Consider the following 57,671-nt stretch of genomic DNA (forward strand, 5'->3'; position numbering starts at 1 on the left):
TGATCGATGCGCAGGGTCAAGGCCTGGTTGCTCAGCAGCTTGCCGGTGTCGTTGTTCAGGCTGTCGGCTGCCAGGGTGAAGGCCTGGGCACTGGAGATTTCACCGCCCTGGTTGTTCACACCCTTGAGGTTGTTCAGGACCAGCAACGGTGCGTTGATCAGCCCGCCCTGGTTGTTCAATTGACCGTGGTTGAGGTCCAGGCTGACCGAGGTATCGCCCTGGAGCTGGCCGCCCTGCTGGTCCAGGCCGGTGACGCTGGCGGTCAGGGCCTTGGCGGCGCCGATGCGCCCGCCATTCTGGTTGGTCAGTTGCGCGGCCGTCAGGTCCAGGCGATCGCCGCTGCTGAGGAAGCCACCGTGACTGTTGTCGAAGTCGCCGGTGTTGATCGACACCGCCTCCTGGCCGCTGATCGTGCCGCCCTGGCGGTTGTCGAGACGACTGCTGTGCAACTCGATGCCGCTGTCGGTCACCAGTCGGCCACCCTGGTTGACCAGGGCGCCATCGCTGGTGATCTTCAGTTGCCCGGCAGTGGAAAAACTGCCCCCCGAGTTATCCAGGCTGCCAGCATGGGCCGTCAGAGTGCCTTCGCTGCTGATCAGACCCGCGAGCTGGTTGGTCAGGGCACCGTCGAGGGTGATCACCAGGCCGGACTGCGCACTCAGTTTGCCGCCGCTGTTGTCCAGGCTGCTGCCGGTCAGCGTGGTGCTGCCCTGGCTGACCAACTGGCCCAGGCTCTGGTTGATCACCTGCGCGACCTTGAGTCCCAGCGCGGTGTCGGAGAGGACCTTGCCGCCTTCGCTGTTGTTCAGCGTCTGACCGGCCAGGTTGACCGCCTGCACGCTGGAGATCTCACCGGCCCGGTTATCGATGCGGTCGACGTTGAGGGTCAACTGCTGTTTCGCCGAGACCAGGCCGGCATTGCGGTTGTCCAGGCTGCTACCGGTCAGGCTCAGGCTGCCTTCGGTCAGCAGGGCACCGTCCTGCTGGTTGAACGTCGTGACGGTAGCGGTCAGGTCGTCCTTGCTGGAGATACGTCCCCTGGCGTTGTCCACGGTGTCGGCACGCAGGGTCAGCGGGCCGTTGGTGATCAGCGAGCCGTCCGAGTTGTCGAGGTGAGTGGCGGTCAGCTCCAGCTTTTGCTGGGCGGTGATGCGACCCTTGGCAGTGTTGTCCAGGGCCTGGCCCTTGAAGCTGAAGGTGTGGTTCGAACCGAGGCGGCCGCCCTGATTGTTCACCGCGCCGGTGGCTGTGATGTCGAGGATGTTCTCGGCCATGACCAGGCCGGTGAGGTTATCCATCGAGCCCAGCACCAGCGTGCTGCTGTCCTGGCTGGAGACTTCACCGCCATTGTTGTTCAGGTGCCCCAGGGTGGCGGTCAGTTGGCTGGCGCTGTTGATCAGGCCGCCCTGCCCGTTCAGTGCCTTGTCGGCGGTCAGGTTGAGTTGCGCAGCGCTGAGTACCCGGCCCTTGTTCTGGTTGTCGAGGGTGCCGGCGGTGACCGTGGTCTGCCGCTGGCCGCTCAGGGTGCCGCCCTGGTTGTTCAGGGTTTGTGTGGTGGTAATCGACAGGTCACGGCTGGCAAGGATGGTCTTGCCGGCGTTGCTGAGGTTCTGCGCCGTGACGCTGACGTCGCCTTCGCTGTTGCGGGTGTTATCAAGATTGACCCCGGCTTCGATGATGCCGTTGTTGGTCAACTGGCCGCCGCTGTTCAGGGTGATGCGGTCCTTGGCGACCAGGTTGTTCTGGCTGCTCAGGTCGCCTTGGGTTTGCATGTCCAGGGTGGTGCCGGCGTAGACCGGGCCCTTGGCCTCCAGGCTCTGGGCCTTGAGGTTGACCGCTCCGCTCGCCGCCGTGTCGACCATGCTCAGATGGCCGTTGGCATCGAGTTGGATATCGCCACCACTGGCGACCATCTTGCCGTCGAGCTTGACCCCGACACCGGCTTCGGTGCCCACCAGCTTGATCGCCCCGGCGTACATGCCGCCCAGGGCCGAGGAGTCGATGGCCAGTTGCGGCGCATTGGCGGGATTGGCGGTGCGGGCGGTGGCCTTCAGCGTTTTGGCATCGACATCGTTGGCGCCGGCAATGATCGCCAGGTTCTTCGCCTGGATCTCGGCATTGAGCCGCGCCGAGCGGGTGATGATTTCGAACTGGTCGATATTGTTGGCGTTAAGCCCGGCGCCTTCGATGGACACGCTGCCCTGGTCGACCTGATAACCCGACACCTGGCCGTTGCTGATCACCGGTTTACCGGTGGTGAGCGTTGCCTGCGGCGTGTTGATAAAGCCGCAGCCGCTGCAACTGATGCCGTAAGGGTTGGCGACGATCACATGGGCCGACTGCCCCGCCACTTCGGTGTAGCCACGCAGTTGGCTGGGGCTACCGCCGTTGACTTCGTTGAGGATGGTGGTGGCGGCTCGGCCGTTGAGGTTGCTGTTACCGAGAATGATCCCACCCAGTTGTGTGGACTGGGTCCGGGCCGTGGCGTTGTTGAGGATGACGCCGTTGGCCCCGACGTTGTAGTCGTGGAACTGGTTGTGCGACAAGCCACTGCCGTTGGGCGCGGCGATATTGACGATGGGCACGCCATTGCCCGCCTGACCGAGCGTGGTTCCCGGCGCGCTGACCACGATACCGTCCGCCTGGGCCCACAGCGGCTGCCAGAACATCACGTTCGCCAACAGGAACGCCATGCCGCGCTTGGGCAGTCCCAGGAAGTGCCCGCGGGTTTTCAGGGCAGCAGAAGGTTGGCGCGCAAGGAAGGCGAAGTGGCGAACGTCCATGTCAGAAAATCTCGAATCAGATACAGCGGAAAATTAAAGGAAGAAATCCAGGCGGAAGTAGATCGGCGCTTCACGCTCGGTGATCGGCCCCGGTCTTTCCAGGGAATGGGCAAAGGTCACGGTGGCCGCCACGTGTTGCCCGCGGGCAAACAGTTCCAGCGAGTCGCTGGTCATGCGCCCGTGCTGCTCGGCGTTGTAGCGGTCGCGACGGATCACGCCCTGGTCGTAGCCGAGGCTGGTGCCATACTCGGCGAACACCGGACGCATCCAGTCCAGGGTCACCGGCCGTGTCCAGCGCAGGTCGTTGCGCCAGTAACCGCCGCTGTCGCCGGACAGGGTCTGGTCCTTGTAGCCGCGAATCGACGACTGTCCGCCCAGGCTCATGCGCTGCGAGCTGAACAGCACGTCTTCGCTGCGCTGGCCGGTCATCAGGCTGCTGAAGCTGAAGGACTCGCCCCACAGCTTGAATGGCTGCAGGTAGCTCAGCGTCGCGGTGTATTTGCGGTAGCGGGCATCGGCCTGGCCCGGTTTCGGGTCGTGGTTGCCCTGGGCATCGAACGCACCGATGCCGTCCTGCATGCCCAGATCGACGTTGACGAACGCCCCGCCGATCCGCCGGCCGTGGTTGATGCCGAACTGGGCTTCGCTGATGCGGTTGCTGCTGACATCCAGCTTGCTGTCTTCGATAAAGTTGTTGGTGCGCAGGTAGGACACGCCGGTATTGAGTGAAGTCTTGCTCAGGGCATCGCGGTAGATGACCCGCTCCAGTTTCAACTGATGGTTCTGGCTGTCGCCGGTCTGCTTGAAATCGAAGCCACTGGCCTTGGCCAGCGAGCGGTATTCACTCTCGCTGTAGGTGTAGCTGAGGTTCCACCAGCCGAACGGCAGGTTGTAATACAGCATCGCATTGCGCGAGGTTTTCTGGTGATCGCTGAGGGCATCATGGCCGCCGCGCAGGGACAGCTGGTCGGCCAATCCCAGGGGGCTGTCCCAGTCGAGGCTGGTGCCCCACTGCTGTTCGCCGGTGCTGCGCTGGCCGTCGTTGTGCCGGGCCAGCCCGACCCGCCAGGGTTTCTGCGGAGTGTTCTTGACCAGCACTTCGCTGCCGCCGACCTCCTTGCCCGGGACCAGCTCCATCTGCGCCTGGTTCGACGGCAGGCGATTCAACTGGTCGACCATCTGCTCGATTTCCCGCAGGTTCAGCAGATCCCCCGGCTTGCCGGGAAAAGTCATTGCTAACTGGCGGTCGGAAATACCGCTGCCCTCGTCCCCCTTCAAGCCTTCGAGCCGACCTTCGACCACCAGCACCTTGAGGTTGCCGCTGGACAGGTCCTGCTGCGGCAGATAGGCACGGCTGGTGACCAGGCCTTTCTCGATATAGTGGTCGGTGATGACCTTGAGCAACTCGTTGAGCTGCGGCACACCCAGGCACTGGCCGATGTAAGGCTTTAACAGACGCTCGCGCTCGGCCTCGGACAGCGAGTCGGCGCCCTTGAGTTCGATGGTCTTGATCGGGAAGCAGCGGGTGTCGACCGGAGTCGTCGGCGCCACGGGGGCCGCGGCTTTGCCGGGCAGGTCCTTGAGCTCTTCGAGACGGCGGCGCTGTTCTTCGAGGAGGCGATCCTGGCGATCGCGGATCAGGTCGGTGACCCCGGGGTTATCAGCAGCATGAGCGGTATTCAGGGCAGAAACACACAGCAACGCAGCGCACAGCCTCGTCCCGAAGGCGAGTGGAGACATGATCGATCCCTCGAAATACAGCTGATATCAAAATAATGGCGCGATGGTAGAGAGACGACTCTATGGCGTCAACAAATGTAGCTATTTATTTCAGTCTCGATACGGACGTGAAAAAGCATCCGTTCCAGTCGAAACGGATGCTTTCTGGCAGGTTGATCAGGCCCTGGTATTGACCGTCACGGCAGCGCCGGTGCTGCCGAACTGCTGCAGGTTCTGCAGGACGTTGATGGCTTTCTTGTAGGCAGGGACCATGTAGTTGGAATACTGGTCGTTCTTCAGGTTGCGATCCTGGATGGTGTTGATCTGCGTGGCGAAATACTCCAGGGCATTGAAGTTGTCGTCCGGCTTCGTCTGCGCCCCGAACTTGTCGAAATCCTCACCGGCATTGAGCATCAGGCTCGCCGTGAAGGTATCGATCAGGCCGTTATCCTTCAGGAACGTACTGATCTTGCCCAACTGCGTGGGGCTCACCTGCTCCGGATTGAAGTCCTTGAACCTCGGCCGCAGCTTGGCACTGGCCATCTTGCCGGTGTCGAGCGCCAACGGATCCTTGCCGATCGTCTGCAACAACTGCTTGGCCTTGTCGCTCTGGATCGTCGACTTCTGTGCCGGACTGGCAGCATCCGGAACGAAGATCCTCAGCCCCGCCGCCGTGGCCCAGGCCCCCACCGCGCCCATGCTCATGACTGACCTCCCCGGCCCAGGCGCGTGAAAATCCGACCATGCTGCTGACGTGCGGTGGAGACGACCATGGAAAGTATCCCTGAACGATTGGATTTAGGCGCCCGGCGTCCCGATCGGATCAGCGTGGCGGCGGCTTATATTTCAATTGACCTATAATTTACCTACACAGTATTACATTTAGTTACATTTAAACAGCCATGTCATCAACGTCGCCATGAAGGCGCGCGCGACCGAGCCGCCCAGGAAAGTTGGGCACAAGATGGGTGTCGATCAGGCGGGAAAGGTCGGGCGAGTCGCAGCAAGAGGGCGGTGCGAAGACCGCGAAACACCCGCTCCAATCCGAAACGGGTGCTGGCAAGAGCCCTTGTCAGGCCTTGGTGTTGACCGTCACGGCAGCGCCGGTGCTGCCGAACTGCTGCAGGTTCTGCAGGACGTTGATGGCCTTCTTGTAGGCGGGAACCATGTAGTTGGAGTACACGTCCTTCTTCAGGCTGCGATCCTGGATGATGTTGATCTGGGTGGCGAAATACTCCAGGGCGTTGAACTTGTCGTCCGGTTTTTTCTGCACCCCGAACTTGTCGAACTCCTCGCCGGCATTGAGCATCAGGCTCGCCGTGAAGGTATCGATCAGGCCGTTATCCTTCAGGAATGTACTGATCTTGCCCAGTTGCGTCGGCGTCACTTGCTCCGGGTTGAAGTCCTTGAACTTCGGTCGCAGCTTGGCGCTGGCCATCTTGATGGTGTCAATCGCCAGCGGATCCTTGCCGATCGTGCGCAAGAGCTGCTTGGCCTTGTCGCTCTGGATCTTGGACTTTGCTGCCGGAGTGGCATCCTTGACGAAAATCTTCAGGCCCGCCGCGGAGGCCCACGACCCTACCGTTCCCATGCTCATGACCGTACTCCCTGGCTCAGGCGATTGAAAATCTGATCATGCTGGTGACTTGCTGATGAGGCAGTCATAGGAAACGTCCCTGAACGATAGGTATAAGAACTCCGGATTCTAGTCAGATCGATCTGACGGACAACCGATATTCCAATTCAGTTACAATTTATCTACATTTCACTACATTAAAATGGCCACCCCCTCGATCCGGCCGCTATCCCTCGCACCAGAGCCTTCCGAACTTCTTGTACGAACGTACCTAAAGACCCTCCATACAAAGCCGATAACCTGTCGAAGCCCTGAAAAGCTCACGAACAATAAAAGCCGCTTTGCAAGGACAGGTCCCATGCCCATGTTCCGTACGATCCAAGCCCGCTACACGCTGTTTCTGGTCCTGTTCATCCTGCTGCTGTTCGTGCTGACCGTCGTTGGTATCAGCCAACTGGTCGCGCCGAAACTGCGGCATACCGAGGAACAGGTGGCACTCAACCGAATTGCCGAAGTGGCGGAACAGATCCAGGGCGAACTGAACAAGGTCCAGGCCCAGCAACGCAGCATCACCCAGACCATCCCGCTGCTCGACAGCGATGCCATCGACAAGGTCCTGCCGGGACTGGTGGATCAGTACGGCGAGCTGAAGGTCTTCGGCGGGGGCATCTGGCCCCTGCCCGGCCAGCGCACCCCGGGGCAGAACAAGCACAGCACCTTCTGGCACCGCGATGCCAACGGCCAGTTGAAGGTCAACACCTTCTGGAACAGCGCCGAAGCCCCCAACTATTACGACCAGCCCTGGTACAAGGGCGGCATGGCCACCCCGCGCGGCCAGTGCGCCTGGGCCGCGGCCTACAAGGACGACGCCAGCCAGGAGCCGCGCACCAACTGCGCCATGGCGATCCAGCGCAATGGCGTGCCTTACGGCGTGTCGACCATCGACGTGACCCTGGGCTTCTTCAACGACCTGGTGGCCCGCAAGGAAAAAGACCTCGGCGCCGAGATGCTGATCGTCGAGGCCGACGGCAAGATCATCAGCAACAGCACCCATATCAACAGCCCGGTGGTCCTGAAGAACATCAATGACCTGGCGGGCAACTCGCCCTTCGCCGCCCAGGTCAAGGCCGGCCTGCAGGAGCGCGACAACGGCCGGCGCCGGGTCGAGTTCGATAACGAGGGCGTCGCCAGCACGTTCTTCATGCGCCCCATCGAAGGTTCGCCATGGTTCCTCGCCACTTCGCTGCCGACCCAATCGATCACCGCCCAACGCGATGACGTGCTCAAGACCCTGAGCCTGTTGCAGATCCCGATGATCCTGCTGCTGGTGTTGCTGCAGATCTACGCCATCCGCAAGCTGGTGCAACGCATGCAGGCGCTCAAGGCCAATATCGATGCCCTGTCCAGCGGCGATGCCGACCTGACCCGGCGCATCACCATCCGCGCCGAAGACGAACTGGGCGCCATCGGCCATTCGGTGAACCGTTTTATCGTCTACCTGCAGAACATGATCGGCGAAGTCACCCAGGCCACCGGCGACATGGCCGGCAGCCTGGAAAAACTGCAACAGACCTCGGCCCACACCAACCAGATCCTGACCCGCCATGCCTCGGAAACCGACCAGACGGTGACCGCCATCACCGAAATGAGCAGCACCGCCGAGACCGTGGCGCAGAACGCGGCCGAAACCGCCGCCTTCACCCAGCGCGCCAGTGAACACGCCGACCGTTCGCGGGTGGTGGTGGGCGAGGCGTCCGGCAGCGTGATCGCCTTGATCGACGAAGTGGCCAGCGCCACCCACAAGGTCGAAAGCATGCAGCAGGACGCCCAGCGCATTACCGAGATCCTCGGGGTGATCGGGGCCATCGCCGGACAGACCAACCTGCTCGCGCTGAACGCGGCCATCGAAGCGGCACGCGCCGGGGAACAGGGCCGCGGTTTCGCGGTGGTCGCCGACGAAGTCCGCGCCCTCGCCGCCCGGACCCAGGCCAGCACCTCGGAAATCAATGAAATGCTGACCCGCCTGACCCAGGGCGTCAGTTCCTCGGTGGCGGCCATGGAAAACACCCAGGCCAGTTGCCAGTCCGCCGCCGATGCAACGGCCCGGGTCAACTCGGGGCTGGATGAAATGGCCGGCTCCGTCAGCCATATCAACAGCCTGAGTACCCAGATCGCCACGGCCGCCGAGCAGCAGAGCGCGGTGACCGAGGAAATCAACCGCAGCATGGTGCAGATCCGCCACATGGTCGAAGAACTGGTGAACAGTGGTCATGCCACCGACAGCAACACCCGCAGCCTGCTGGAAGCCAACAACCGCGTCAGCGTACTGATGGGCCGTTTCAAGGTCCGTTGAAGCGCGCACGGCCCTGCCCCCCCGTGCCCCGCACGGGGAAGCATCGATTGATTGCCACCCAAACGGGTGGAATCACCCGGCATCGCCTATGCTGACTCCTGCTTCGCCCTCCAAACAAGGAATGCAGCAGGAGTCGACATGGAACAGCCCTCTTTCCAGACTTACGCCAAGACCCTGAGCAACGAGATCTATATAGAAGCCGATATCGCGATGCTCTACGCCTACGTGACGCAGCCGGACCGCTGGCACGAGTGGCACCCAACCTCCGTCAGCGCCGAGACCGGCATCCGCGGCTCGCTGCCCAAGGATCACCGTTTCACTGAAGTCATCGACCTGCTGGGACTGCGGGTCGACATGAACTACCGCGTGGTCCTGGCCGACCCGCCCCATGCCTTCAAGACCGCCTTCACCTCCGCCGTCGTCGACGGCTGCATCCAGTACCAGTTGCAGCGCCAGGGGCGAGGCACGCATTTCACCCGCACCCTGCAGTACATCACCGAACTCAACCTGAATGGATTGCAGGGCCGCATGATCGACCTCTCGACCCAGGCCATGCACAACCTCAAGCGCGTGATGGAAACCTCGCCACACACCCTCGCCTGACAAATTCGTCATCTGTCCCTCAGGTTGCCGACAGCCACGACGGTGCACCCTGGCTGCCCGTCGTCGCCCGCCACAAGACTGTTTCAGACTGTTTCGCAAGCCGGACAACACGGTGTTATCGGCGAGAATACCCGGCCTCTCACTTCGCATCCCAGGACGTCCCCATGAAAAACTCCTTGCGCCTGGCCGCCCTGTCGGCCCTGTTCATCAGCAGCCTGGCCCAGGCTGGCGAACCGCTGTCCATCGATGTACACCGCGACGCCAGTTGCGGTTGCTGCAAAGCCTGGATCGCCCACCTGCAAGCCAATGGCTTCAAGGTCAACGACCATGTCGAAGCGGACATGAGCGCCGTGAAACAACGCCTGGGCGTGGCGCCACGGCTCGCCTCCTGTCACACGGCGGTGATCGATGGCAAGTTCGTCGAGGGCCACGTCCCGGCCGAGCAGATCATTGCCCTGAGCAAGCGCGCCGACCTGCGGGGCATCGCGGTACCGGGCATGCCCCTGGGCTCCCCCGGCATGGAAATGGGTGATCGCCAGGACGCCTTCCAGGTGATCGGCCTGACCAAGTACGGTACCGACCAGGTGATCGCCGACTACCCGGCCCGATAATCCGCGGGCCCTGGCACGGGGCCTGGCGCACGAAGGAGGCGCGCCCGTTAATCCAGGGTTAATCGCGCCTGAGCAGCATCGGGGGCAGATTCTTCCGGAGGTCCCGCATGTCCACTTCACGCTCCCTTGTCCTCGGCAGCCTGTTCCTCGCTGCCTCCCTGCCCGTGCTGTCCCATGCCGCCGAAGGCCCGTCCTATGGTCCGGAGCTGCAAGGCTTCGACTACCCCTACCCGGTCGAACACTTTGCCTTCCAGTCCCAGGGCAAGTCCCTGCAGATGGGTTACATGGACGTCAAGCCCAGCGGGCCGGCCAATGGCCAGAGCGTGGTGCTGATGCACGGCAAGAACTTCTGCGGTGCCACCTGGGATGAATCGATCAAGGCCTTGAGCGCCGCCGGCTACCGGGTCATCGCCCCGGACCAGATCGGTTTCTGCACATCCAGCAAGCCCGATAACTATCAGTACAGCTTCCAGCAACTGGCGAGCAATACCCACGCCCTGCTGGAAAATCTCGGCATCCACAAGGCCGTGCTGCTCGGTCATTCCACCGGCGGCATGCTAGCCACCCGCTACGCCCTGCTCTATCCGCAACAGGTCGAGCGCCTGGCGCTGGTCAATCCCATCGGCCTGGAAGACTGGAAAGCCCTGGGCGTGCCCTACCGCACCGTCGACCAATGGAACGAGCGCGAGTTGAAGCTGACCGCCGAAAGCATTCGCAACTATGAACGCAACACCTACTACGCCGGCCACTGGAAACCCGAGTTCGACCGTTGGGTCGATATGCTCGCCGGCCTGAACAAGGGGCCCGGGCATGTCGCGGTGGCCTGGAACTCGGCGCTGATCTACGACATGATCTTCACCCAGCCGGTGTACTACGAGTTCAAGGACCTGCGCATGCCCACCCTGCTGCTGATCGGCACTGCCGACACCACGGCGATCGGCAGCGATATCGCGCCGCCGGAGGTCAAGACCCGCATCGGTCACTATGATGTGCTCGGCAAGCAGGTGGCCAAGCTGATCCCGCACTCGACCCTGGTGGAATTCCCCGGCCTGGGCCATGCCCCTCAGATGGAAGAGCCGGCCCGCTTCCACAAGGCCCTGCTCGGCTGGCTGGCCGCCAAACAATAAAAGAGGAAACAGGCAATGACGTTGCAGATTGCGGTAATCGATGACTGGCAAGGCGTGGCCGGCGACGTGGTGGACTGGTCCGCGCTCGAAGGCATCGGCCAGGTGCATTTCCTCCACGACTACCCGGCCGACAACGGGGTCATGGCCGAACGCCTGGCGGGCTTCGATGTGATCTGCGTGATGCGCGAGCGCAGCACCTTCAACGAAGCGCTGCTGCGCCAGTTGCCGCGCCTGAAACTGCTGGTGACCGGCGGCATGCGCAATGCCGCCCTGGATATCAAGGCCGCCACCGCCCTGGGTATCCAGGTCTGTGGCACCGACAGCTACAAGCACGCCGCCCCGGAGCTGACCTGGGCGCTGGCCATGGCCCTGAGCCGCAATCTGCTGAAGGAAGCCAACTCCCTGCGCGCCGGGGATTGGCAGCAGGGCCTGGGCAGCGATCTGTATGGCAAGACCCTGGGCATTCTCGGCCTGGGCAGCATCGGCCAGAAAGTCGCCCGCTACGGCCAGGCATTCGGCATGCGGGTGATCGCCTGGAGCGAAAACCTCACGCCGGAACGCGCCGCCGAATCAGGTGTGGAATACGTCGGCAAACAGGCCCTGTTCGAACAGGCCGACCTGCTGTCCGTGCACCTGGTGCTCAGCGAGCGCTCCCGCGGCCTGGTGGACGCCCGGGCACTGGGCTGGATGAAACCTTCCGCGTACCTGGTCAACACCGCTCGCGGGCCGATCGTCGACGAACAGGCACTGATCACCGCGCTTGAGCACGGTCGACTGGCCGGTGCCGCCCTGGACGTGTTCGAACAGGAGCCGTTGCCGGCCGGGCATCCCTTTCGCACCCTCGACAATGTCCTGGCCACGCCCCATGTGGGCTATGTCAGCCAGAACAACTACCGGATGTTCTACAGCCAGATGATCGAGGATATCCAGGCGTGGGCGGCCGATAAGCCGATCCGCGTGCTCGGCTAGACCATCAGGTGGACCGTGCCCGCTTCCATTCGGGCACGGCCGCACCGGGCCCGCGCACTTTTTTTGCTCCTGCCACGCCCCCTCCTCGAACACCCACCCCACCCGTCTGCGCCAATCGGGTGCAGCCGATCACGAACGATCGTTCCAAAAAAAACGCCAGCCATTGCCCCATATACCCGTCCGGTGTTTTTTTCCCATTTGTCGTCTAAACAAGGCCCTTCGCATGGGCGACATCTCTCCTACACTGTTTTTTGGGCCTACTGACCACTCAGTCATTTCATCGAAAAAAAGTCGAAACTTCTGAAACAGCGGTCGGTCAGGTTAAAGGTAAGGCGTCTGTTGCGGGTGTCATGGGCACAGACGCTTCCCACCCTTTCTTGTTCCGGTGCGTTGCGCGGTATTCGCTCAATCGCCCTGAACGGGTGTGTCCGACCAAAGGATGTGGTTTCGGCACACTGTGTGAAAGGCAGGGATCAGATCAAATAAAACGGGAGAGACACATGATCAGCGCTGCGTTGGAAATTCAGGGAGAAGGTTTGATTCAGGCCAGCGAATCGGTCCCCGTGTCGACACCCTTGACCGGAGGGAAGCCGTTGTCACCGGCAGTGGCCGCCAACCCGAACAAGAAGAAAGTGCTGTTTGTCACCTCCGAGTTCGCCGATCTGGTCAAGACCGGCGGCCTGGGCGACGTCTCCGCCGCACTGCCACGGGCCATGCACCACCTGCATGATGTCCGCGTGCTGATTCCCGGCTACCCGCAAGTGCTGCACAGCGACAACCCGATCCATATCATCGGCGAGCTCGGTGGTCATGCCGCCTTGCCGCCCTGCAAGATCGGCCGCATGGACATGCCCGACGGCCTGGTGATCTACGTGCTGATCTGCCCCGAACTGTTCGAGCGCGAAGGCACGCCCTACGGCGCCAACAACGGTCGCGACTGGCCGGACAACCATATCCGCTTTGCGCGCCTGGGCCTGGCCGCCGCCGATATCGCCGCCAACCTCGCGCAGATCCACTGGACCCCAGACCTGGTCCACGCCCACGACTGGCCCGCCGGCCTCGCCCCGGCCTACATGCACTGGCGCGGCCAGCGTACGCCGACGCTGTTCACCATCCACAACCTCGCCTACCAGGGCGTGGTCAGCCTGGCCTGCTGCCCGGAACTGGGGATCCCGCCCCACGCCCTGCAACAGGAAGGCATGGAGTTCTACGGCAAGCTGTCGTTCCTCAAGGCCGGCATGGCCTATTCCAGCCATATCACCACGGTCAGCGCCACCTACGCCGAGGAAATCACCACCCCGGAGTTCGGCTGCGGCCTCGACGGTTTCCTTGCCAGCAAAACCTACCAGGGCCTGCTCAGCGGTATTCCCAACGGTATCGATGAAAGCTGGGACGCGGCCACCGACAGCCATCTGGTCTGCCCGTTCAACATCGGCGACTGGGACGGCAAGGCGGCCAATGCCGCCCATGTGCGCCAGTTGTTCGGCCTCGAGCCCTCCAGCGGTCCGCTGTTCGCCGTGGTGTCGCGACTGGTCTACCAGAAGGGCCTGGACCTGACCGAAGCGGTCAGCGAATTTATCGTCCGCGCCGGTGGCCAGATCGCGATTATCGGCCGTGGCGAACCGGAAGAGGAGCAGGCCATGCGCCAGCTGGCCCTGCGTTTCCCGGGCCAGATCGGCGTACGCATCGGCTTCAACGAAACCGATGCACGGCGGATGTTCGCCGGCAGCGATTTCCTGCTGATGCCTTCACGCTATGAACCCTGTGGCCTGAGCCAGATGTACGCCCAGCGTTTCGGCTCCCTGCCGGTGGCGCGCAATACCGGCGGCCTGGCCGACACCATCGAGAACGGCGTGACCGGTTTCCTCTTCGACGAATCCACCGTGGAAAGCTACGAAGAAGCCTTGAGCCGGGCCTTCAAGGTGTTCGCCTACCCGCCGCTGCTCAATGCCATGCGCTGCCGGGCGATGGCCGCGCCGTTCAACTGGTGCAAGGCGGTGGAACCCTACGCACAACTGTATGAAACCTTGGTGGCGAATTCCCGGAGCAGATCGGGCAAGCACTGAGGAGGTCTTCATAGATGCCGTTACGGACTCTGGAAACCTGGCCTCATGGTGCTGTCATGCTGGACGCGGAGCATACCCGCTTCGCGCTGTGGGCGCCGGACAGCTATTACGTCAGCGTCGATCTGGAAGATGGCCGCTCACTGGCCATGCTGCCGCAGAACGATGGCTGGTTCACCCTGGAAACCCGCTGCGGGGCCGGTACCCGCTACCGCTACAACATCGACGGCGAACTGCAGGTCTGCGATCCGGCTTCCCGGGCCCAGGCCGGCGGCGTGCACGCGCCGAGCGTAGTGGTCGATCCCCTGGCCTATCACTGGCAACACAAGGACTGGCAAGGGCGGCCCTGGCATACCGCGGTGATCTACGAGCTGCATGTCGGCGCCCTCGGCGGCTACCGCGCGGTTGAGCAGCATCTGCCGCGCCTGGCCGCGCTGGGGATCACTGCCATCGAGCTGATGCCCCTGGCTGAATTCCCCGGCGAGCGCAACTGGGGCTATGACGGCGTACTGCCCTATGCGCCGCAGTCATCCTATGGCTCGCCCGAAGACCTCAAGCACCTGATCGACAGCGCCCATGGCCATGGCCTGATGGTGATCCTCGACGTGGTCTACAACCACTTCGGCCCGGACGGCAACTTTCTCGGCCGCTATGCCAAGGACTTCTTCCGTGACGACTGCCAGACGCCCTGGGGCGCGGCCATCGATTTCCGCCGCCGGGAAGTGCGCGACTTCTTCATCGACAACGCCCTGATGTGGCTGCTGGAGTACCGTTTCGACGGCCTGCGCCTGGATGCGGTGCATGCGATCAACGACAGCACCTTCCTGCGCGAACTGTCCCAGACGGTACGCCAGCAGGTCGACCCGGGGCGGCATGTCTGGCTGACCGTGGAAAACGAATTCAACCAGGCCAGCCTGCTGGAAGAGGCCTACGACGGCCAATGGAACGACGACGGCCACAACGCCCTGCATGTGCTGCTGAGCGGCGAAACCGAGTCCTACTACGCCGACTACGCCCGGGAAACCACCACCAAGCTGGCACGCTGCCTGAGCCAGGGTTTTGTCTACCAGGGGCATCCCAACCGCCACGGCCGCAGCCGCGGCGAGCCGAGCGCGCACCTGCCGCCCACCGCCTTTATCCTGTTCCTGCAGAACCACGACCAGATCGGCAACCGGGCACTCGGCGAGCGTCTCAACCAGCTCTGCCCCGCTCCGGCTTTGCGCGCGGCCACCGTGCTGTTGCTGTTGTCGCCGATGATCCCGCTGCTGTTCATGGGCGATGAAACCGGTGCCGAGCAACCCTTCCTGTTCTTCACCGATCACCATGGCGAGTTGGCCGATGCCGTGCGCGAAGGCCGGCGCGCGGAGTTTGCCGAATTCGCCGCTTTCGCCGATCCGGAGCGGCGGGCGCATATCCCCGACCCGAACGCCCCGAGCACCTTCGAGGCCTCGCGCCCGGACTTCGACGCCGCCGCCCACTTCACCCGCGAGGCCACGGCGCGGCTCTACCGGCAGTTGCTGGAGATTCGTCACCGCGAACTGGTCCCCCGACTGCCCGGCGCCCAGGCCCTGGGTGCCGAGGTGCTGGCCGAGGGTGCCCTCAGCGCGCGCTGGCAACTGGGCGATGGCAGCCTGCTGCGCATCGACCTCAACCTCAGTGCCTCCCCCGTCGCGCATAGCGCCGACAGCACCGCCCGCTGGTTGTTCGAAAGCACCGCGGGCGCCACCCGACAGCTGGACGAAGGCAGCCTGGCGCCCTATTGCGCCCTGGTCAGCCTGAGCAACGATGAAGACTTGTCGTCCCTTGATGGAGAGTCACGATGAACGATGCGCAGCTGGAAATTCTTGCGAGCCGAGCGGGCCTGGCCGTTGACTGGGTCGATGCCAATGGCCGGCCGCAGAAGGTCCGGCCCGAGGTCCTGCGCAAGGTCCTGGCCGGTCTCGGCCATCCGGCCGATGACGATGCCGCCATTGAACGCAGCCTGCTGGAACTGCAACGGGTGCAACAGGACAAGCACCTGCCGCCGCTGCTGACAGCGGACTTCGGCCAGGGGCTGGACCTGGCCCGCTACTTCAGCGCCGATACACCTTGTGAGATTCAGCTGGAAGACGGTGCGGTACTCAATCTGCGACTGGACCAGGACGCGGTGCTGCCGGGCCTGGTGCCGGTCGGCTACCAGGCCGTGAGCATCGAAGGCCAGCATTTCACCCTGGCCGTCGCCCCCGCCGCCTGCCACAGCATGGCCGACGCCACCGATACCCGGACACCCCGGGCCTGGGGCCTGAGCGCCCAGCTCTACAGCCTGCAACGTCCCGGCGATGGTGGCTTCGGCGATACCCTGGCCTTGGAAGACCTGGCCCGGGCAGCCGGCGAACGGGGTGCCGATGCCCTGGCCATCAGTCCACTGCATGCGATGTTCAGTTGCGACCCGCAACGCTACAGCCCGTACTCGCCCTCCAGCCGCCTGTTTCTCAACAGCCTGTATGCCGCGCCGGGGGCGATCCTCGGCGAGCGAGCCCTGCGCATGGCCATCGACACCGCCGGCCTGGCCGATGAACTGCAGGCCCTGGAACAGTTGCCGCTGATCGACTGGCCTCGGGCGGCGCGCGCCAGGCAGCGTCTGCTACGCGCCTTGTACGATGGTTTCCGGCTGGGCGACCATCCCCTCGGCGAGGATTTCAACAGCTTCCGCCTGGCCGGCGGCGAAGCCCTGGAAAACCACTGCTGTTTCGAAGCGCTGCAAGCCTGGCGAGTCGCTCGCGACGAAAGCAGCGACTGGCGCCATTGGCCCGAGGAATGGCGCCATCCACGCGGCGCGGCACTCGCCCGCTTCGCCGAGGAACAGGCGCAGGAAATCGGTTTCTATGCCTTCAGTCAGTGGCTGATCGCCCGTTGCCTGGAACGCGCACAGAACGCGGCCCGGGGCAGCGGCATGGGCATCGGCCTGATCGCCGACCTCGCCGTCGGTGCCGATGGCGGCGGCAGCCAGGCCTGGAGCCGGCAGGACGAGCTGCTGGCCGAACTCACCGTCGGCGCGCCGCCCGATATCCTCAACCGCTCCGGGCAGAGCTGGGGCATCTCCGCCTTCGCCCCTGAAGGCCTGAAGCGCCATGGTTTCCGCGCCTTTATCGAAATGCTGCGGGCCAACTTCGCCCACGCCGGGGGCCTGCGCATCGACCATGTGATGGGTCTGCAGCGACTCTGGGTGATTCCCCTCGGTTCGCCACCGAGCGACGGCGCCTACCTCTACTACCCGGTGGACGACCTGCTGCGCCTGCTGACCCTGGAGTCCTCGCGACACCAGGCCATCGTCCTCGGTGAAGACCTCGGCACGGTGCCCGACGGCCTGCGGGAAAAACTCAGTGCCCGCTCGATCCTCGGCATGCGCGTGCTGCTGTTCGAACAGGAGTACGACCATCGCTTCAAGCCCATACTCGACTGGCCGGACAATGCGCTGGCCACCACCAGCACCCATGACCTGCCCACCCTCAACGGCTGGTGGCATGCCCGGGACATCGACTGGAATATCCGCCTCGGGCTGATCGATACCCCGACCGCCGACCACTGGCGCCAGACCCGCCAGCATGAACGCGAAGGCCTGCACCGGGCACTGAGCGCGGACCCACAGAATTTTCGCGACGAGTCCCACGAGACCGACCAGGTGGTGGATGCCAGTATCCGGTTCCTCGGGCATACCCGTGCGCCGCTGGTGCTGTTGCCGCTGGAAGATGCCCTCGGGATGGAGGAACAACCGAACCTGCCCGGCACCATCGACAGCCACCCCAACTGGCGCCGCCGCCTGCCGGGCAACAGCCGTGGGCTGCTGGACGATATCGATGCGGCACGGCGCCTCGAACTGCTGGCCTGCGCCCGTCTCCAGGCCGCCGAGCGGGATCGATGAGCGGCCCGGCACAAGCGCCACTGCGCGCCACCCTGCGGCTGCAATTGCACAAGGGCTTCCCGCTCGACGCGGCCACCGCGTGGGTCCCTTATTTCGCCCGACTGGGTATCAGCCATCTCTATGCCTCGCCGCTGCTCAGCGCCCGGGCCGGTTCGATGCACGGCTACGATGTGGTCGACCCGACCCGGGTCAATCCGGAACTGGGTGGCGAGCCCGCGCTGCGGCGCCTGGTCGCCGCCCTGCGCGAACACGGCATGGGCCTGATCCTGGACATCGTCTCCAACCACATGGCGGTGGGCGGTGCCGATAACCCCTGGTGGCTGGACCTGCTGGAATGGGGGCGACGCAGCCCCTATGGCGAGTTCTTCGACATCCAGTGGCATTCGCCGGACCCGCTGCTCGAAGGCCAGTTGCTGATGCCGTTTCTCGGCAGCGACTATGGCGTCGCCTTGCAGGACGGCACGCTGCCCCTGCGTTTCGATGCCGCGAGCGGCGGTTTTCACGTCGAGCATTACCAGCACCATTTTCCGATCTGCCCCCGGGACTACGGGCAGATTCTCGCCGACCTGCCGGGCCTGGACGATCTGGCCGTGCGCTTCAAGGCCCTCAATACCCTACCCGACGCCTACGGCCAGGCCCGGCAACTGCGCGCCGCGCTGGCCAGCCGCACGGAAAGTCACCCGGCGCTGCTGGCCAGCCTCGAGCGCTACGACTCCCGTGAACCGGAGGGATTCCAGCGCCTGCACCGGTTGCTCGAACGCCAGCATTACCGCCTTGCCAGCTGGCGTACCGCCGGCGACGACATCAACTGGCGGCGCTTCTTCGATGTCAACGAACTGGGCGGCCTGCGCGTCGAACGCCCGGCGGTGTTCGAGGCCACGCACCAGAAGATCTTCCAGCTGATCGGCGACGGCCTGGTGGACGGCCTGCGGATCGACCATATCGACGGCCTCGCCGATCCCCGCGGCTACTGCCGCCGGCTGCGACGCCGGGTCGATGCCCTGGCGCCGGACAGGCACCTGTCGATCCATGTCGAGAAGATCCTCGGCCAGGGCGAAAACCTGCACCGCGACTGGCAGGTCGACGGCACCACCGGCTACGAGTTCATGAACCAGCTGTCGCTGTTGCAGCACGATCCCCGTGGCGCCGAGCCGCTGGCCGAACTCTGGAGCCGTCTCAGCGAGCGCCCCGCCGAGTTCGCCCAGGAAGCGCGACTGGCGCGCCAGCAGATGCTCAACGGTTCGCTGGCCGGCGATTTCGAAAGCGTCGCCCAGGCCCTGCTGCAGGTAGCCCGCGACGACCTGATGAGCCGCGACCTGACCCTCGGCGCGATTCGCCGCGCCTTGCAGGCACTGATCGTGCATTACCCGGTATACCGGACCTACATCAATGCCTGCGGTCGCCCAACCGAGGACGAGCGTTTTTTCCAGCAGGCCCTCGCTGGCGCCCGCACCACCCTCGGCGAAGCCGACTGGCCGGTGCTCGACTACCTGCAACAGTGGCTGGGCGGCCAGCGCTGGCGTGAGCGCGCGCCCGGCCGCGAGCGCAAGCTGCTCAGGCATGCCTGCGTGCGCTTCCAGCAACTGACCTCGCCGACCGCCGCCAAGGCCGTGGAGGACACCGCGTTCTATCGTTCGGCGGTGCTGCTTTCACGCAACGACGTGGGCTTCTCCACCGAGCAGTTCAGCGCGCCCGTGGAGGACTTCCACGAGGCCAACCGCCAGCGCCTGCGGGATTTTCCCGACAACCTGCTGACCACCGCCACCCATGACCACAAGCGCGGTGAAGACAGCCGTGCACGGCTGGCCGTCCTGAGCGAATGCAGTGCGACCTATGCCGGCTGGATCGAACAGTGGCGCACGCAAGCGGCAAGCTTGCGCGATGACCCGGCGGCGCCCTCGGCGGGCGACGAACTGATGCTCTACCAGGCCCTGCTCGGCAGTTGGCCGCTGGACCTTGCGGCCGATGACCTGCCCGCGCTGCGCGAGTACGCCGGGCGCCTGCGGGAATGGCAACGCAAGGCCCTGCGCGAGGCCAAGCTGCAAAGCAGCTGGAGCGCACCGAACGAGGCCTATGAAAACGCCTGCCACGGTTTTCTCGACACCCTGCTGCTCAAGCCCGAGGGCCTGGCATTACGCAGCGCCATTGCTGCCGCCGTGCAATTGATCGCCGGCGCCGGCGCGCTCAACAGCCTGGCCCAATGTTTGCTGCGAATGACCGTGCCGGGGCTGCCTGACCTGTACCAGGGCAATGAGTTCTGGGACTTCAGCCTGGTGGATCCGGACAACCGGCGGCCGGTGGATTTTGCCGCTCGACAAGCGGCGCTGGACGCTTCGACGACAGCGCAGGCACTGCTCGCGGACTGGCGCAGTGGCCGCATCAAGCAGGCGCTGATCGCCCGTACCCTGGCGCTGCGGGCCCGCCACGCCAGCCTGTTCAGTCGTGGCGACTATCAACCCCTGGAGGTGTCCGGCGAACACGCCGGGAAGGTGTTGGCGTTCAGTCGCGCGACAGCGACGCAAACGGCCATTGTGATCGTGCCGAGACTGGCGCTGTCCCTGTTGGCCACTGACGATCCGCCGTGGGTAGCGGCACCGGTTTGGGGCGATACACGGGTCAGACTGCCGTTCACCGCCCCGACCGGCAAATTAAAGGGACTTTTTTCAACCAGCGTAGTCACAACCCAAGGAGAACTGAGGGTCGGTGACGCGCTTGGAGACTTCCCGGTCAATCTCTTTATCCAACCTTGAGTTCACTTCAGGAGCATGGCGATGAGTACCGACGAAAAACGCATTCGTGAATTTGCCTATCAGATCTGGCAATCGGAGGGACAGCCCGACGGCCAGGAAGCCCGTCACTGGGAAATGGCCCGCAAGCTGGCCGAAGCCGAGGCCCTGGCACCGAGCAAGCCGGCCACCGCCAAGGCCAAGCCGAAGGCCGCCACCCCGACGGCCAAGAGCGTCGCCAAGCCGGCGGTGAAAGCCGCTGCCAAACCGGCAACCCCGGCAGCAGAGCCAGCGGCCAAAAAGCCGCGCGCGCCACGCAAGCCGGCCAGCTGAGCAGCGGCTGACGCTGCGCGCCACGCAGCGGACGCAAAGCACGCCACAAGACATCCCCCCCACGGAGCATGAGGGCGATCGACCGTGGGAGCGGGCTCGCCCGCGAACAGCCCCCCAAGGTCGCCGAAAGCACAGGAGTACCACATGACCAAGCCCAAGCAAACCACGCCGACACCCGAAGGCGAAGCCTCACGCATCCGTGAAGGCCTGCCCTTCCCGCTCGGCGCCACCTGGGATGGCCTGGGGGTCAACTTCGCGCTGTTTTCCGCCCACGCCACCAAGGTCGAACTCTGCCTGTTCGACGCCACGGGCGAGGTCGAGCTGGAACGCATCGAACTCCCCGAATACACCGACGAGATCTATCACGGCTACCTGCCCGACGCCCATCCGGGGTTGATCTACGGCTATCGGGTGCATGGTCCCTACGACCCGGGCAACGGTCATCGTTTCAACCCCAACAAACTGCTGATCGACCCTTACGCCAAGCAACTGGTCGGCCAGCTCAAATGGTCCGAGGCGCTGTTCGGCTATACCATCGGCCACCCGGACGCCGACCTCAGCTTCGACGAGCGCGACAGTGCACCCTTCGTCCCCAAGAGCAAGGTCATCGACCCCGCCCACACCTGGGGCCAGGACCAACGGGTCAGCGTGCCCTGGGACCGCACGATCATCTACGAAACCCATGTGCGCGGCATCAGCATGCGTCATCCCGCCGTACCCGAGGCGGTACGCGGCACCTTTGCCGGATTGATGGTCGATGACGTGCTGGAACATATCCGCAAGCTGGGCGTTTCTTCGGTCGAACTGCTGCCAATCCATGCCTTCGTCAATGACCAGCACCTGCTGCACAAGGGCATGACCAACTACTGGGGCTACAACAGCATCGCCTTCTTCGCCCCCGATCCGCGCTACCTCGCCAGCGGCAAGATCGCCGAGTTCAAGGAGATGGTCGCGCACCTGCACGAAGCCGGCCTGGAAGTGCTCCTGGACGTGGTCTACAACCATACCGCCGAAGGCAACGAGCAAGGTCCGACGCTGTCCATGCGCGGTATCGACAACGCCTCCTACTATCGGCTGATGCCGGACGACAAGCGTTTCTATATCAACGACTCGGGCACCGGCAACACCCTGGACCTGAGCCATCCGTGCGTCCTGCAGATGGTCACCGACTCGCTGCGCTACTGGGCCACGGAAATGCACGTGGACGGCTTCCGCTTCGACCTGGCGACCATTCTCGGGCGCTATCACGATGGTTTCGACGAGCGTCACAGCTTCCTCGTCGCCTGCCGCCAGGACCCGGTGCTGCGCCAGGTCAAGCTGATCGCCGAACCCTGGGACTGCGGGCCCGGCGGCTACCAGGTCGGCGGTTTCCCGCCGGGCTGGGTCGAATGGAACGATCGCTTCCGCGACACCGTGCGGGCCTTCTGGAAAGGCGACGATGGCCAGCTCGCCGACTTCGCCGGACGCATGACCGCCTCCGGCGAACTGTTCAACCAGCGTGGCCGGCGCCCCTACACCTCGGTCAACTTCATCACCGCCCACGATGGCTTCACCCTGCACGACCTGGTGTCGTACAACGACAAGCACAACGAGGCCAACGACGAAAACAACCAGGATGGCAGCAACAACAACCTGTCCTGGAACCATGGTGTCGAAGGTCCCACCGACGACCCGGCGATCAACGCCCTGCGCCTGCGCCAGATGCGCAACTTCTTCGCGACCCTGCTGCTGGCCCAGGGCACGCCGATGATCGTCGCCGGCGACGAATTCGCCCGTACCCAGCACGGCAACAACAACGCCTATTGCCAGGACAGCGAGATCGGCTGGGTCAACTGGGACCTGGACGATGACGGCAGATCCCTGCTGCGCTTCGTCAAGCGCCTGGTCAAGCTGCGTCTGGCCTACCCGATCCTGCGCCGGGGGCGCTTCCTGGTGGGCGACTACAACGAGGAGATCGGCGTCAAGGACGTCACCTGGCTGGCCCCGGACGGCAATGAAATGACCACCGAGCAATGGCACGACGGTCACGGCCGCTGCCTGGGCATGCTGCTCGACGGGCGGGCGCAGGTTTCCGGCATCCGTCGCGCCGGTGCCGACGCCACCCTGCTGATCGCGGTCAATGCCCACCATGACGGGGTCAATTTCCGCCTGCCCGAGGTCCCGCAGGGCATGTACTGGACCTGCATGGTCGATACCAACGACGTGGTGATCAAGGGCCAGGAGCGCTTCGCGTTCAACAGCGAATACACCCTCACCGGACGCTCGCTGGTGATGTTCGAATTGCAACACGATGAAGAGGACTGAGGAGCCGGCGAGTCCGTAACAATAAAAGTCGCATTTCGGACAACTTGAGCGATACTTGCCGTCGGCGCTCCAGGATGGGGGCGCCCGCACCTGCTGTCTGAATCAACGTGCACACTCTCACCACACAAGGACGTGGCCACATGAAACATCAATCCGCAGCCCGCAACGAGGCTGCGCCGCTGATCTGGAACGCTTCGCGGCAACTGGCCCGGGTGCCGACGCTGAGTCTCAATCGCCTGGTCGAACCGGGTAGCCGGGTGGTGGTCATCGCCCCTCATCCCGGTGACGAAGTCCACAGTTGCGGCGGCCTGCTGCAGATGCTCTCGACCCTCGAACATCCCCTGCAACTGATCTCCATCACCGATGGCAGCGCCACCTATCCGGGATCGCGGATCTGGTCGGAGCAACGCCTGAGCGTGGTCTGTCCACAGGAAACCGCCGAGGCCCTGCGCCGCCTGGGCATCGAACTGCACAGCCTGAAGTGGATTCGCGGCGGCTTCCAGCATGGCGCCCTGGAACAACAGGAAGATGCCATCTACCAGTGCCTGCGGCGCTACCTGCGCCCCGATGACGTGGTGTTCACCACCTGGCGGGAAGATGGCGATGCCGATCATGACGCGGTCGGCCGTGCCAGCGCCCGGGCCTGTACCGCCACCGGCGCGCGGCTGGTCGAGCTGCCGGTCTGGGCCTGGTTCCGGCCCCTGCGTGACGAAGGCCTGATCCCCTGGCACCGGGCACGCAAGGTGCGCGTCGACACCTGGGGCGTGGCGCGCAAGCTGCACGCGATCCATGCCTATCACAGCCAGTTGCAGGGCGACCCCGAACGCGGTATCCAGCCGATCCTGATGCCGGCGTTGATCGAACGGGCGCGGCAGCCCTTCGAGATGGTGTTCATCTGAGTCAGAGGGGCCGAAAAGTACGCTTTTCAGGCCTGCTCAGAATCAATGCGAATAGGCTAAATAACCTTATGATCAACGGGTTGAATCCACTGATTCAGCCCGTCTGTTTATTCGCTATTTTCTTGACGCAACCCCACACCTCTCCTTAGCTACAAAGTGACTATCCCCGGTTTTAAAACCCAAGGGACAAGCCCTCGGATGCCCGCCTGAAGCGGGTCGCCGAGGGTTTGCCCCGATGATTTCGGCCGCCCCTCGTTCGGGGGTAGGAGAGACGCCAGTGCAGGTATCTATGCGACAGCAAGGAACACCCGATGAAAACGTTCATGATCCACCCCACCCTGAGGACAATGGTCAATCTGGCTTCGACTTCCCTCCTGCTGTGTTCCGCCGTGGAACTGCAGGCGGCCCCGGCCGAGGACGATCCGCCGCTCTGGCTTGCCAGCAACACCCCCTCCCTGTTGCCTGCCGGCCAGCCATGGGCGCTGGATAACAGCGAGCGCCTGCCCGGAGCGCGCTTTGCCGCCATCGTGGCGAACAATGGCAACCCCGAAACCTACACGGGATTCCATGACCGGGCGCTGGGCCTGAGCGAGGCCGGCAACCTCGACCCGTTGTTTTCCGGTGCCTTCGGCGACCTGCTGATCATCCCTGGCGCCTATGCCAATCGCAGCGGCGGGCACACTGTCAGGGCCGGGGTATTCACCGGACAAAGCGGACCGCTGGACCAGGTTGACGGATTTGTCATGGCGCCCCGCGATCCGCGCGCCGACGGCCTGAATGCCGCGGGCAACAATGTCGGGGCGTTCTGGAGCCTGACCGGACAGCAGGGCTGGCACGTCAATCTCACCGCCATGAACAACCAGGGCACGACCTATATCCGCTCGCCCCAGGGCACCCTGCAAGCCACGTCCTCCAGGGGCCAGACGTTTTCCCTGGAAGGTGGCTTCCCCATCGGCCTGGGGAACAACTGGGTCATAGAACCCCAGGCACAGCTGGTCAACCAGCAAGTCAGCGGCAATGTCGCCGGCCTGACGGAGGCCTCGGCGGACCAGTCGCTCTGGAGCGGCAGGATCGGCGCCCGCCTCAAAGGCGCCTACGAGGTCCGAGGCCTGCCGGTGGAACCCTACCTGCGCACCAACTTCTGGCACACCTTCGGCACCGGCAACACCTTGAGCCTGGAACAGGTCGACAAGATCAGCAGCAGTCGCAATGCCTCCACCGTGGAACTGGGACTGGGCCTGGTGGCCAGGGTCTCGCCGACCGTCAGCCTGTATGTCAGCGCGGACTACAGCGGCACCTCCGATGACAATGGCCTCAATGGGATCATCGGCAATATCGGCGTAAGGATGCGTTGGTAGGCACCGCCCCCTGTGGGAGCGGGCTTGTCGGGACGCCGCGCCGCCGCGAAGCGCCTGGCGTCCTCGCGGACCTCATCGCCGGCAAGCCGGCAAGCCGGCTCCCACAAGGATCGCGACCTCAGGAGTGCCCCTGCGGCTGCAGCATCAACACCGCCAGCGGCGGCAGGTTCAGCACCAGCGACGTGGCCTGTCCATGGCTGGCGTGGTCCTCGGTGAAAGCCCCGCCCCCATTGCCATAATTGGAACCGGCATAGATCGCCGCGTCGCTGTTGATCACCTCCTTCCACTGCCCGGCAAAAGGCACGCCGATCCGATACGCCTCGCGCGGTACCGGGGTGAAGTTGGCGACCACCAGCAGCGGTCGCCCTTCGCGGCTCCAGCGCAGCCAGGCGTAGACGCTGTTGGTCGCGTCATCGCCGATCAACCACTGGAAGCCCTGGGGGGCATCGTCCTGGTCGTACAGCGCCGGCTCGTCGCGATACAGTTGGTTGAGATCGCTCACCAGCTTCTGCACACCGAGGTGCTCGGAGTATTGCAGCAGGTACCAGTCCAGTTGCTGGTCGTGATTCCACTCGCGCCACTGGCCGAACTCACAGCCCATGAACAGCAGCTTCTTGCCCGGATGCCCCCACATGAAACTCAGGTAGGCCCGCAGGTTGGCGAACTTCTGCCAGCGGTCGCCGGGCATCTTGTCGATCAGCGAATGCTTGCCGTGCACCACTTCATCATGGGAAATCGGCAGGATGAAACGCTCGGACCAGGCGTACACCAGGCCGAAACTCAGCTCGTTATGGTGGTGCGCGCGGTACACCGGGTCCTGCTGGATGTAGTGCAGCGAGTCATGCATCCAGCCCATGTTCCACTTGTAGGCGAAACCCAGGCCGCCCTGCTGGGTGCCCTGGCTGACTCCCGGCCAGGCCGTCGACTCCTCGGCGATGACCAGCGCGCCCGGGGCTTCCAGGGCCACCACATCGTTGAGATGACGGAGGAAATCGATGGCCTCGAGGTTCTCGCGGCCGCCATGGCGGTTGGGTACCCACTCCCCGGCCTTGCGCGAATAGTCGCGGTAGAGCATCGAGGCCACCGCATCCACCCGCAGCCCGTCGACATGGAAATGCTTGAGCCAGTGCAGCGCCGACGCCAGCATGAAGCCGTGCACCTCGGTGCGTCCGAGGTTGTAGATCAGCGTGTCCCAATCCTGGTGAAAGCCTTCCAGCGGGTTGCCGTACTCGTACAGCGCCGTGCCGTCGAATTGCGCCAGGCCATGGGTATCGGTGGGAAAATGCGCCGGTACCCAGTCGAGAATCACGCCGATACCGGCCTGGTGGCAGGCATTGACGAAGGCGGCGAATTCGTCCGGCGTGCCATACCGGGCACTGGGCGCGAACTGCGACAGCGGCTGATAGCCCCAGGAGCCACCGAAGGGATGCTCCATGATCGGCATCAGTTCGATATGGGTGAAGCCCAGTTGCCGGACATAGGGAATCAGCCGCTCGGCCAGCTCGCCCCAGCTGTACTGGCGGGACACCTCGCCCACCTCATCGATCTCGCACTGCCAGGAACCGGCGTGCAGTTCATAGATCGACAGCGGGGCGTCCGGCCGTTGCCGCTCGCCGCGCGCCTGCATCCACTCCTGGTCCTGCCAGTCGATGCGCAGCGGCGAGGCCACCCGCGAGGCCGTGTCCGGCGGCAACTGGGTCGCCAGTGCCACCGGGTCGGCCTTGAGCGGCAGGATCGCGTCGGCGGCGAGAATCTCGTACTTGTAGGCCTCCCCCGGATGCAGGCGCGGGATAAAGATTTCCCAGACCCCGCTCGAATGGCGCAGGCGCATCGGATGGCGACGGCCATCCCAGATATTGAAGTCACCGACCACCGACACCCGCCGGGCGTTCGGTGCCCAGACCGCGAAGCGCACACCGTCGATGCCGTCGACCGTCATCACCTGGGCACCGAAACAGCCGCTCAGGTCGCGATGATTGCCCTCGGCGAACAGGTACAGGTCCATCTCCCCCAGCAAGGGGCCGAAGCTGTAGGGGTCTTCGCAGATCTGCTCGCCGCCGGCCCACTGGATCCGCAGCAGGTAGGGCTGGCGATCGGCGAAACGGCCGACATACAGGCCCGGCACCGCGCTGCTGTCCAGGCGGCCCAGCACCTCCTCGCTGCCACGGGCCAGGACCTCGACGCTCAGCGCCCCCGGCAGGAACGCACGGATGAATTGCCCGCCCGCACCGTCGTCGTGGGGGCCGAGAATGGCAAACGGGTCCTGGTGTTCGGCCCGCACCAGCGCTTCGATATCGTGGCTGGCGGGTAACAGGCTGGCCTTTGTCTTACCTTGTTCCTTACTTGAACTCATTGCTGCTCTCCACCGGACAAGGATTTCACCTCACTCAACAACCCGCTCAAGCCGTGCAGGGGCACGGGTAGCCAGGTCGGACGGTTCTCCGCCTCATAGACAATTTCGTAGGCAGCCTTCTCCAGACTGAACAGGGCCAGGGCCGCTTCCGCGCCCGCCGGGTCCTGCCATGCATGAGCAAGACTAGTCGTTGCCTGCCGATATGCCCGGATAAACGCCTCGCGCGAATCTTTCAGGTAACGCTCGGCAACCCGCTGCAGCGCGGCTTGCGCCTCCGGCGAGGAGTCGCCGGCGTGGGAGCGGTCGAGCGCCATCGCCGCGGCATAGTCGAACGAGCGCAGCACCCCGCTGACATCCTTGTACGGGCTGTGCTTGCCTCGACGCTCCTGCAACGAACGCGCCGGTTCGCCCTCGAAGTCGATCAGGTAGGCATCGCCCTGCACCACCAGCACCTGACCCAGATGCAGGTCGCCGTGCACGCGAATGCGCAAGCCGCCCTGCACCTGCGCGGCAAGCGCCTGGACATGGGCGACGATGGCCTTTTTCCGGGCCGTCAGGTGCCTGACCAGGGCCTGGTCCGCGGGGGCCAGTTGCGCCTGATGCTGTTCGAGCAATTGCAGGGCCCGGGTCATCTGGCTGCCGATCTGCTTGCCCCAGGCCTGGCTGTCCTTGGCCGTACTCACCTGGGCGCTGAAATCCGCATTGGCGGTCGGCGCGGCCAGCACCTGGTGCATCTCGCCCAGGCGCTGGCCCAGCAAGCCGGCGAAGTTCGCCAGTTCGTCGAGGGCATTGAACGGCTGCGGGTGCTCGACCGTGCCGTCGGCCAGTTCATCGCGGATCGCCCGCTCCAGGTTGTTCTGGGTCCAGACCCAGGCATCGCCCTGGTTGTTCAGCAGGCCCTGGGCAATCATCAGCAGGCTTTCCCCGCCCTCCGGATCACGGCGCACCACCGACCCCAGCAACGGCGAAATATTCCTGAAGCCGGCGGCACTCAGGTAAGCACTCATTTCCAGTTCGGGGTGAATGCCGGCGCTGACCTTGCGGATCAGCTTGAGCATCACCCGCTCCCCCACCACCACCGAGCTGTTGGACTGCTCGGCGGACAGGTAACGCACCTCGGCATCCGCCGGCAACGGCTGCGCCAGCAGTTCGGCGCTGGCCTGGAAATGCAGCTCGCCGGCGCTGCCGCTGAGCACGCTGCCCGCCTGCAAGCCCTGGATCACCGCCCGCACAAAACTCTCGAGACTGAAGGCATCGGTGATCAGACCCACCTGGCGCCCGCGTCGGACCCGGGCCAGTGCCAGTTGCTGGGGCAGCGCGGCGTTGATGTGCTCTTCGGCCAGCAGACCGAAGGGTATCTGGTAGCGGCTGACTTGGCCGCCGACCGTCACCTCGACTTCGCCGAGCAGCACCGGCTGCTGGGCATCGCCGAAACGCAGGCCATAGAGCAGATGCACCTGTTCGATGGCGGCATCCTTGTTGGCGAACCAGCGCCGCTTGGGCAGCCACTCGGGCAACGACACCTGCTCCAGGGTGGTGCGCGAAGGGGCTTCGAGCAATTCTTCGAGGCGCTTTTTCAGGACCAGGGTGGTGAAGTCCGGCAGGCTCTGGGGGGCTTCCACATGCCAGCTGGGCATCTGCGTCTCGGCAGCCAGGAGGAACCAGTAGAAGCCGTAAGGCGCCAGGGTCAGCAGGAAATTCAGTTGCCCGATAGGCGGAAAAGCGTTGCCCCCGAGCATCTCCACCGGCACCTTGCCAGCAAAGTGCGACAGGTCCAGTTCCGCTGCCTGGGCGGTACGCGAGACGTTGGCGACACACAGGATGATTTCGCTCTTGCCATCCGCCCCGGTGTATTCGCGGGTGTAGGCGAGGATCCGGCGATTGGCCGGCGAGAGCATTTTCAGGCTGCCGCGACCAAAGGCCTTCTGCTGCTTGCGCACCGCCAGCAGGCGTCGGGTCCAGTTCAGCAATGAATGGGGATCGCCGGCCTGGGTCTCGACGTTCACCGACGGATAACCGTAGAGCGGGTCCATGATCGGTGGCAGTACCAGGCTGGCCGGATCGGCGCGGGAAAAACCGCCGTTGCGGTCGATCGACCACTGCATCGGCGTACGCACGCCATCGCGGTCGCCCAGGTAGATATTGTCGCCCATGCCGATTTCATCGCCGTAGTACAGGGTCGGCGTGCCCGGCATCGACAGCAGCAGGCTGTTGAGCAGCTCGATCCGCCGGCGATCACGTTCCATCAGCGGCGCCAGGCGCCGGCGGATACCGAGATTGATCCGCGCCCGGCGGTCGGCGGCATAGTAATTCCACAGATAGTCGCGCTCACGGTCGGTGACCATTTCCAGGGTCAGTTCATCGTGGTTGCGCAGGAAGATTGCCCACTGGCAGTTGGCGGGAATCTCCGGGGTCTGGCGCAGGATATCGGTGACCGGAAAGCGATCTTCCTGGGCCAGGGCCATGTACATGCGCGGCATCAGCGGAAAGTGGAAGGCCATGTGGCATTCGTCGCCGTTGTCGCCCTTCTGGTCACCGAAATACAACTGGGTGTCTTCCGGCCACTGGTTGGCTTCGGCCAGCAGCATGCGGTCGGGGTAATGGGCGTCGATTTCGGCACGGATCTGCTTGAGCACCTGGTGGGTCTCGGGCAGATTCTCGTTGTTGGTGCCGTCGCGCTCGATCAGGTAGGGAATGGCGTCCAGGCGCAGGCCGTCGATGCCCATGTCGAGCCAGTAGCGCATCACCGACAGCACCGCCTTCATGACCTGCGGATTGTCGAAGTTCAGGTCCGGCTGGTGGGAGTAGAAACGGTGCCAGAAGTATTGGCCGGCGACGGGGTCCCAGGTCCAGTTGGACTTCTCGGTGTCGAGAAAGATGATCCGGGTCTCGTTGTACTTGTCATCGGTGTCGGACCACACATAGAAGTCCCGCGCACTGGAGCCCGGCTTGGCCTTGCGGGCCCGCTGGAACCAGGGGTGCTGGTCGGAGGTGTGGTTGATCACCAGCTCAGTGATCACCCGCAGGCCGCGCTTGTGCGCCTCGGCGATGAACCGCCGGGCATCGGCGAGGGTCCCGTAGTCGCTGTGGACCCCGCGATATTCGGCGATGTCGTAGCCATCGTCGCGGCGTGGCGAGGGGTAGAACGGCAGCAGCCAGATCGTGTTGACGCCGAGGTCGGCGATATAGTCGAGCTTGGCAATCAGGCCGGGAAAGTCGCCGATACCATCGTTATTCGAGTCGAAAAAGGACTTTACATGCACTTGATAGATGACCGCATCCTTGTACCAGAGGGGGTCATTGATAAAGGTTGCTGGGCGGGATTTCTTCGCCATGCTTCATTCCTCTTTTGACGATCGTTCCCACGCTCCTCGCGGGCATGCATCCGATGACGCTCCGCGTTACCAAAGCGCACGCGGAGCATCCAGAGCCGCATTCCCACGCCAAGCGAGGGAACGATCATTGATCATCAGATCGTGCTGATCCGCCAGATCCCGAACGGCTGGTGCCAGGGCTCGATGCGCATCCACTGGGTCTTGCCGTACCAGGTCCAGGTATGGCCATTCATCAGGTCTTCACCCCGGGTCGGGGCATCGTCAGGCAGGCCGAACTCCCACAGCGGCAGTTCGAAATGCGCCTCCTGGGCGTTGTGCGGGTCAAGGCTGACCGCCACCAGGATGAAACTCTTGCGGTCGGCGGTGCGTTTGCCGAAGTACAGGATGTTGTCGTTCCACGCGTTGTAGACCTGCAGCCCCAGGTGCGTCTGCAACGCCGGGTGCTGGCGGCGGATACGGTTGAGCTGGGCGATCTCGGCAATGATATTGCCCGGCGTGTTGAAGTCCCGCGGGCGGATCTCGTACTTCTCCGAGTCCAGGTACTCTTCCTTGCCCGGCACCGGCGCCGACTCGCAGATCTCGAATCCCGAATACATACCCCACAGGCCAGAGCCCATGGTGGCCAGGACCGCGCGGATGAGAAAGCCGGCGCGGCCCGACTCATGCAGGAACGCCGGGTTGATATCCGGGGTATTGACGAAGAAATTCGGCCGGTAGCACTCACGCCAGGGCGACTGGTTCAGCTCGGTGAAATAGCTCGCCAGCTCGGCCTTGGTATTGCGCCAGGTGAAGTAGGTGTAGCTCTGGGAGTAACCGACCTTGCCCAGGCGCGCCATCATCGCCGGCGTGGTGAAGGCCTCGGCGAGGAAGATCACCTCGGGATGACGACCGCGCACATCGGCAATCAGCCACTGCCAGAAGGGCAGCGGCTTGGTGTGCGGGTTATCGACGCGGAAGATCTTCACGCCCTCCCCGACCCAGCCGAGGACGATATCGCGCAGCTCGATCCACAGGCTGGGAATGGCATCGGCCGCATAGAAGTCGACGTTGACGATATCCTGGTATTTCTTCGGCGGGTTCTCGGCGTATTTGATTGTGCCGTCCGGCCGCCAGTTGAACCAGCCGGGATGCTGCTGCAGCCAGGGGTGGTCCTGGGAACACTGGATGGCGAAATCCAGGGCGATCTCCAGGCCATGGTCGGCGGCGGCGGCCACCAGTCGCCGGAAGTCCTCGCGACTGCCCAGTTGCGGGTGAATCGCCTCGTGCCCACCCTCCTCGCTGCCGATGGCATAGGGGCTGCCCGGATCGTCGGGACCGGCCGTCAGGGCGTTGTTCGGGCCCTTGCGATGGCGGCGCCCGATGGGGTGGATCGGCGGGAAGTACAGCACGTCGAAGCCCATGTCGCGGATCGCCGGCAAACGCGCGTGCACATCATTGAAGGTGCCATGGCGCGACGCACGGTCGGTGACGGAACGGGGGAACAACTCGTACCAGCTGGCGAACTGCGCCAGGCCGCGCTCGACTTCCAGGGGAAAATCATAGCTGCGGCTGAGATAGGCATGATGATCCGCCAGACGCATCAGAACCGCCGTGGCCGGCTTGAGAAAACACTCGACCTGGCCGTCGTTGGACAGGTGGGACAGTTCCTCATGCAAGGCCGTCAGGCGCTGCACCAGGTCGCCCTGGCTGCGTTCGATGGCCTGATGCACATGTTCGCGCCCTTCCTGCAATTCCAGGTCGATCGGCACCCCGGCGACGAATTTTTTCTCCAGTTCGTAGCAGAAGCTGCCGAACTGATCGATCCAGGCCTCGATCCGATACACATAATGGCCCTGGCCGCCGACCCGCAGCCGCCCCTGCCAGGCGTTATTGCCCTGGTCGGTCATCACCGAGCGCTGCCAGTCGGCGGCATCGGCGGCCTTCCAGGCCAGCATCACCGCCAGCTTGTCATGCCCATCGGTAAACACCTTGGCGCTCACCGTGAGTTCCTGCCCGGCCACTGCCTTGACCGCGAAGTGCCCACCATCGACGGACGGCGTCACGTTCTCGATGGCGATGCGTGGCAACAATAGCGCCTGGGACAAAGGCAGGACTTCGGTGATTTCCTCGTCCAACGATTTATCAGCTGTCATCGAGCATCACTCCTTACGTCCTGTGGACGCTCTACCCTGCATGATCATGGTTCGTCGCGACTGGCTTCATCCTGAAAGGCCGCTCAAGTTCGGAGCCGGAGGCCCGCTGAAAAGTTCAGACGGATTTGCCGGGAACGTCCACTCGTCCAAAAAGTGCAGTCAACCGCGAATGCACAGGGTCAACCGCTACACACGGTGCCGGGACCCTGCAGGCCCGGACCACGCATAAAAGAGGCCACTTCATGAATATTCCGATTCCGGCAGAAACGCCCGATCCCAATATCGACCAGCCGACCTTGCCGCCGACCGAGCCGCAACCGGTGCCGGAGCAAGAACCGCCCGGCACCACCCCGCCGCCGAAGATCGAGCCGCCGACCACCATGCCGCCGGTGATCGCGCAGCAAGAATAGACAACGCCTAGGGCGCGGGCGGCTGTTTTTCCAGTAGCCGCACGACCCGGGGCATCAGGCTGAACACCCCCAGGGCCAGCAGTGTGCTCAGCACTGCGGTCGACTCCCGCCCCAGGCCCGCCGCCACGCCGATGGCGGCGGTCATCCATAGGCCGGCGGCGGTGGTCAGGCCCTTGACGTGCTGGCCTTCCTCGTCGGCATGGCCCTTGAGGATCGTTCCGGCACCGAGGAAGCCGATGCCGGCGATCACCCCTTGCACCACCCGGCTCATCGCATCGGCCTGGGCCCCGGACATCTGCGGCACCAGCACGAACAGCGCCGCGCCCAGGGCGACCAGCATATGGGTGCGCACACCCGCGGCCTTGCCCTTCTGTTCCCGCTCGAAACCCAGCACCCCGCCGAGCAGGGCGGCAATCAACAGGCGCAAGGTGATCCGGGTCACCTGCTGGGCATCGCCGATATCGGCGAATTCAGCTTGCAGCGTCATCCATACGGTGTGCCACCAGGCCTGCATGATCCTGCCCTCTTTGCGGTCGATAAGGGATGGACACCCCCGCGAGTGCGCCAGTTCGGTCCATGACCGCTAATCGGCTGCGACGAACGATGGCCGGCCCCGGCGACCTAATGCCTGTCAGCCAGAGAAAAAGGAGAACACCATGCCCGTGAAGATCGATCCAAGCAGCCAGACCTGCACCCTGGAAGGGGACCATGAAGGAAACCCTATCGAGGTCCACGGCTCGGCCAGGGACGTGACCATCACCACCGATGACGCCCTGAGGATGTCCCGCGCGGAACTCGACGGCCAGTCGATCGTGATCACCGAACAGGAAGCCGATGCGTTGACCGTCGCGGGTGCATTCGATGGCCGCCACCACGTGAAGACCACTTCCAGTGATTCGGTGATTTGATTGACCCGTGTCAGCGTGCCTGCCGCGCCCTTGTGCCAAACGGCGGCGGGCACGCCGTTCGTGGCGTCGCAGGCGGTGAGGCAACTTGTCGCAGGTGGTCGCTCGCGGCCATCTGATCCGCTTTTTATTCAAATACCTGAGTCTGTTATGCAAACAGTTCGCTCGGCATAGTGCCCTGGCCTGATGGAGGCTGACGAGCGACAGACCATGAGCGAACGAATCCCGGTCCAGATAGTTGAAACCTTCGAACCTTTGCCGTCCGATTTTCAGCGCAGGAACATAAAGGCCAAGTCCAGCGACAACCTGATCCATACCCGCAGCTTCACCGGCCTGTTCCGCAACCTGCGGCTGAGCGGCGCGGGCTTTCTCTTCCTGCTGTTCTTCGGCACCGTCTGGCTGAACTGGGGTGGGCGCCAGGCCGTGCTGTGGGACCTGGCGAACAGCAAGTTCCATATCTTCGGCGCGACCTTCTGGCCCCAGGACTTTATCCTGCTCTCGGCATTGCTGATCATCTGTGCCTTCGGCCTGTTCGCGATCACCGTGTTCGCCGGACGGGTCTGGTGCGGCTACACCTGCCCGCAAAGTTCCTGGACCTGGCTGTTCATGTGGTGCGAGAAAGTCACCGAGGGCGAGCGCAACCAGCGGATCAAGCTGCAGGCGGCGCCCTGGGGGCCGAACAAACTGGCCCGGCGGGCCGCCAAGCACACCCTGTGGCTGGCCATCAGCCTGCTGACCGCACTGACCTTCGTCGGCTACTTCACGCCGATCCGGCCGCTGGTCCATGAACTGGCGACCTTGCAGATCGGCGGCGTCAGCCTGTTCTGGGTGCTGTTCTTCACCGGCGCCACCTATATCAACGCCGGCTGGCTGCGCGAAGCGGTGTGCATGCACATGTGCCCCTATGCGCGGTTCCAGAGCGTGATGTTCGACAAGGACACCCTGACCATCTCCTATGACGCCGCTCGTGGCGAGAACCGTGGCCCGCGCAAGCGTGAGGTGGCCCCGGCCAGCGTCGGCCTCGGCGACTGCATCGACTGCCAGATGTGCGTGCAGGTCTGCCCCACCGGCATCGACATCCGTGACGGCCTGCAGATGGAATGCATCGGCTGCGCGGCGTGCATCGACGCCTGCGACTCGATCATGGACAAGATGGGCTATGCCCGCGGGCTGGTCAGCTACACCTCCGAGCATCAGTTGCAGGGTGGCAAGACCCACCTGCTGCGGCCACGGCTGATCGGCTACAGCGCGGTGCTGCTGATCATGATCGGCGCACTGGTGGTGGCGCTGGTCGAACGGCCGATGGTGTCGCTGGACGTCAGCAAGGACCGCGGCCTGTTCCGGGAAAACAGCCAGGGGCAGATCGAGAACATCTACAGCCTCAAAGTCATCAACAAGACCCAGCAACGCCAGCAGTACCGTCTGGAACTGCTCGACGGCGAGGGTTTCCAGTTGCAGGGCAAGACCGAGCTGAGCCTGGCGCCCGGCGAGATCGCCGACTTCCCCGTCTCGGTGGCGATGACCACCGACAAACCGGCGAGCAGCTCCCGCGAACTCGGTTTTCGCGTGATCGATGACGATGAGCCCGGTATCTACAGCGTGGCGAAGACCCGCTTTGTCGCCCCGCTGAATCGCTGATGACATAGAATCCCCGGGCGCGAGAAGCCCCGGGAACGCCCCTCGAACAAGACTTGCGTGCCTGCATCGAATGAGCCAAGCCACCATGAAACGCTACGAGAAATTCGCCGACGATATCGCCGAACTGATCCGCTCCGGAGTCCTCGGGCCCGGGCAGCGGGTGCCGTCGGTGCGTTATGCCAGCCAGACCTACGGCGTCAGCCCGTCCACGGTGTTCCAGGCCTACTACCTGCTGGAGCGCCGCGGGCTGATTCGCGCCCGGCCGCGCTCGGGCTACTTCGTCAACACCCATGCACCCAGCCCGTTCTCGGAGCCGGTGATCAGCCACCAGGTCCACGAGTCCACCGAGGTCGATGTCAGCGAGCTGGTGTTCTCGGTGCTCGATTCGATCAAGGACCCGACCACCGTGCCCTTCGGCTCGGCCTTCCCCAGCCCGATGCTGTTTCCCCTGCAACGCCTGGCCCGCTCCATGGCCAGCGCCAGCCGCGAGATGGACCCGCGCATGGTGGTCACCGACCTGTCGCCGGGCAACCCGCAACTGCGCCGGCAGATCGCCCTGCGCTACATGGTCGGCGGGCTGATGCTGCCCATGGAGGAACTGCTGATCACCAACGGCGCCCTGGAGGCGCTGAACCTGTGCCTGCAAGCCGTCACCGAGCCCGGCGATCTGGTCGCCATCGAAGCCCCGGCGTTCTACGCCTGCCTGCAGGTACTGGAACGCCTGAAGCTCAAGGCGGTGGAAATCCCCGTGCACCCACGGGACGGCATCGACCTCGGCGTGCTGGCGCAGACCCTCGAGCGCCACCCGATCAAGGCCGTGTGGTGCATGACCAGTTTCCAGAACCCCATGGGCGCGACCATGCCCGAGGCGAAGAAACAGGCACTGGTGGAACTGCTGCGCGAGCACCAGGTGCCGCTGATCGAGGACGATGTCTACGCCGAACTCTATTACGGGCAACAGGCCCCGAAGCCGGCCAAGGCGTTCGACAGCGAAGGCCTGGTGATGCATTGCGGCTCGTTCGCCAAGAGCCTGGCCCCGGGCTACCGCATCGGCTGGGTCGCGGCGGGACGCTATGCGCAGAAGATCGAACGGCTGAAGCTGATGACCTCGCTCTGCGCCTCGATGCCAGCCCAGGCGGCCATCGCCGACTACCTACAACATGGCGGCTACGACCGCCATCTGCGCCGCCTGCGCTATGCCCTGGAAGAACAGCAGAGCGCCATGCTCGCGGCCATTGCCCGCTACTTCCCGGCACAGACCCGGGTCAGCCAGCCGGCCGGAGGATACTTCCTGTGGCTGGAGCTGCCGGAGCAGATGGACTCGTTGAAGCTGTTCCAGATGGCCCTGGCCCAGGGCATCAGCATTGCCCCGGGGCCGATCTTTTCACCGGCCCGGCGCTTCAGGAACTGCATTCGCCTGAACTACGGCAGCCCCTGGGACGACGCCTCGGAGAAAGCCATGGAAACCCTGGGGCGCATCGTCCGTTCGTTCTGACGCTCAGGCCGGCACCTCGGCGGACCAGTGCATCAGGTACGCCGCGCCGGTCACCCGGATCAGCGGATGGGGCACCACCTGGCATTCACCGACAATCCGGAAACCGTGGCGGGTGTAGAACCGGCAGGCGCCGCTGTTCATCGCATAATCGATCAGGCTCAGGCCCTTGAGCCCCAGTGCCGCGCAGCGCTGGCGGGCGAGCGCGAGAAAACGTGCGCCCAGCCCCTGGTTGCGCCAGCCTTCGTGCAAGGCCAGGCTGGAGATATACAGCGTGTCGGGAATTTCCAGGTCGGCATAGGGCGCCAGGACCGGGTCGGTGGCCGGCGCCGGATCGGGGTCGTGCAGCATCGGGTAGCTGTGCAGCATGCCGATGACCTGGCCGCCGGCCTCCGCCATCAGGCAGTTTTCATAGGAGAATTCCACGCCTTCGCGGCGGTAGCGGCGCTCGCCGACATCCAGCAGCGACTCGCCCTCCTCGGCGATCCGGCTCCAGATATAGTCGGCGGCCCCCTCCGAGGAGATCTGGAACAGCCGGGCAATCTCGCGGGCATCCGTGCGTAGTGCCGGACGGAAGGTGACGGTCATCGGACAATCCTCTGTGACGGCTGAGCAAGTCAGCGCAGACGGTGAATTTCAGCCGTCACATACTGAGGATACGGGCAGAACGACGAGTGCGCCGGAACGACACCCTGGCGACCGAAACCGACTCAGCGGCCGCCGGCCAGGTCGATAAAGGTCCCGGTGGCATAGGAAGCCTTGTCCGAAAGCAACCAGACAATCGCCTCGGCCACTTCTTCGGCGCGGCCGCCACGGCCCATGGGAATGGCCGACTCCAGCTTGCTGACCCGATCCGCGTCGCCGCTCAAGGCGTGGAATTCGGTGTAGATATAGCCGGGGCGCACCGCGTTGACGCGGATGCCCTCGCCCGCCAGCTCCTTGGACAAGCCGAGGGTGAAGGTGTCCAGCGCGCCCTTGGAGGCCGCGTAGTCCACGTATTCGTTGGGCGAGCCGAGACGGGCCGCCGCCGAAGACACATTGACGATATTGCCGCCCTGCCCGCCATGGCGCGGCGACATGCGCAACACCGCATGCTTGGCGCAGAGGATCGGCGCCAGGGTGTTGACCTTCAGGGTTTGCAGAATGCGGAACTCGGACATTTCATCGACCCGCGACTTGTGCCCGACGGTCCCGGCGTTGTTCACCAGCGCGGTGACCGGGCCGAGCTCGGCGTCCACCCGGCTGAACAGGCGGATCACCTCATCCTCGATACTGACATCCGCCCGCACCGTGATGGCCTGTGCGCCCAATGCCCGGACCTGCTCCAGTACCGCATGGGCGGCGTCCGCGTCGCTCATGTAGTTGATGCAGATCCGATAACCCTGCCGTGCCGCCAACAACGCAGTCGCCGCGCCGATACCACGGCTGCCGCCGGTGATGACGATGACTTTTTCCATTGATCCCTTCCCCCGCCAACTGGTAACCCTGTGCCCTCCAGAATAACCGCGCCGGACGCGGTTTGTGTAGCCATCAAACGTCCTGGAGCCGACCCGGGCGCTGCCACCGGGCCGTTCAGCCCAGTTCCCGCAGATACGCCCAGGGATAGATGCCCTGCTGGTGCCCGTCGTCGAACAACAGTTGCACACCATAGCCCTGGGGGTTTATCCCGACCAGGCGCACCTCGGCCGTGACCAGCTCGATACGTCCCCGCAGGCGCGCCGCCCGGCACTGGGCGCAGGGGCATGCGGCACGCAAGCGGGCATAAGCCAGGGACTGCTCGCCATCGGTCCAGGTCAGCACCAGTTGCCCGTCACTGCGCGCATGACGCACTGCCAGGGGCTGCATCAGGCGCCACCGACGCCCAACTGGGCCAGGGCGATACGCACCGATTTGCGCACCTCCGGATCACCGTCATGCTGCGCCGCCTGCAACGGCGCAATCGCTTCGCGCTGCCCCAGCTCGCCCAGGGCCAGGGCGGCTTCCTTGCGCAGGTTGCTGATGCTGTGACCGAGCAGTTCGATCAGCGCCGCCAGGGCTCCGGCATAGCGCAGGCGCCCCAGTGAGCGCGCGGCACGCAGGCGAACCTGCCAATAGTCGTCGGCCAGCGCCGCCTCCAGCGCCGGACCGGCCTGCCCGAGGCCGACCTTGCCCAGGGTGGTCGCCGCCTCTTCGCGAACCTGCCAGGCCGGATCCAGCAAGGCCGACTGCAACGCCGGCAACACCGCGGGATCACTGGCCAGGCCCAGGGCTCCGGCCGCCACGCGGCGCACTTCCGGCTCGGGGTCGGCACTGGCCAGGTGCGCCAATGCCGGCAACGCATCGAGTTGCTTGAGCCAGCCGAGAATCCCCACCGCCTCACGGCGGACGCTGGCTTCGGGGTCCTGCAGCGCTTGCAGGGCCACGGGGGCACTTTCAGCCAGGCGCAGCTCGCGCAGGGCCCGCAAGGCGCTGCCGCGGACAAACACATCGGGGTGGCCCGCCCACGGCAGGATCACGTGCCCGGCCTCCTCGGTCTTCAGCAGGCTCAGGCTCTGGGCCGCCACCACCCGGACCTTGTGGTCCCAGTCGAGCAAGGCCTTGCACAGGGCACTGACCACCTGCGGTTCTTCCCAGGCTTCCAGCAGGCGCGCAGCCTCGGCGCGCACGTCACCGTCCGGGTCGGCCTCCAGGGCGTGGATCAGCCAGGGCAAGGCGTCCGGGTCTTCCAGGTCGGCCAGCTCGATCAGGGCGATGCGGCGCACGCCGGCGTCTTCATGTTCCAGGCGCGGTTGCAGGTCGAGAATGTCGGAGTTGTCGCTGATCAGGTCGGTCATAGGGCAAATCGCGGTTGGGTGTTTTCAAGGGGCAGCCCGAGTGGGGTCAGGCGCGGTAGTTGACGGCCATCCTGGTGCCGCAGCAGTTCCAGGCAGTGGCGCTTGAGGCGGACGAATTCGGGGCTGGTCAGCAGTTCCGGCTGGCGCGGCCGGGGGAAGTCCAGGCGCAGGTCTTCGATAAACCGGCCCGGGCGCGGACTCATCACCAGGATCCGGTCGGCCAGGAACAGCGCCTCGTCGATATCATGGGTGACGAACACCACGGTGGTCTGGATCCGTCCCCAGATATCCAGGAGCAATTCCTGCATCTGGCTGCGGGTCTGGGCATCGAGGGCACCGAAAGGCTCGTCCATCAGCAGCAGTTTCGGCCGGTTGATCAGCACCCGGGCAATCTCCACCCGTTGCTGCATGCCGCCGGACAACTGGCTCGGCCAGTGCCCGGCAAAGCCCTCCAGGCCGACCCAACCGAGGAATTCGCGGGCCTGGCGCTGGCGCTCGGCCTTGCCGATACCCTGCATCTTCAGGCCAAAGGCAACATTGTCCAGCACCCGGCGCCAGGGCAACAGGGTGTGTTGCTGGAACACCATGCCCCGGCTCGGCGAAGGACCGTCGACCGGCTGGCCATCGACCTGCAACGAACCGCCACTGGGCGCCAGGTGGCCGGCCAGGGCGCCGAGCAGGGTCGACTTGCCACACCCGGACGGCCCGAGAATGCAGACGAACTCCCCCGGTGTCACATCGAAGCTCAGGGCCTGCACCGCCTCGAAGGCCTCGGGGCCGCTTCCCAGGTGAATCGACAGGCCGTCGATGGCGATCCGGCCCGCGGCGGAAAAACGCTCGGCGACACTCATCAGCGTTTCTCCTGCGGGCGATACCAGGGCGTCAGCCGCGCCCCGAAACGTTTGACCAGGCCGCTGCTGGCCATGCCGAGCACGCCGATCAGCAGCATGCCGACGATGATGTCCGCGTAGTTCTGCAAGGTGTAGGCCTCCCAGGTGTAGTAACCGATGCCCCATTGCCCGGAGATCATTTCCGCGGTGACCAGGCAGAACCACGAAGTGCCCATGCCGATGGCCAGGCCGGTGACGATGCTTGGCGCGGCGCCGGGAACGATCACCTCGCGCAGGATCGCCAGGCGCCCCGCTCCCAGACTGCGGGCCGAGGCGATCAGGCGCCGGTCCACCGATTCGACGCCATGCACGGTATTGAGCAGGATCGGGAACAGCGCACCGGTGAAGGTGATAAAGATCATCGACAGTTCCGAGGACGGGAACATCAGGATCGCCAGGGGAATCCAGGCCACTGCCGGAATCGGCCGCAGCACTTCCAGCGGCGGCAGCAACAGGTCCTCGGCCCACTTCGAACGGCCGATGGCCAGGCCCAGCGCCACCGCGACCAGGGCCGCGGCCAGATAGCCGCTGGCGACCCGGCCGAGGCTGCTGAGCAGATGCCGGGGCAGCGCGTGGGAGTTGAACAACGCCCACGCCGCCTGCACCACCTCAAGCGGCGACGGCACGTTGCGAAAGGTCACCAGCCCGAGATCGAGATGCATGCGCGCCGCCACCTGCCAGGCTCCCAGGCAGAGCAGCAATGAAGCGAGGCGCAGAGTCCAGCGGCGCCCGAGATCGACAGACAAGCGACTCATGTTCCTCACCTCAACGCTGGGCCAGGGCCTGGCGGCTGGCATCGGCGAAATCCCGAATCTCGCCGCCATGGGCCTGGGCAAACTGCCGGGCCTGCTCCTTGAGCAGGAAGGCGTTCAGGCGGCCCTTGGCATCGCTGACAAACCAGGCTTGCGCAGCGAGCAGCTTGATCCCGCTGTCACTGGCCTGGGCATAGACCGCGCGCACTGCCTTGCCGGCCTTCTGCAGATTCGCCAGGTCGGCGAGCGCCGCCTGGGGCGAGGCGTAGCTGCGCACCTTGGGTTCGTCCTTGAGCCAGATCTGCGCGACCTGCTTCGGATCGGTGATCGGCTTGCCGCTCAGCGCATCGTTGGCAACCAGCGGCTGCTGGGCGTAGTTGGCCAGTTGCTTGTCGTAGTCGAGACCGGACTCCTTGAAGGCCTGGCGAATGAAGTGGTCATCGATAAAGGTGTCGGTGTTGAGTCCCCGATCCGCCTTCTTCAGCAATTTCAGGGTGTCGATGGCCGTGGCCACGGCCTTGCGGTACTCGGGTTTCCAGGTCAGGTCGCGGGTCTGCAGGCCCAGCGGGCCATGGAACAGGTAATTGACCTCGGCCTCGACCCCGGCAACCTTCTCGATCAATTGGCTGTACTTCTCCGGATCGGCCGCTAGCAACTGGTTGGCCTCGATACTGGCGCGCAGGTAGGCGACGACGATTTCCGGGTAGCGCCTGGCGTAGTCGCTGTCCACCAGCGCACCATGGAAGGTCGGTGCCTTGGCCTGGGAGCCGTCATAGATCTTGCGGGCGAAACCACGGTTCTCGAACAGCTCGGCGAACGGCACGAAATCGGCATGGGCGGCGATCTTGTTGGCCTGCAAGGCGGAACCGGCGACTTCCGGCGGCTGGGCGATCACCGTCACGTCCTTGTCCGGGTCCCAGCCCTGGGCCGCGATGGCCCGTAGCAACATACCGTGGGCGGTCGAGGCGAACGGCACGGAAATGGTCTGGCCCCTGAGTTCGCTGAACGACTGCACCGGCGAATCCTTGGGCACCACGATGCCGTTGCCGCTGCCTTCGATGCTGCCCGACAGCACGCTGATAAACAGGCTGTGCTTGCCCGCCGCCTCATGGGCCACGCCGTTGAGCGCCCCGGGAAAATCGGCCATGGCACCGAAGTCGAGTTTGCCGGCGACCATTTCATTGGTCAGCGGCGCGCCGCTGGTGAAGTTCTTCCACTGGATATCGTACTGGGCGTCCTTGTAGGCGCCGTCCTTGGGCAGGTACTTGTCGAGCAGCCCGAGTTCGCGGATCAACAGGCCGCCAGCGGCGCAGTTGATGGTGCTGTCCTGGGTGCCGATGGCGATGCGGATAGTCTCGGCCTGGACGCCAAAGGCGCTCAGGGCCAGGGCCAGGCCGGCAAGAGTGATGCGTGCACGCATGGGTGTTTCCCCTCGAATCATGAAAGATGGAGTCGTCTCCGCCGCCGGGAACCGGGGTGGGAAACGAGGGGGTGCTGGATCAGGCGTCCGGTGGTGGGCCGGTGGCGTTTTTTTCTTGTGAGTCTTGCAAGTGTGTCGTTTGTCGCCTCAGCGCAGCAGGTAGGGAATCTCCACCTTTACCGCACCGGTCGGGCAGTCCTTTTCACAAGGCATGCAGTACCAGCACTCATCGAAGGCCATATAGGCCTTCTGGGTCGCCGGATTGATTGCCAGCAGGTCCATCGGGCAGACATCGACACAAACGGTGCAGCCCTTGTGGGCGATGCACTTGTCTTCGTCGACGGTGACCGGCGCATTGCTGCGAAAGAATATTTCCTGGGGCTGGAAGGCCATGGCACGGTGTCCTCTATATTCTTGTTAACAGTCGCTCAACCTGAAGAGATGCACTCCTTGTAGGAGCCGGCTTGCTGGCGATAGCGGTCTGTCAGTTGAAACTTCCTGAGCTGATCCACCGCCATCGCCAGCAAGCCGGCTCCTGCAGGTTGCGTGTTTCAGGCCGCTTCGTTGGCGACCCGCAAACGGTTGTAGGCTTGTTGCTCATCGGCATCGAGGGCGATCAGATAGGGTTCGACCGGCTTCTTGAAGCTGACCATCCGGCCGTTTTCATCCTTCTTCAGGTGGCAATGGCAGAACCACTCGGCGTCATTGCGCAACGGATAGTCGACCCGGTGGTGGTACAGGCCCCAGCGGCTTTCCTTGCGAAACAGCGAGGCGCGAGCGGCCATTTCCGCGCAGTCGCGGATCACCGAAACCTCCAGGGCACGCATCAACTCGTGAGGGTTGCCGGCCTTCATCTGGTCGAGATCGGCCTCGATGGCAGCGAAACGCTCCAGGCCGATTTCCATCTTTTTCGTGACCTTGGGCGGCTGCAGGTAATCGTTGACGAAGCGCCGCAGCTTGTACTCGACCTGGGCTGGCGGCAGACCGTGTTCACGCTGCAACGGCGCGTAGACCCGGGCCTTTTCCCTGGCGATCTGCTCGTCGTCCAGCGCGGTGAAATCGCGTCCGGCGACATAGTCGGCGGCGTTGAAACCGGCGAACCAGCCGTAGGTGAAGGCACCGAGCATGTAGTTGTGCGGCACGGCGGCCATGTCACCGGCCGAGTACAGGCCCTTGACCGAGGTTTCCGCGCGTTCGTTGACCCAGACGCCCGAGGCGCTGTGACCGCTGCAGAAACCGATCTCGGAGATATGCATCTCGACCATCTGCTGGCGGTAGTCGGTGCCCCGCCCGGCATGGAACTGGCCGCGGCTCGGACGTTCGTTGCTGTGCAGGATTTCCTCGATGTTCTGGATGGTTTCCTCGGCCAGGTGATCGAGCTTGAGGAATACCGGACCGTTGCCGCCTTCGAGTTCCTGGTGGAACTCCCACATCATCTGGCCGCTCCAGTAGTCGCATTCGATAAAGCGCTCACCCTTGTTGTTCGCGGTGTAGCCGCCCAGGGGACCGGTGACGTAGGCGCAGGCCGGGCCGTTGTAGTCCTTGATCAGCGGGTTGATCTGGAAGCATTCCAGGTTCGCCAGCTCCGCCCCGGCGTGATAGGCCATGGCGTAGCCGTCACCGGCATTGGTCGGGTTCTCGTAGGTGCCCATCAGGTAGCCCGAAGCCGGCAGGCCCAGGCGGCCGGCGGCACCGCAGCAGAGAATCACCGCCTTGGCCTTGATCACATGGAAGTCGGCGGTGCGGCAATCGAAACCCATGACGCCATTCACCGTGCCTTCGGCATCGGTCAGCAGGCGGGTCGAGATCAACCGGTTGGTGATCTGCACCCGGGCGCGCTTGAGCTGGCGATACAGCACCTTCTTGATATCGTGGCCCTCGGGCATCGGCAACACATAGGCCCCCATGTGGTGGACCTTTTTCACCGCATAGTCACCGGTCTCGTCCTTCTCGAACTTGACGCCCCAGCGATCCAACTGCTGGATGGTTTCATAGCTGTATTCGGCGTAGGCCAGGACCGCCGCCTGGTTGACCACGCCATCGTTGGCGACGGTGATTTCCTTGGTGTACTGCTCCGGCGTGGCGTGGCCGGGAATCACCGCGTTGTTCAGGCCGTCCATGCCCATGCTGATGGCGCCGCTGCGCTTGACGTTGGCCTTGTCGATCAGCAGCACGCGCAGGTCGCGGTTCTTTTCCTTGGCCTTGATCGCCGCCATGGGTCCGGCGGTGCCGCCGCCGATGACGACGATGTCGTATTCCTGTTCGAGGGTATTGATCGGGTTCATGGGCGCGCGTCCTTCTGACGGTCGATACGCAGGCGGTACTGGAAGGAGTCGCCGCGGTAGTAGAGGTATTCGAAATCCAGCGGAGCGCCTTCGGCATCGTGGGTCAGGCGCTCGATGCGCATGATCGGCGCGCCCTCCTCCACGTCCAGGGCCTGGCCCAGCTCGGCGTCGGCGAGCACCGCGTCGACGGCCAGGTCGGCGTGGCCGAGGGCGATACCGCAGTCGTTTTCCAGAATCAGGAAGATGTCGCGCGTGACCAGGTCGGCCTTTTCCAGCTTCTCGCCAACGCTGTGGGGCAGATAGGTAATTTCCAGGGACACCGGCTCGCGGTTGATCAGGCGGACCCGCTTGATCTCGCTGACCAGACTGCCTTCGGGCAGCGCCAGGCGCTCGGCAACCCGTGCCGAGGCCGGCACCTGCTTGAAGCTGCGCACCCGGTTGAGCACTTCGTAGCCCATCTGCGTCACCGACTCGGCCAGGCCCTGCAGGGTGGAAACGTTCTGGAACGCCTTGGGCTTGGCGACAAAGGTGCCCTTGCCGTGGATCTTGAAGATCAGCCCTTCCTTCTGCAGATCGCCCAGGGCCTGGCGCACGGTGATGCGACTGACCCCGAAGGCCTGGCCCAGGTCGTTCTCCGATGGCATGCGCGCCAGGGGCGGATAGGTGCCATCAAGGATGCGGGTACGCAGCAAGTCCTTGAGCTGGCTGTAGAGCGGGACGGGAGACAGTGGAAGCAGTTGCGCCATGGGCTGGTCCTGACTTGTTATAACAAGATATGGCGTGAACCATATAGGAAATAACCCTGGCCGCTGAAATACCCAATTTATATATGGTTAGAAGAAAATACCGAACGGCCCGCCCGTCATGGGCAGGCCAGCCCTCAGTGAATGCTCAGGCTGCGAAGCCGGCTGGTGGCCACGTTGACATGGAAAAGCCGACCCTGGCGGTCGCTGAGAATCCAGTCCGAGCCACTCTGGCGGATGCGTAGCGTCTCTTCCTCGGGCCAATCCAGGATTGCGCATAATTGCGAGGTGTCGCGGTTCACGAAGTGAAAGCGCCGTCGTTTGCCATACACCGAAAAACCCGTCACCAGCCAGTGCTGATCGGCGTATACGCTGGCCTCGGTATCCTCGGTGATCTCGGGAAAACGAAAGCGCCGCAGACGATTCTGGCCGTTGACCACCAGTTCCTGTTGATCATCGGCCGGGGATTCGAACCAGCATTCGATGTATTCACCCAGGCAATACAACTGCCAGGAGATACTCGCCCGGATCGGCTTCGGTTGCGGATCACGGGACTTCAGCCGGCGCTCGGACAAGCTGTAGGTCCACTGCTCCAGCGTGCTGTCAGGCAACCGCAGCAGCCAGTACTCATGGTCCGCCGTGACTTCGAGGGACACCAGGGGGCCGGGCAGATCGCCGACATGCCAGAGCGTGGCCAAGTCCCTGTCGATATCCACCACTCGCACCTGCCCATGGGTCACGATGGTCCAGGCCACCCCATCGAAACGCCTGGCAAAAAGCGCCAGGGGCAGAACGCCCAGATCCGTGGCAGTCCCAGTCACCAGGTCAAGCTTGCTGATACGCCACACCGAATCGCGCTGTATCAGTGCCAGGGCGACCCGGCAATTGTTGCCGATCACCAACTGACTGGCCGGTACGGTGAAACGTCGACCGATACTGCCCTGGCGATCCACCACCGCAACCCCCGACTCACCCAGCGCCACCAGGTAATTGTCATCACGCAGCGAGACGGCGTCGTACAGTGCATAGCTGCCCGGTGACGGTGCCGACCAATGCGGCACGGGGATCACTGACTGCAAAGCCTTCGATTGATTGGGGGTAATCACCCCGGCGGGCATATCGAGCTTCAGCAATTCGTCGCCGCTGAGCTTCACCAGGGCGTTCAGGTCCCTTGCCGTCACGCCGGGATGGCCGCCGGCATGATCGGCCAGCACCCCATGGACCATCGCCGCCGCCATCGACCGCACGCTGGGCGACGACGCAGACACCCTGATCAGCTCGATGGCCAGGACGGCACGCTCGTCAGCGCGCTCGCAATCGTCACGCAGTGCACGGACATAGGACTCATAGACCGCCAGGGTGTCGGGCAACAATACTGCTCGCTTGACCAGTGCAGCCGCGGCCAGGGTGCCGCCTGCGGCTTCGGCGTTGAGCAACCATTGCCGGGCCCGTTCGCGCTCGCCGGACAGCGGCCAGATCACTTCCACGGCGTCCAGCCAATCACCTTGCCCCACCAACATATCGGCCCACTCCAGACGCAGGCGCTCAGCCGCTTGCGGCCATTGGGCCTGGAGGCTCAGGACTGCCTCGGCGAACGCCCGATCCCGACGGGCCACCTGCAACGCCCTCTGCCAGTCGCCGGCCAGGCACAGCAGGCGAACAATCACCGCCGGCCGTGAATCCCAGGTCAACGCCAGTTCCGCCGCCTGCTGGTAGCGCTGGTGCTTTTCCAGATAATCCAGCGCTTCCTGGCGCACGTGCAGAAGCTCGGCGAGGACATACACCGCCTCTTCGATACGTCCCTGGCGGTCGAGGCGCTCGAAGGTCTGGCGGTAGAGCTTGCGCAGATGAGCCTGGAAATCCTCCGCCAGATTGAAGGTCAGTGTGGCCCCCCTGGACTGGCCCATCGTCAGTTCATCCCGTGGCTTCGGCGCGCCAAATGCCTGCCCGGCGGAAGGCTGGTCGCTGTCCAGGGGGATGGCATGGCGCAGGGCCTGGGCGATATCGCCTTGCTCGAACATATCGAGCATGCGCTGCATGTAGGCGGCCTGGCGCCGATCCAGCAAGGTCTTCAACTGTGACGCCATGGCCATCCGGCCCAGCCACTGGCGCCAAAGCGATGGTTTGCGGTGATTGGGCGGTTTGCGCTCGGGGACCGGGGTGTCGTCCGCGGGAGCAGTCGGCGGGGCCTGTTTCTTGTGGGCCTGGGCGGCCAGGGCCTGACGCTCGATTTCGATACGTCCGTGGAGCACGCGTCGCAGCAACCACAGGATAAAGGTCAGCACCGCACCCGAGAGAAAAAACCAGACCGGGTCGAAGCCTCCACCGGCCGACGCCTCGACCACCCGCATGGGCACGGTCTGGCCAGGCACGACAGGCGGGGAAAGTACCGCGCTCTCCCAATAGATAACCAGTACCGCAACGACAGCCAGTCCCGGTACCCACCAGGCCCGCGCCGAGGACGTTTCTCGTGGTTCACGGGATTTGCCTGCCGCTGCGGCGGGCATCTTGGCCCTGGCGGCAGCGGCAGCCTTGAGCGCCTTGCCCATCACATCGCGCTCGGCACTGGGGGCACCGATCACATCGCCCAGCACCTGGTGAATATCCTGCGGCTCCCAGACCTCCAGCACCGGTTCGGGCAGGACTTCACGGCAGTCGTAGGTTTCCAGCAAGGAATAGTGATCGATATCGAACCATTGGCCCGGTTGCAATTCGACCCCGTCAGCCAGGTTCAACGCCTGGACACGGGCATCGCGGATCAACCAGAGATCCGCCAGGGGCAGCGCGCTGATTTCAGCCGGTTCGAGCCTTGCCGAACACAGCGCCCTCCCCTGGCGGACCAGCGGCCAGGGCCTGAGACGATCGCAGGCCATCGACGTGGTCAGCTTGAAGCACAGCACATCGCCCTCGGCAAAGCGGTAGACACGGGCCCCCGGCTGCCAGTGCCGGACGATCTGCGCCTGGCTCGTCGCCTCATCGAACCAGTCACGGGGAAACCACAGCGCATCGACGGGCTGCCAGCCGACCAGTCCGGGACGCCGGATGGACATCGCAAGGACTTCACTCATTGGACAGCTCCTTGCGGGCGGTCTGTATCTGTAGCCGTATCTGGCGTTCATTCACGTCGTAGACCACCAGCTCACGCGTTTCGGTGATCAGGGCCAGAATCCCGGAAGCCGGGCAGAAACTGCTTTTCAGGATTCGCGAGGTCGCCGCGTAGAGTGTTTCCGTCCCTTCGGAACTGACCAGGAGGATACCGGTGCCCCCCTCTACGCTGACCACCAGGGCGCATTGCCCGCTCTTGTTCTCATGAAACAGACCGATGGCCCGATAACCTGGCCTCAGGTCGATGCGGGTCATCGGCTGGGGATGGCTGCTGGGAGTGAACACTGTCCAGCTCTCCCGCTTGCCATGACCATTCTGCACGGCACAGGCACCAAAACGACGACGCCAGAATGGCAGCAGAGAAAACAGTACCTGTGTCGCCTCGCGACCATCGCCCAGGGCGAAGGGTTCGTAACGGGTTGCGTTGAGAGTCACGTGACGAACAGACAACTGGCCCGCACTGCGACTGGCATACACCAGCGTATCGTCATCGATCCGCGCCATGCCCAGCACATCGCGATCACGGTAATGGGTGATATTCCCCGAAGAGCCCGGCGTACCATCCTTCTCGGCGGCCATCCAGAACGCCAGGGTGCGATTGCTTGTCAACAGGAAGACCCGGCTGCTCTTGGCCGAATGCAGCCACACGACAGGCCGCAACGTAGCCGTGGCGGCAGGCACCAACAGTTCTTCCTGCGGAGGCCGGCTGGCCGGCGTGATGCGCGGTATCTGCCAGAAGCGCAACTGGTCGCCCGCACTCAGGATCGCGCCGATTTGCCGGTTCTGAAAGGTCATCCCCAGTGGCGTTGCCTCACGGGGCCAGAGTTGGCGAATGACCTTCGCGGCTTTCTTCTGCCCGAACCTGGGAATCGAGAAAACCAGCACACCGGGGTCATCGAGCAGGCGCACAGCCACATGAGACCCGGTAGTGGAAATCATCGGCGGCAAGGTCAAGGCAATCCTGGCGGTCGTGGTCCTGTGCGCATCCACCGGCACGATATGATCGAACTGCCCCTTGAGCAGTCGCCTGGCCGCCGCCTCGTCGGGCAGTGGCAAGACAATCGGCACACGCCCCGCAGGCTGCGCCTGCAACTCCAGCGCCTTGCCGAACAGGCCCTGCTGGATCTGCAGGCGACGTACCGCCCGGTCCTGCGGGCCCGGCGCCACAGGCAGGCGCTGGCCCACCAGCCAGCACTCGCTTATCGACTCCTCCTGTTCACCGAAGAAATTCTGCCAATGCTGCCAATGCTGTTCGGTCACCGTCGCATAGGTGCGGGCGTCAAGCAGGCGGCGCAGTTGCGCCGGCGAATGCAGCTCGAACAGCCCTGGTTCCTGTTGCAACACACCCCAGCGGAACTGCGCACCATGCTCGCCCGCCCGCCGGGCCAGCAGGATCATCAGCGCCAGGTGAACCAGCCGTGCGCCTCCCAGTTGCAGGGGCCCGGCATCGAACAGTACGACGATCAGCCGCGACGCCTGCTGCGCCCGCAGTTGCGGCGCGAGAAACAGGTGCTCGCCACTGGAAGCCCGGCGCAGGAACTCATCGGCAAACTCATCGGCCAACAGCCATTCACTGGTCAGCAGCCGCTCATAGGAGCCCCGTCGGCGCAGGTCGCCCAGGCCATCCGGCTCTGGGATACCCCCCTGTTGCGTGCCCTTGAAGGGCCCGAGCACAGGGCTGATGCAGCCCAGCAAGGCGCCGAGGGTCGGCACCAGTTCCGGGGCAAACCACTCCAACCATTGGCGCCAGGGTTGCAAGGATTCGGGTAATTGCATGACAGACCTATGGCGCCGGACGAAGACAGGGACTGCGTGAAAGAAAAAGAACCGGCATGCCACTAGCCCCAGTACGTATCAATGCGTGCCAGCAGCTCGGTACTGACCGGCAGCAAGCGGTCCAGCGGCACGCAGGTTGCCGGTTGATGCCAAACCAGCAGCGGCTGCCGATCGAATTTCGCCAACAAGGCCTGGGCCAACAGGTCCAGCGCCGCATCCGGCTGCCACAGGCTGGGCAGCCAGAGCTGCGGGGCATGCTCACAGGCGCAGGCGTAATCGACACCCGGGACCCAGGGTAGACGTGAGGCCTCGCCACTGACGATCAATACGTCACGATTGGCCGTGGCCTGAAGGCCCCGCCGCTGCTCGCCGCTCATCGACGACAAGCGTGCATGCAGTTGCCTGGCGACGGCCCCCCAGGCCACCGCGGCAACCGGTGGCGCGGGATCGGGTTGCACAATCCAGCCCCAGGTCACCAGGGAGGACGAGGTCATGTCGCCGGCATCAGTTGCTTGGCCAGCAGCCCCCGCAGGCCGAGCAGTTCGGGAGGCATGCTGTCCTGCGAGAAGTTCGCATCGATCTCGCGCAATACCGCTTCGGACTCGGCCGGGTCGAGCACCTGCCCGGAAGCTACGCGCATCAGGCAATTCTGCGCCGCTTCCACCAGGCGACTGGCGCGGGACAGCGGCTGCAACGTCGCCTCCTCCACGGCACTGAACAGGTTGCGATTACTCGACAGTTGCAGGACATCGCGCAGCACCTCACGGCCATGCTGCTGGGCTTCCTTGGTCGCCAACGCATACAGCAGCGGCCAGAGGTCCGCCTCGCTGGCCTGCAGGCGGCCACCCAGCAGTGCGGCGGCGGCAATCAGTCGCTGGGACTTGACGATGCGCCGGTCAGACAACTGGATGCCCGCCGCACGCAAGCGACGAATCGCGTTGGCCAGTGCAGGCCGAACCGTCTCCATGTCCACTTGCGGCACAGCCTGGCTGAGGGTGTCGAGCTCACTGAGGTTCATCAATTGCCGCACCGGCAGCCGGTCCGATTGCCAGCCGCCACTGAGCAGCGCCTCGAGCTGATTATCCGCAACCGCGTCGACAAACAGATGCAGCAGGAAACGGTCGCCGAATGCAGCCAGCGCTTCGTCGTCGGGTAAGCCGTTGGCGGCACCGACGCAGATGCGCAGCGGGCAGTGGATCTGGGTATTCCCACGACGGAAGCGGCGTTCGTTGAGCACGCCGAGCAAGGTATTGAGGATCGCCGTAGAACCGAGAAAGACCTCGTCGAGGAAGACGATATCGGCTTCCGGCAGCATGCCGCTGACATCGGTCTCGACCGTGCCTTCTCGCAGCTTTTTCAGATCGACCGGGCCGAACAGCTCCGACGGCTCGGTGAAACGCCCGAGCAGATACTCAAAATAGCGCCCGCCCATGGCCTGGGCCACGCGACGTACCACGGCGCTCTTGGCCGTTCCCGGCGGACCGACCACCAGCAGATGCTCCTGGGCCACGGCGGCCAGCACGATCAGCTCGGCCAACTGCTCACGTCCGATCAGTCCTTCGGTTGCCGCCCTGACGCCCTGACGAATGTGTTGCGCGGCTAGCTGTATGGCGGCCAACATACGACGGATCCTTCCCGAAACAAAAGTGCGGATCTTGCCTCAAACATAGCTGATAGCAAAGCGCCTTCATGCTTTTTCCTTGCTTCGGCAGGCACGGGTGCAGTCGACTCTATGGTTATGCGAAGAGGTTATTTAACCAAAGCCCCCCGCCTCTCATAAGCTCCACCCACCGGACCACCGGCCCCACCCTTCTCACTCTTGTTCCTGCGAGGTGTTCATGGTCGCCCCGGTTCCCGGCATTACCCGTTCCCGCCTGTTGCTTTCAGTCCTGGCCGCCACGTTGTCCCTGGCCGCCTCCTGCGTCGACGCCAACGAGACCCTGCGCATCGGCTATCAGAAATCCTCGACCCTGATCACCTTGCTCAAGAGCCAGGGCACCCTGGAGAAAGCCCTGGCCAAGGATCATATCGATGTCAGCTGGCACGAGTTCCCCAGCGGCCTGCCGCTGCTCGAATCATTGAATGTGGGCAACGTCGATATCAGTGCGGATGTCGCCGATACGGTGCCGGTATTTGCCCAGGCGGCTCAAGCCAGATTGACCTACTTCGCCCAGGAGGCCGCGTCGCCCCAAGCCCAGGCGATCGTGGTCAGGAGCGATTCACCGGTCACGACCCTGGGCGACCTCAAGGGCAAGAAAGTCGCGGTGACCAAGGCCGCCGGCAGCCACTATCTGCTGATCGCGGCGCTGGCCAGGGCCGGGTTGAAATTCAGCGATATTACCCCCGCCTACCTGACTCCCGCCGACGGCCGTGCCGCCTTCGAGAATGGCAAGGTCGATGCCTGGGTGACCTGGGAACCTTTCCTCAGCGGCGTCCAACGGCAACTGCCGACCCGCACCCTCGCCGACGGCCAGGGCCTGGCGAACTACAAGCGTTATTACCTGGCGAGCACGCCTTACGCCCAGTCCCACCCGCAAGTCCTGAAGCAGGTGTTCGCCGAACTGCAGAAATCCGGAACCTGGATCAAGACCCACCCCAAGGAGGCCGCCGAGATTCTGGGCCCGCTCTGGGGTGGCCTGGATACGGCGACGGTCGAGGCCGCCAACCGCCATCGCAGCTATGAAGTGCAGGCGGTCAAGGCCGACCAGCTGGGTGAACAGCAGCAGATCGCCGATGCGTTCCTCGCGGCCGGCCTGCTGCCGCAGAAGATCGATACCCGGGACGTGGGGATCTGGCAGCCTTGAACCAATGACGACCACTCGCGAGGTCGGGTGACAGCTGTCCGCAGACGCGGGTCAAGGTCACCTGGCGCGCGACATCGCACAGCCCACCGCACTCAGGGCAATCGCCAGGCCGGCCAGGGCATAGACCCAGCTGGCCGAGGCCACCGGCAACAGCACACCCGCCAGCAGCGGCCCGACCCCGGCACCGATATCGCGCCACACCGCATTGGACGCCAGGGCCTGGACCCGTCCGGCACCGGGGTTACGCCGGGCTACCAGGGTCACCACCAGCGGCAGTTGCAGCGCCCGCAGGATCAGCACCGATCCGGCCCCGAGGATCAGCCAGTGGCTGCCGAAAGCCGCCAGGGCCAGGCCGCTGAGGATCGAGAACAGCAACAGCATGCGCACCACGCCGTAGCTGTCGGCGGCCCGGCCACCCAGGGGGCTGAGGAGCATTTCCGAGACATAACGCAGGGCCATCAACGCCCCGGCGATAATCACCGCGTTACCGCCCAGCACGGCGGAGGCCTGCAACGACAGCCCGAAGATAAACAGCCCGTCCAGCGCCACTCCTTCGACAAACGACCAGATCGCCACACTGTCCGGCCAGTTGAAACGCCGCCCGGAAGGTGCCGACAGTTCATGCCCCACCGTCGGCAAGCCACGCGCCACCCACAAGCCGATCAGCGAGGCCGCGCACAGCAGCAGGAAAATCAGCCTTGGCCCGAACTGCAGGCTCAACCAGCCGCCCGCGACCAGGGCGATCATCGGTCCGATGGCGATCACCGCCCGCGAGCGCCCTGCCCGACGCGCCGCACCACTGGGTTCCAGGGTCGCCAGTACTTGCGTCGAGAGGTTCAACGCCGCATAGGACAGGCCCCAGCCCAGGCGCAGCAGCAACAGCCAGAAGAAACCGGAGATCAGCGAATTGCCCAGGGCGCACAAGGCACTGACCCCGGCCGCCAGCATCAACGTCGAACGATCGCCGTGGCGGGCGTAGTAACGCAGCACGTACCCGTAACCGAAGATCCGCACCAGGCGGTTGGCCGCCAGCAGCACACCGGCCTGGGCCAGGGTCACGCCAAAGGCCGCGGTGTTCATCGGCAGCAGCAGGTAAAGCAGGACATCGCTGGGCAGGCACAGGGCCAGGACGATGGCGGAACGGCGGGAGGCGGAATCGGTCGGGTGAGCAGCCACGGCAGGCATGTGGGACGGGTCTCTACGACGAGGAGCAGAAGCCGGTAAGCATGCCGGTTTGAAACAATCTCTGACAATGTTTTTGTAGCCCCGCGGCCGATGTTGCTGGAACAACAGTGCTTCAACAGAGTGTTCGCAAGACGACACTTACCTGCCTCGCCCAGCCAACACACCGGCTTCCCCCTGTCGATCGTTCCCACGCTCCGGCGTGGGAGCGCAGCTCGTGACGCTGCGCGTCACACCGGCGGACGCAGAGCGTCCAGGGAGGCATTCCCACGCAGAGCATGGGAACGATCAGTCACGCTCGACAGGCAACTGGCACAGAGCCTGCATTATTCCATTTAAGCAGTTCATCGGAGCCATGACTGCTTATTCAGAAATAAGCACCGCCATCCCTCTCCTGGAGCATCCGATGAAAGCCCTCAATCCCATCACCCACGCCGCCCGCCTGCTGGCCGCCGCCACGGCCCTGGTACTGGGCCTGCAACCGCTGGCCCAGGCCGGCGAAACCGTCCCGGCCGAAGTCCATCTGGATTATGCCTATTACTCGCCGGTAAGCCTGGTGCTGCGGCATTTCGGCTGGCTGGAAAAAGCCCTGCCCCAGAGCAAGGTGACCTGGGTCCTGAGCCAGGGTAGCAATCGTTCCCTGGAATACCTGAACAGCGGTGGCGTCGATTTCGCCTCATCCGCCAGCCTGGCAGCGGTGCTGAGCCGCGCCAACGGCAGCCCGATCAAGTCGGTCTATGTCTACAGCCGCGCCGAATGGACGGCCCTGCTGGTACGCAAGGATTCACCCTACAAGACCCTCGCCGACCTCAAGGGCAAGAAGATTGCCGCCACCAAAGGCACCGATCCATACCTCTTCACCCTGCGCAGCCTGCAACAGGCCGGACTGGGCAAGGACGACGTGGAACTGGTCCACCTGCAACACCCGGATGGTCGCATCGCCCTGGAAAAAGGCGATGTCGACGCCTGGGCCGGACTCGATCCGCATATGGCCGCCAGCCAGATCCAGGCCGGTTCGCGCCTGCTGTACCGCAACCCCGACTTCAACAGCTACGGCGTGATCAGCGTCACCGAGACGTACGCCAAGGAACACCCGCAGACCATTGAGACGGTGCTCGGCGCCTACGAAAAAGCCCGTGAGTGGGCCCAGAAAAACCCCGACGAACTGGCCCGGTTGCTGGCGACCGAATCCGGCCTGCCACTGGATGTCGCCAAGCTGCAACTGTCGCGCACCGACCTGAGCAACGCCCGTCTCGGCCCGCAGGACCTGGTGTCCTCAAAGGCCGCGGCACCGATCCTCGTGTCCGAGGAACTCGTCCGTCGTGGCGTCAACGTCGACCAGGTGATCGACCAGTTGATCGATACCCGCTTCAACAACGTCGCCGTCGCCAAGCAGTGACCCGGGCAACCCGCGTGCGGGCCAGGAGCGTCCATGACCAGCAAGAGTAAATCCCTTCCCCGCGTCGTTCCGGCCGGTTCCCTGCGTACCGGCAGTTGGCAGCGCAACCTCAAGGGACTGGTCGTGCCGCTAGCGATCATCGTCCTGCTGGAGTTCGTGGTGCGCATCGGCTGGGTGCCGTCCTACCAGATGCCGGCTCCCAGCGAAATCGTCCTGACCCTGCGCGACCTGGCCGAAGGCGCCTTGTGGAAACACATCAGCGCCAGCCTGCTGCGGGTACTCAGCGGCTTTGCCATCGGCGCCGGCCTGGCCCTGGTGTTTGCCGCCTGGGTCGGCCTGAGCCGGGAAGCCGAAGCGTACCTGGAACCGACCTTCGCCGGTTTGCGCTCGATCCCGAGCCTGGCCTGGGTGCCGCTGCTGCTGTTGTGGCTGGGTATCGACGAAACCTCGAAGATCGTCCTGATCGCCATCGGCGCGTTTTTCCCGGTGTACCTCAACGGCGTGGCGGCGATTCGCGATATCGACCGCAAGCTGGTGGAAGTCGGGCAGATGCTCGGTTTCAGTCGCTATCGCCTGGTCCGGCGGATTCTCCTGCCCGCCGCCCTGCCCGGCCTGTTCACCGGCCTGCGCAGCGGCATGAGCCTGGCCTGGATGTTCCTGGTGGCCGCGGAGCTGATCGCCGCCACCCGCGGCCTGGGTTATCTGCTCAGCGACGGCCGGGAAACCTCGCGTCCGGATATCGTGCTGGCGGCCATCATTGTCCTGGCGCTGCTGGGCAAACTCAGCGACGGCCTGCTGGCCGGCCTGGAAAAACGCCTGCTGGCCTGGCGCGACACTTTCAACGGTCAGGACCGGGAGTCATGAACATGAGCGAGCCATTGCTGGATCTGTATGTCGAACGCAAGGCGTTTG

43 protein-coding genes and 2 pseudogenes (1 of these 45 running past the window's edge) are annotated in these 57,671 nt (G+C 64.2%); 22 read left to right on the forward strand and 23 right to left on the reverse strand.

Going from position 1 to position 57,671, the window contains the following annotated elements; translation table 11 throughout:
- The 4 genes from ACL9RJ_RS13110 to ACL9RJ_RS13125 form a co-directional block, all read right to left on the reverse strand.
- Window positions 1–2,783 (reverse strand): filamentous hemagglutinin N-terminal domain-containing protein (locus tag ACL9RJ_RS13110; protein WP_422765320.1); only part of this gene is annotated, 2,783 nt, incomplete at its 3' end.
- A 33-nt stretch (window positions 2,784–2,816) separates the two neighbouring features.
- Window positions 2,817–4,523: a ShlB/FhaC/HecB family hemolysin secretion/activation protein gene (locus ACL9RJ_RS13115; RefSeq protein WP_422765321.1), complete on the reverse strand. Its 1,707-nt coding sequence runs from the start codon at window positions 4,521–4,523 to the stop codon at window positions 2,817–2,819.
- A 156-nt stretch (window positions 4,524–4,679) separates the two neighbouring features.
- Complete coding sequence (locus tag ACL9RJ_RS13120; RefSeq protein ID WP_017125032.1) at window positions 4,680–5,207, reverse strand: hypothetical protein; 528 nt, start codon at window positions 5,205–5,207, stop codon at window positions 4,680–4,682.
- Window positions 5,208–5,574: 367 nt separating this feature from the next.
- Complete coding sequence (locus ACL9RJ_RS13125) at window positions 5,575–6,099, reverse strand: hypothetical protein (RefSeq protein ID WP_017125031.1); 525 nt, start codon at window positions 6,097–6,099, stop codon at window positions 5,575–5,577.
- Between the two features lie 343 nt (window positions 6,100–6,442).
- On the opposite strand from ACL9RJ_RS13125, the pseudogene ACL9RJ_RS13130 reads away from it, so the two are divergent.
- The 14 genes and pseudogenes from ACL9RJ_RS13130 to ACL9RJ_RS13195 form a co-directional block, all read left to right on the forward strand.
- Window positions 6,443–7,570: pseudogene (locus ACL9RJ_RS13130) on the forward strand (cache domain-containing protein); the annotation flags it as partial.
- A 333-nt stretch (window positions 7,571–7,903) separates the two neighbouring features.
- Window positions 7,904–8,431 (forward strand): annotated as a pseudogene (locus ACL9RJ_RS13135) (methyl-accepting chemotaxis protein); the annotation flags it as partial.
- 138 nt (window positions 8,432–8,569) lie between these two features.
- Window positions 8,570–9,034 carry an SRPBCC family protein gene (locus tag ACL9RJ_RS13140; protein ID WP_017125029.1) on the forward strand — a complete coding sequence of 155 codons (465 nt, stop codon included), beginning with the start codon at window positions 8,570–8,572 and terminating at the stop codon, window positions 9,032–9,034.
- Between the two features lie 164 nt (window positions 9,035–9,198).
- On the forward strand, window positions 9,199–9,645 hold the full coding sequence (locus ACL9RJ_RS13145) for a DUF411 domain-containing protein (RefSeq protein ID WP_017125028.1): 447 nt from the start codon (window positions 9,199–9,201) through the stop codon (window positions 9,643–9,645).
- A gap of 107 nt (window positions 9,646–9,752) precedes the next feature.
- A complete protein-coding gene (locus tag ACL9RJ_RS13150; protein ID WP_177085960.1) occupies window positions 9,753–10,772 on the forward strand; it encodes an alpha/beta fold hydrolase in 1,020 nt (339 codons plus the stop codon).
- A gap of 15 nt (window positions 10,773–10,787) precedes the next feature.
- Complete coding sequence (locus ACL9RJ_RS13155) at window positions 10,788–11,741, forward strand: D-2-hydroxyacid dehydrogenase family protein (protein WP_177085962.1); 954 nt, start codon at window positions 10,788–10,790, stop codon at window positions 11,739–11,741.
- Window positions 11,742–12,241: 500 nt separating this feature from the next.
- Window positions 12,242–13,807 (forward strand): glycogen synthase GlgA, encoded by a 1,566-nt coding sequence (gene glgA / locus ACL9RJ_RS13160; RefSeq protein ID WP_177085964.1) that lies wholly within the window; start codon window positions 12,242–12,244, stop codon window positions 13,805–13,807.
- Window positions 13,808–13,821: 14 nt separating this feature from the next.
- Entirely contained in the window at window positions 13,822–15,627 is a 1,806-nt protein-coding gene (gene treZ, locus ACL9RJ_RS13165; protein ID WP_177085966.1) for a malto-oligosyltrehalose trehalohydrolase, read from the forward strand.
- Window positions 15,624–17,705: a 4-alpha-glucanotransferase gene (malQ, locus tag ACL9RJ_RS13170; protein WP_177085968.1), complete on the forward strand. Its 2,082-nt coding sequence runs from the start codon at window positions 15,624–15,626 to the stop codon at window positions 17,703–17,705. The genes treZ and malQ overlap by 4 nt, the downstream gene beginning before the upstream one ends.
- The gene (locus tag ACL9RJ_RS13175; protein WP_422765322.1) at window positions 17,702–20,455 is read left to right on the forward strand and encodes a malto-oligosyltrehalose synthase; all 2,754 of its coding nucleotides are present in this window, start codon (window positions 17,702–17,704) and stop codon (window positions 20,453–20,455) included. The genes malQ and ACL9RJ_RS13175 overlap by 4 nt, the downstream gene beginning before the upstream one ends.
- A 21-nt stretch (window positions 20,456–20,476) precedes the next feature.
- A complete protein-coding gene (locus tag ACL9RJ_RS13180; protein WP_177127508.1) occupies window positions 20,477–20,764 on the forward strand; it encodes a DUF2934 domain-containing protein in 288 nt (95 codons plus the stop codon).
- Window positions 20,765–20,908: 144 nt separating this feature from the next.
- Window positions 20,909–23,068, forward strand: a complete 2,160-nt coding sequence (gene glgX / locus ACL9RJ_RS13185) for a glycogen debranching protein GlgX (protein WP_422765323.1) — start codon at window positions 20,909–20,911, stop codon at window positions 23,066–23,068.
- Window positions 23,069–23,208: 140 nt separating this feature from the next.
- Entirely contained in the window at window positions 23,209–23,967 is a 759-nt protein-coding gene (locus tag ACL9RJ_RS13190; protein WP_103033132.1) for a PIG-L deacetylase family protein, read from the forward strand.
- A gap of 311 nt (window positions 23,968–24,278) precedes the next feature.
- A complete protein-coding gene (locus ACL9RJ_RS13195; RefSeq protein ID WP_177107895.1) occupies window positions 24,279–25,325 on the forward strand; it encodes an autotransporter outer membrane beta-barrel domain-containing protein in 1,047 nt (348 codons plus the stop codon).
- Between the two features lie 118 nt (window positions 25,326–25,443).
- On the opposite strand, the gene glgB is transcribed toward ACL9RJ_RS13195, so the two are convergent.
- The 3 genes from glgB to ACL9RJ_RS13210 form a co-directional block, all read right to left on the reverse strand.
- Entirely contained in the window at window positions 25,444–27,678 is a 2,235-nt protein-coding gene (gene glgB, locus ACL9RJ_RS13200; RefSeq protein ID WP_017125018.1) for a 1,4-alpha-glucan branching protein GlgB, read from the reverse strand.
- Window positions 27,675–31,013, reverse strand: a complete 3,339-nt coding sequence (gene treS, locus ACL9RJ_RS13205; protein WP_422765325.1) for a maltose alpha-D-glucosyltransferase — start codon at window positions 31,011–31,013, stop codon at window positions 27,675–27,677. Before treS ends, glgB begins: the two co-directional genes overlap by 4 nt.
- Window positions 31,014–31,147: 134 nt before the next feature.
- Complete coding sequence (locus ACL9RJ_RS13210) at window positions 31,148–33,145, reverse strand: alpha-1,4-glucan--maltose-1-phosphate maltosyltransferase (RefSeq protein WP_422765326.1); 1,998 nt, start codon at window positions 33,143–33,145, stop codon at window positions 31,148–31,150.
- Window positions 33,146–33,387: 242 nt separating this feature from the next.
- Here ACL9RJ_RS13210 and ACL9RJ_RS13215 point away from each other — a divergent pair, with 242 nt between their 5' ends.
- Window positions 33,388–33,555: a hypothetical protein gene (locus ACL9RJ_RS13215; RefSeq protein ID WP_017125015.1), complete on the forward strand. Its 168-nt coding sequence runs from the start codon at window positions 33,388–33,390 to the stop codon at window positions 33,553–33,555.
- A gap of 7 nt (window positions 33,556–33,562) precedes the next feature.
- Here ACL9RJ_RS13215 and ACL9RJ_RS13220 read toward each other — a convergent pair whose 3' ends face one another.
- On the reverse strand, window positions 33,563–34,069 hold the full coding sequence (locus ACL9RJ_RS13220; protein ID WP_177085980.1) for an MgtC/SapB family protein: 507 nt from the start codon (window positions 34,067–34,069) through the stop codon (window positions 33,563–33,565).
- A 142-nt stretch (window positions 34,070–34,211) separates the two neighbouring features.
- Between ACL9RJ_RS13220 and ACL9RJ_RS13225 the strand changes: the two genes are divergently transcribed.
- From ACL9RJ_RS13225 to mapR, 3 genes are all read left to right on the forward strand, one after another.
- A complete protein-coding gene (locus tag ACL9RJ_RS13225; RefSeq protein WP_017125014.1) occupies window positions 34,212–34,463 on the forward strand; it encodes a DUF3203 family protein in 252 nt (83 codons plus the stop codon).
- 207 nt (window positions 34,464–34,670) lie between these two features.
- On the forward strand, window positions 34,671–36,098 hold the full coding sequence (gene ccoG, locus ACL9RJ_RS13230) for a cytochrome c oxidase accessory protein CcoG (protein ID WP_017125013.1): 1,428 nt from the start codon (window positions 34,671–34,673) through the stop codon (window positions 36,096–36,098).
- Window positions 36,099–36,183: 85 nt separating this feature from the next.
- On the forward strand, window positions 36,184–37,593 hold the full coding sequence (gene mapR, locus ACL9RJ_RS13235; RefSeq protein WP_017125012.1) for a GntR family transcriptional regulator MpaR: 1,410 nt from the start codon (window positions 36,184–36,186) through the stop codon (window positions 37,591–37,593).
- A gap of 3 nt (window positions 37,594–37,596) precedes the next feature.
- On the opposite strand, the gene ACL9RJ_RS13240 is transcribed toward mapR, so the two are convergent.
- From ACL9RJ_RS13240 to ACL9RJ_RS13305, 14 genes are all read right to left on the reverse strand, one after another.
- Window positions 37,597–38,178 carry a GNAT family N-acetyltransferase gene (locus tag ACL9RJ_RS13240; RefSeq protein WP_017125011.1) on the reverse strand — a complete coding sequence of 194 codons (582 nt, stop codon included), beginning with the start codon at window positions 38,176–38,178 and terminating at the stop codon, window positions 37,597–37,599.
- Between the two features lie 122 nt (window positions 38,179–38,300).
- Window positions 38,301–39,047 (reverse strand): SDR family oxidoreductase, encoded by a 747-nt coding sequence (locus ACL9RJ_RS13245; protein ID WP_017125010.1) that lies wholly within the window; start codon window positions 39,045–39,047, stop codon window positions 38,301–38,303.
- 115 nt (window positions 39,048–39,162) lie between these two features.
- Window positions 39,163–39,435, reverse strand: a complete 273-nt coding sequence (locus tag ACL9RJ_RS13250; RefSeq protein ID WP_422765327.1) for a gamma-butyrobetaine hydroxylase-like domain-containing protein — start codon at window positions 39,433–39,435, stop codon at window positions 39,163–39,165.
- Window positions 39,435–40,403 (reverse strand): HEAT repeat domain-containing protein, encoded by a 969-nt coding sequence (locus ACL9RJ_RS13255; RefSeq protein ID WP_422765328.1) that lies wholly within the window; start codon window positions 40,401–40,403, stop codon window positions 39,435–39,437. The genes ACL9RJ_RS13250 and ACL9RJ_RS13255 overlap by 1 nt, the downstream gene beginning before the upstream one ends.
- Window positions 40,400–41,254, reverse strand: coding sequence for an ABC transporter ATP-binding protein (locus tag ACL9RJ_RS13260; protein WP_177109313.1), 855 nt, complete (start codon window positions 41,252–41,254; stop codon window positions 40,400–40,402). Before ACL9RJ_RS13260 ends, ACL9RJ_RS13255 begins: the two co-directional genes overlap by 4 nt.
- A complete protein-coding gene (locus tag ACL9RJ_RS13265) occupies window positions 41,254–42,048 on the reverse strand; it encodes an ABC transporter permease (protein ID WP_042934869.1) in 795 nt (264 codons plus the stop codon). The genes ACL9RJ_RS13260 and ACL9RJ_RS13265 overlap by 1 nt, the downstream gene beginning before the upstream one ends.
- 10 nt (window positions 42,049–42,058) lie before the next feature.
- Complete coding sequence (locus tag ACL9RJ_RS13270; RefSeq protein WP_177118423.1) at window positions 42,059–43,465, reverse strand: ABC transporter substrate-binding protein; 1,407 nt, start codon at window positions 43,463–43,465, stop codon at window positions 42,059–42,061.
- 147 nt (window positions 43,466–43,612) lie between these two features.
- A complete protein-coding gene (locus tag ACL9RJ_RS13275; RefSeq protein ID WP_017125004.1) occupies window positions 43,613–43,858 on the reverse strand; it encodes a 4Fe-4S dicluster domain-containing protein in 246 nt (81 codons plus the stop codon).
- A gap of 158 nt (window positions 43,859–44,016) precedes the next feature.
- A complete protein-coding gene (locus ACL9RJ_RS13280) occupies window positions 44,017–45,741 on the reverse strand; it encodes a fumarate reductase/succinate dehydrogenase flavoprotein subunit (protein ID WP_177116439.1) in 1,725 nt (574 codons plus the stop codon).
- Window positions 45,742–45,746: 5 nt separating this feature from the next.
- Entirely contained in the window at window positions 45,747–46,496 is a 750-nt protein-coding gene (locus ACL9RJ_RS13285; protein WP_017125001.1) for a GntR family transcriptional regulator, read from the reverse strand.
- 134 nt (window positions 46,497–46,630) lie between these two features.
- Window positions 46,631–49,561 carry a bpX6 domain-containing protein gene (locus tag ACL9RJ_RS13290; RefSeq protein ID WP_422765329.1) on the reverse strand — a complete coding sequence of 977 codons (2,931 nt, stop codon included), beginning with the start codon at window positions 49,559–49,561 and terminating at the stop codon, window positions 46,631–46,633.
- On the reverse strand, window positions 49,554–51,374 hold the full coding sequence (locus tag ACL9RJ_RS13295; protein WP_422765330.1) for a hypothetical protein: 1,821 nt from the start codon (window positions 51,372–51,374) through the stop codon (window positions 49,554–49,556). Before ACL9RJ_RS13295 ends, ACL9RJ_RS13290 begins: the two co-directional genes overlap by 8 nt.
- Before the next feature lie 62 nt (window positions 51,375–51,436).
- The gene (locus ACL9RJ_RS13300; protein WP_422765331.1) at window positions 51,437–51,868 is read right to left on the reverse strand and encodes a hypothetical protein; all 432 of its coding nucleotides are present in this window, start codon (window positions 51,866–51,868) and stop codon (window positions 51,437–51,439) included.
- Complete coding sequence (locus tag ACL9RJ_RS13305; RefSeq protein ID WP_422765332.1) at window positions 51,865–52,995, reverse strand: AAA family ATPase; 1,131 nt, start codon at window positions 52,993–52,995, stop codon at window positions 51,865–51,867. Before ACL9RJ_RS13305 ends, ACL9RJ_RS13300 begins: the two co-directional genes overlap by 4 nt.
- Window positions 52,996–53,212: 217 nt before the next feature.
- On the opposite strand from ACL9RJ_RS13305, the gene ACL9RJ_RS13310 reads away from it, so the two are divergent.
- Window positions 53,213–54,178, forward strand: a complete 966-nt coding sequence (locus ACL9RJ_RS13310) for an aliphatic sulfonate ABC transporter substrate-binding protein (RefSeq protein WP_178989871.1) — start codon at window positions 53,213–53,215, stop codon at window positions 54,176–54,178.
- Window positions 54,179–54,235: 57 nt separating this feature from the next.
- Here the strand turns inward: ACL9RJ_RS13310 and ACL9RJ_RS13315 are convergent, their stop codons facing one another.
- Window positions 54,236–55,363, reverse strand: coding sequence for an MFS transporter (locus ACL9RJ_RS13315; RefSeq protein ID WP_017124995.1), 1,128 nt, complete (start codon window positions 55,361–55,363; stop codon window positions 54,236–54,238).
- A 403-nt stretch (window positions 55,364–55,766) separates the two neighbouring features.
- On the opposite strand from ACL9RJ_RS13315, the gene ACL9RJ_RS13320 reads away from it, so the two are divergent.
- The 3 genes in view from ACL9RJ_RS13320 to ACL9RJ_RS13330 are tightly spaced (at most 33 nt apart) and all read left to right on the forward strand, a layout consistent with a single transcriptional unit that may run on beyond the window.
- Window positions 55,767–56,759, forward strand: a complete 993-nt coding sequence (locus tag ACL9RJ_RS13320; RefSeq protein ID WP_017124994.1) for an aliphatic sulfonate ABC transporter substrate-binding protein — start codon at window positions 55,767–55,769, stop codon at window positions 56,757–56,759.
- Window positions 56,760–56,792: 33 nt separating this feature from the next.
- Entirely contained in the window at window positions 56,793–57,623 is an 831-nt protein-coding gene (locus ACL9RJ_RS13325) for an ABC transporter permease (RefSeq protein WP_017124993.1), read from the forward strand.
- 2 nt (window positions 57,624–57,625) lie between these two features.
- A protein-coding gene (locus ACL9RJ_RS13330; RefSeq protein WP_042934884.1) for an ABC transporter ATP-binding protein crosses the window boundary here: on the forward strand, window positions 57,626–57,671 show its 5' portion. The gene runs 668 nt beyond the window's last position; only the first 46 of its 714 coding nucleotides appear in the window; the start codon lies at window positions 57,626–57,628; its stop codon lies off the right edge, out of view.

The organism is Pseudomonas sp. Mn2068, from assembly GCF_049319725.1.
GTDB classification, from domain to species: domain Bacteria; phylum Pseudomonadota; class Gammaproteobacteria; order Pseudomonadales; family Pseudomonadaceae; genus Aquipseudomonas; species Aquipseudomonas gingeri.

Excerpts from the sequence above, each read along its gene's own strand:
- ACL9RJ_RS13145 (WP_017125028.1), top strand. The coding sequence starts at position 9,199 with ATGAAAAACTCCTTGCGCCTGGCCGCCCTGTCGGCCCTGTTCATCAGC.
- glgB (WP_017125018.1), bottom strand. The coding sequence starts at position 27,678 with ATGAGTTCAAGTAAGGAACAAGGTAAGACAAAGGCCAGCCTGTTACCC.
- ACL9RJ_RS13125 (WP_017125031.1), bottom strand. The coding sequence starts at position 6,099 with ATGAGCATGGGAACGGTAGGGTCGTGGGCCTCCGCGGCGGGCCTGAAG.
- ACL9RJ_RS13260 (WP_177109313.1), bottom strand. The coding sequence starts at position 41,254 with ATGAGTGTCGCCGAGCGTTTTTCCGCCGCGGGCCGGATCGCCATCGAC.
- ACL9RJ_RS13300 (WP_422765331.1), bottom strand. The coding sequence starts at position 51,868 with ATGACCTCGTCCTCCCTGGTGACCTGGGGCTGGATTGTGCAACCCGAT.
- ACL9RJ_RS13250 (WP_422765327.1), bottom strand. The coding sequence starts at position 39,435 with ATGCAGCCCCTGGCAGTGCGTCATGCGCGCAGTGACGGGCAACTGGTG.
- ACL9RJ_RS13320 (WP_017124994.1), top strand. The coding sequence starts at position 55,767 with ATGAAAGCCCTCAATCCCATCACCCACGCCGCCCGCCTGCTGGCCGCC.
- ACL9RJ_RS13295 (WP_422765330.1), bottom strand. The coding sequence starts at position 51,374 with ATGCAATTACCCGAATCCTTGCAACCCTGGCGCCAATGGTTGGAGTGG.
- treS (WP_422765325.1), bottom strand. The coding sequence starts at position 31,013 with ATGGCGAAGAAATCCCGCCCAGCAACCTTTATCAATGACCCCCTCTGG.
- ACL9RJ_RS13290 (WP_422765329.1), bottom strand. The coding sequence starts at position 49,561 with ATGAGTGAAGTCCTTGCGATGTCCATCCGGCGTCCCGGACTGGTCGGC.
- ACL9RJ_RS13120 (WP_017125032.1), bottom strand. The coding sequence starts at position 5,207 with ATGAGCATGGGCGCGGTGGGGGCCTGGGCCACGGCGGCGGGGCTGAGG.
- ACL9RJ_RS13255 (WP_422765328.1), bottom strand. The coding sequence starts at position 40,403 with ATGACCGACCTGATCAGCGACAACTCCGACATTCTCGACCTGCAACCG.
- ACL9RJ_RS13240 (WP_017125011.1), bottom strand. The coding sequence starts at position 38,178 with ATGACCGTCACCTTCCGTCCGGCACTACGCACGGATGCCCGCGAGATT.
- ACL9RJ_RS13225 (WP_017125014.1), top strand. The coding sequence starts at position 34,212 with ATGCCCGTGAAGATCGATCCAAGCAGCCAGACCTGCACCCTGGAAGGG.
- ACL9RJ_RS13270 (WP_177118423.1), bottom strand. The coding sequence starts at position 43,465 with ATGCGTGCACGCATCACTCTTGCCGGCCTGGCCCTGGCCCTGAGCGCC.
- ACL9RJ_RS13305 (WP_422765332.1), bottom strand. The coding sequence starts at position 52,995 with ATGTTGGCCGCCATACAGCTAGCCGCGCAACACATTCGTCAGGGCGTC.
- ACL9RJ_RS13155 (WP_177085962.1), top strand. The coding sequence starts at position 10,788 with ATGACGTTGCAGATTGCGGTAATCGATGACTGGCAAGGCGTGGCCGGC.
- ACL9RJ_RS13285 (WP_017125001.1), bottom strand. The coding sequence starts at position 46,496 with ATGGCGCAACTGCTTCCACTGTCTCCCGTCCCGCTCTACAGCCAGCTC.
- mapR (WP_017125012.1), top strand. The coding sequence starts at position 36,184 with ATGAAACGCTACGAGAAATTCGCCGACGATATCGCCGAACTGATCCGC.
- ACL9RJ_RS13245 (WP_017125010.1), bottom strand. The coding sequence starts at position 39,047 with ATGGAAAAAGTCATCGTCATCACCGGCGGCAGCCGTGGTATCGGCGCG.
- ACL9RJ_RS13210 (WP_422765326.1), bottom strand. The coding sequence starts at position 33,145 with ATGACAGCTGATAAATCGTTGGACGAGGAAATCACCGAAGTCCTGCCT.
- ACL9RJ_RS13275 (WP_017125004.1), bottom strand. The coding sequence starts at position 43,858 with ATGGCCTTCCAGCCCCAGGAAATATTCTTTCGCAGCAATGCGCCGGTC.
- malQ (WP_177085968.1), top strand. The coding sequence starts at position 15,624 with ATGAACGATGCGCAGCTGGAAATTCTTGCGAGCCGAGCGGGCCTGGCC.
- ACL9RJ_RS13310 (WP_178989871.1), top strand. The coding sequence starts at position 53,213 with ATGGTCGCCCCGGTTCCCGGCATTACCCGTTCCCGCCTGTTGCTTTCA.
- treZ (WP_177085966.1), top strand. The coding sequence starts at position 13,822 with ATGCCGTTACGGACTCTGGAAACCTGGCCTCATGGTGCTGTCATGCTG.
- ACL9RJ_RS13265 (WP_042934869.1), bottom strand. The coding sequence starts at position 42,048 with ATGAGTCGCTTGTCTGTCGATCTCGGGCGCCGCTGGACTCTGCGCCTC.
- glgX (WP_422765323.1), top strand. The coding sequence starts at position 20,909 with ATGACCAAGCCCAAGCAAACCACGCCGACACCCGAAGGCGAAGCCTCA.
- ACL9RJ_RS13115 (WP_422765321.1), bottom strand. The coding sequence starts at position 4,523 with ATGTCTCCACTCGCCTTCGGGACGAGGCTGTGCGCTGCGTTGCTGTGT.
- ACL9RJ_RS13175 (WP_422765322.1), top strand. The coding sequence starts at position 17,702 with ATGAGCGGCCCGGCACAAGCGCCACTGCGCGCCACCCTGCGGCTGCAA.
- ACL9RJ_RS13195 (WP_177107895.1), top strand. The coding sequence starts at position 24,279 with ATGAAAACGTTCATGATCCACCCCACCCTGAGGACAATGGTCAATCTG.
- ACL9RJ_RS13150 (WP_177085960.1), top strand. The coding sequence starts at position 9,753 with ATGTCCACTTCACGCTCCCTTGTCCTCGGCAGCCTGTTCCTCGCTGCC.
- ACL9RJ_RS13180 (WP_177127508.1), top strand. The coding sequence starts at position 20,477 with ATGAGTACCGACGAAAAACGCATTCGTGAATTTGCCTATCAGATCTGG.
- ACL9RJ_RS13325 (WP_017124993.1), top strand. The coding sequence starts at position 56,793 with ATGACCAGCAAGAGTAAATCCCTTCCCCGCGTCGTTCCGGCCGGTTCC.
- ACL9RJ_RS13140 (WP_017125029.1), top strand. The coding sequence starts at position 8,570 with ATGGAACAGCCCTCTTTCCAGACTTACGCCAAGACCCTGAGCAACGAG.
- ACL9RJ_RS13315 (WP_017124995.1), bottom strand. The coding sequence starts at position 55,363 with ATGCCTGCCGTGGCTGCTCACCCGACCGATTCCGCCTCCCGCCGTTCC.
- ACL9RJ_RS13215 (WP_017125015.1), top strand. The coding sequence starts at position 33,388 with ATGAATATTCCGATTCCGGCAGAAACGCCCGATCCCAATATCGACCAG.
- ACL9RJ_RS13190 (WP_103033132.1), top strand. The coding sequence starts at position 23,209 with ATGAAACATCAATCCGCAGCCCGCAACGAGGCTGCGCCGCTGATCTGG.
- ccoG (WP_017125013.1), top strand. The coding sequence starts at position 34,671 with ATGAGCGAACGAATCCCGGTCCAGATAGTTGAAACCTTCGAACCTTTG.
- ACL9RJ_RS13220 (WP_177085980.1), bottom strand. The coding sequence starts at position 34,069 with ATGCAGGCCTGGTGGCACACCGTATGGATGACGCTGCAAGCTGAATTC.
- glgA (WP_177085964.1), top strand. The coding sequence starts at position 12,242 with ATGATCAGCGCTGCGTTGGAAATTCAGGGAGAAGGTTTGATTCAGGCC.